This is a genomic window from bacterium, from assembly GCA_022763185.1.
In the GTDB taxonomy this organism is placed as follows: Bacteria; Bdellovibrionota_G; JALEGL01; order JALEGL01; family JALEGL01; genus JALEGL01.
In genome coordinates, this window is record JALEGL010000014.1 from 173,015 (window position 1) to 230,685 (window position 57,671).

57 protein-coding genes and 1 riboswitch (2 of these 58 running past the window's edge) are annotated in these 57,671 nt (G+C 36.4%); of the genes, 33 read left to right on the forward strand and 24 right to left on the reverse strand.

Annotated elements, in window-relative coordinates; all coding sequences use genetic code 11:
• A protein-coding gene (dnaK, locus tag MRY82_08670; GenBank protein ID MCI5072992.1) for a molecular chaperone DnaK crosses the window boundary here: on the forward strand, positions 1-1,325 show its 3' portion. Its footprint begins 586 nt before the window's first position; 1,325 of the gene's 1,911 nt are visible here — the last part of the coding sequence; its start codon lies beyond the left edge, outside the window; the stop codon is at positions 1,323-1,325.
• 78 nt (positions 1,326-1,403) lie between these two features.
• Here dnaK and MRY82_08675 read toward each other — a convergent pair whose 3' ends face one another.
• Positions 1,404-1,883 (reverse strand): hypothetical protein, encoded by a 480-nt coding sequence (locus MRY82_08675; protein MCI5072993.1) that lies wholly within the window; start codon positions 1,881-1,883, stop codon positions 1,404-1,406.
• 57 nt (positions 1,884-1,940) lie between these two features.
• Here MRY82_08675 and MRY82_08680 point away from each other — a divergent pair, with 57 nt between their 5' ends.
• From MRY82_08680 to truA, 3 genes are all read left to right on the forward strand, one after another.
• Entirely contained in the window at positions 1,941-3,749 is a 1,809-nt protein-coding gene (locus MRY82_08680) for a hypothetical protein (GenBank protein MCI5072994.1), read from the forward strand.
• A 1-nt stretch (position 3,750) separates the two neighbouring features.
• The gene (locus MRY82_08685) at positions 3,751-4,353 is read left to right on the forward strand and encodes a hypothetical protein (GenBank protein ID MCI5072995.1); all 603 of its coding nucleotides are present in this window, start codon (positions 3,751-3,753) and stop codon (positions 4,351-4,353) included.
• Between the two features lie 120 nt (positions 4,354-4,473).
• Positions 4,474-5,238, forward strand: a complete 765-nt coding sequence (gene truA, locus MRY82_08690; protein MCI5072996.1) for a tRNA pseudouridine(38-40) synthase TruA — start codon at positions 4,474-4,476, stop codon at positions 5,236-5,238.
• On the opposite strand, the gene proC is transcribed toward truA, so the two are convergent.
• Both proC and MRY82_08700 read right to left on the reverse strand, forming a co-directional pair.
• Complete coding sequence (proC, locus tag MRY82_08695) at positions 5,230-6,042, reverse strand: pyrroline-5-carboxylate reductase (protein MCI5072997.1); 813 nt, start codon at positions 6,040-6,042, stop codon at positions 5,230-5,232. The two genes, truA and proC, sit on opposite strands and share 9 nt — an antisense overlap.
• 4 nt (positions 6,043-6,046) lie before the next feature.
• Positions 6,047-6,994 carry a hypothetical protein gene (locus tag MRY82_08700; protein ID MCI5072998.1) on the reverse strand — a complete coding sequence of 316 codons (948 nt, stop codon included), beginning with the start codon at positions 6,992-6,994 and terminating at the stop codon, positions 6,047-6,049.
• A gap of 73 nt (positions 6,995-7,067) precedes the next feature.
• Here MRY82_08700 and MRY82_08705 point away from each other — a divergent pair, with 73 nt between their 5' ends.
• The 9 genes from MRY82_08705 (at position 7,068) to gcvPB (ending at position 15,153) form a co-directional block, all read left to right on the forward strand.
• Positions 7,068-7,817, forward strand: coding sequence for a TSUP family transporter (locus MRY82_08705; protein ID MCI5072999.1), 750 nt, complete (start codon positions 7,068-7,070; stop codon positions 7,815-7,817).
• A 12-nt stretch (positions 7,818-7,829) separates the two neighbouring features.
• The gene (locus MRY82_08710) at positions 7,830-8,423 is read left to right on the forward strand and encodes a Maf family protein (protein ID MCI5073000.1); all 594 of its coding nucleotides are present in this window, start codon (positions 7,830-7,832) and stop codon (positions 8,421-8,423) included.
• On the forward strand, positions 8,407-9,126 hold the full coding sequence (locus MRY82_08715) for a YggS family pyridoxal phosphate-dependent enzyme (GenBank protein MCI5073001.1): 720 nt from the start codon (positions 8,407-8,409) through the stop codon (positions 9,124-9,126). The genes MRY82_08710 and MRY82_08715 overlap by 17 nt, the downstream gene beginning before the upstream one ends.
• Before the next feature lie 49 nt (positions 9,127-9,175).
• A complete protein-coding gene (locus tag MRY82_08720) occupies positions 9,176-9,631 on the forward strand; it encodes a DivIVA domain-containing protein (GenBank protein ID MCI5073002.1) in 456 nt (151 codons plus the stop codon).
• Positions 9,632-9,778: 147 nt separating this feature from the next.
• Entirely contained in the window at positions 9,779-10,621 is an 843-nt protein-coding gene (folD, locus tag MRY82_08725; protein MCI5073003.1) for a bifunctional methylenetetrahydrofolate dehydrogenase/methenyltetrahydrofolate cyclohydrolase FolD, read from the forward strand.
• Positions 10,622-10,626: 5 nt separating this feature from the next.
• Positions 10,627-11,748: a glycine cleavage system aminomethyltransferase GcvT gene (gene gcvT / locus MRY82_08730; GenBank protein ID MCI5073004.1), complete on the forward strand. Its 1,122-nt coding sequence runs from the start codon at positions 10,627-10,629 to the stop codon at positions 11,746-11,748.
• 128 nt (positions 11,749-11,876) lie between these two features.
• Positions 11,877-12,272, forward strand: a complete 396-nt coding sequence (gene gcvH, locus MRY82_08735; protein ID MCI5073005.1) for a glycine cleavage system protein GcvH — start codon at positions 11,877-11,879, stop codon at positions 12,270-12,272.
• A gap of 26 nt (positions 12,273-12,298) precedes the next feature.
• A complete protein-coding gene (gene gcvPA, locus MRY82_08740; protein ID MCI5073006.1) occupies positions 12,299-13,648 on the forward strand; it encodes an aminomethyl-transferring glycine dehydrogenase subunit GcvPA in 1,350 nt (449 codons plus the stop codon).
• A complete protein-coding gene (gene gcvPB / locus MRY82_08745) occupies positions 13,645-15,153 on the forward strand; it encodes an aminomethyl-transferring glycine dehydrogenase subunit GcvPB (protein ID MCI5073007.1) in 1,509 nt (502 codons plus the stop codon). The genes gcvPA and gcvPB overlap by 4 nt, the downstream gene beginning before the upstream one ends.
• Before the next feature lie 29 nt (positions 15,154-15,182).
• Here the strand turns inward: gcvPB and MRY82_08750 are convergent, their stop codons facing one another.
• Positions 15,183-16,265 carry a hypothetical protein gene (locus tag MRY82_08750; protein ID MCI5073008.1) on the reverse strand — a complete coding sequence of 361 codons (1,083 nt, stop codon included), beginning with the start codon at positions 16,263-16,265 and terminating at the stop codon, positions 15,183-15,185.
• Between the two features lie 122 nt (positions 16,266-16,387).
• Positions 16,388-16,568, forward strand: a riboswitch (cobalamin riboswitch).
• 61 nt (positions 16,569-16,629) lie between these two features.
• Between MRY82_08750 and MRY82_08755 the strand changes: the two genes are divergently transcribed.
• Positions 16,630-17,145 (forward strand): DUF4430 domain-containing protein, encoded by a 516-nt coding sequence (locus tag MRY82_08755; GenBank protein ID MCI5073009.1) that lies wholly within the window; start codon positions 16,630-16,632, stop codon positions 17,143-17,145.
• Between the two features lie 13 nt (positions 17,146-17,158).
• Positions 17,159-18,199 carry a hypothetical protein gene (locus MRY82_08760; GenBank protein ID MCI5073010.1) on the forward strand — a complete coding sequence of 347 codons (1,041 nt, stop codon included), beginning with the start codon at positions 17,159-17,161 and terminating at the stop codon, positions 18,197-18,199.
• Between the two features lie 19 nt (positions 18,200-18,218).
• Here the strand turns inward: MRY82_08760 and MRY82_08765 are convergent, their stop codons facing one another.
• From MRY82_08765 to MRY82_08775, 3 genes are read right to left on the reverse strand one after another with little or no spacing between them, the layout of a single operon-like run.
• Positions 18,219-19,001 carry a biotin--[acetyl-CoA-carboxylase] ligase gene (locus tag MRY82_08765; GenBank protein MCI5073011.1) on the reverse strand — a complete coding sequence of 261 codons (783 nt, stop codon included), beginning with the start codon at positions 18,999-19,001 and terminating at the stop codon, positions 18,219-18,221.
• Complete coding sequence (locus tag MRY82_08770) at positions 18,994-21,735, reverse strand: valine--tRNA ligase (GenBank protein ID MCI5073012.1); 2,742 nt, start codon at positions 21,733-21,735, stop codon at positions 18,994-18,996. The genes MRY82_08765 and MRY82_08770 overlap by 8 nt, the downstream gene beginning before the upstream one ends.
• The gene (locus MRY82_08775) at positions 21,666-22,811 is read right to left on the reverse strand and encodes a response regulator (protein ID MCI5073013.1); all 1,146 of its coding nucleotides are present in this window, start codon (positions 22,809-22,811) and stop codon (positions 21,666-21,668) included. The genes MRY82_08770 and MRY82_08775 overlap by 70 nt, the downstream gene beginning before the upstream one ends.
• Before the next feature lie 101 nt (positions 22,812-22,912).
• Here MRY82_08775 and rsmD point away from each other — a divergent pair, with 101 nt between their 5' ends.
• From rsmD to MRY82_08790, 3 genes are read left to right on the forward strand one after another with little or no spacing between them, the layout of a single operon-like run.
• Positions 22,913-23,464 (forward strand): 16S rRNA (guanine(966)-N(2))-methyltransferase RsmD, encoded by a 552-nt coding sequence (gene rsmD / locus MRY82_08780; protein ID MCI5073014.1) that lies wholly within the window; start codon positions 22,913-22,915, stop codon positions 23,462-23,464.
• On the forward strand, positions 23,451-23,957 hold the full coding sequence (gene coaD, locus MRY82_08785) for a pantetheine-phosphate adenylyltransferase (protein MCI5073015.1): 507 nt from the start codon (positions 23,451-23,453) through the stop codon (positions 23,955-23,957). The genes rsmD and coaD overlap by 14 nt, the downstream gene beginning before the upstream one ends.
• Positions 23,941-25,113 (forward strand): pyridoxal phosphate-dependent aminotransferase, encoded by a 1,173-nt coding sequence (locus tag MRY82_08790; GenBank protein ID MCI5073016.1) that lies wholly within the window; start codon positions 23,941-23,943, stop codon positions 25,111-25,113. The genes coaD and MRY82_08790 overlap by 17 nt, the downstream gene beginning before the upstream one ends.
• Here MRY82_08790 and MRY82_08795 read toward each other — a convergent pair.
• Together MRY82_08795 and MRY82_08800 are read right to left on the reverse strand one after the other, a co-directional pair.
• Positions 25,106-27,007, reverse strand: a complete 1,902-nt coding sequence (locus MRY82_08795) for a DUF2723 domain-containing protein (protein ID MCI5073017.1) — start codon at positions 27,005-27,007, stop codon at positions 25,106-25,108. The two genes, MRY82_08790 and MRY82_08795, sit on opposite strands and share 8 nt — an antisense overlap.
• Entirely contained in the window at positions 27,004-28,512 is a 1,509-nt protein-coding gene (locus MRY82_08800) for a GAF domain-containing protein (GenBank protein MCI5073018.1), read from the reverse strand. The genes MRY82_08795 and MRY82_08800 overlap by 4 nt, the downstream gene beginning before the upstream one ends.
• A 93-nt stretch (positions 28,513-28,605) precedes the next feature.
• On the opposite strand from MRY82_08800, the gene MRY82_08805 reads away from it, so the two are divergent.
• A complete protein-coding gene (locus MRY82_08805) occupies positions 28,606-30,996 on the forward strand; it encodes a DUF87 domain-containing protein (protein MCI5073019.1) in 2,391 nt (796 codons plus the stop codon).
• A 24-nt stretch (positions 30,997-31,020) separates the two neighbouring features.
• Here the strand turns inward: MRY82_08805 and MRY82_08810 are convergent, their stop codons facing one another.
• From MRY82_08810 to MRY82_08825, 4 genes are all read right to left on the reverse strand, one after another.
• On the reverse strand, positions 31,021-31,650 hold the full coding sequence (locus MRY82_08810; protein ID MCI5073020.1) for a sterol desaturase family protein: 630 nt from the start codon (positions 31,648-31,650) through the stop codon (positions 31,021-31,023).
• Positions 31,651-31,724: 74 nt separating this feature from the next.
• Positions 31,725-32,090 carry a Spx/MgsR family RNA polymerase-binding regulatory protein gene (locus MRY82_08815; protein MCI5073021.1) on the reverse strand — a complete coding sequence of 122 codons (366 nt, stop codon included), beginning with the start codon at positions 32,088-32,090 and terminating at the stop codon, positions 31,725-31,727.
• Positions 32,091-32,117: 27 nt separating this feature from the next.
• Positions 32,118-32,723, reverse strand: a complete 606-nt coding sequence (locus tag MRY82_08820; GenBank protein MCI5073022.1) for a DUF4197 domain-containing protein — start codon at positions 32,721-32,723, stop codon at positions 32,118-32,120.
• A gap of 179 nt (positions 32,724-32,902) precedes the next feature.
• Positions 32,903-34,483 carry an AbgT family transporter gene (locus MRY82_08825; GenBank protein MCI5073023.1) on the reverse strand — a complete coding sequence of 527 codons (1,581 nt, stop codon included), beginning with the start codon at positions 34,481-34,483 and terminating at the stop codon, positions 32,903-32,905.
• Positions 34,484-34,621: 138 nt separating this feature from the next.
• Here MRY82_08825 and MRY82_08830 point away from each other — a divergent pair, with 138 nt between their 5' ends.
• The 7 genes from MRY82_08830 to purF all read left to right on the forward strand — a co-directional run bounded on the left by MRY82_08830 (position 34,622) and on the right by purF (position 42,876).
• Entirely contained in the window at positions 34,622-36,109 is a 1,488-nt protein-coding gene (locus tag MRY82_08830) for a radical SAM protein (protein MCI5073024.1), read from the forward strand.
• A gap of 71 nt (positions 36,110-36,180) precedes the next feature.
• Positions 36,181-37,179 (forward strand): glycosyltransferase, encoded by a 999-nt coding sequence (locus MRY82_08835; GenBank protein MCI5073025.1) that lies wholly within the window; start codon positions 36,181-36,183, stop codon positions 37,177-37,179.
• Positions 37,172-38,395, forward strand: coding sequence for a glycosyltransferase family 2 protein (locus MRY82_08840; protein ID MCI5073026.1), 1,224 nt, complete (start codon positions 37,172-37,174; stop codon positions 38,393-38,395). The genes MRY82_08835 and MRY82_08840 overlap by 8 nt, the downstream gene beginning before the upstream one ends.
• Positions 38,392-39,096, forward strand: a complete 705-nt coding sequence (locus MRY82_08845) for a phosphoribosylaminoimidazolesuccinocarboxamide synthase (GenBank protein ID MCI5073027.1) — start codon at positions 38,392-38,394, stop codon at positions 39,094-39,096. The genes MRY82_08840 and MRY82_08845 overlap by 4 nt, the downstream gene beginning before the upstream one ends.
• A complete protein-coding gene (gene purS, locus MRY82_08850) occupies positions 39,093-39,326 on the forward strand; it encodes a phosphoribosylformylglycinamidine synthase subunit PurS (protein ID MCI5073028.1) in 234 nt (77 codons plus the stop codon). The genes MRY82_08845 and purS overlap by 4 nt, the downstream gene beginning before the upstream one ends.
• A complete protein-coding gene (purL, locus tag MRY82_08855) occupies positions 39,316-41,514 on the forward strand; it encodes a phosphoribosylformylglycinamidine synthase subunit PurL (protein ID MCI5073029.1) in 2,199 nt (732 codons plus the stop codon). Before purS ends, purL begins: the two co-directional genes overlap by 11 nt.
• Before the next feature lie 12 nt (positions 41,515-41,526).
• Positions 41,527-42,876 (forward strand): amidophosphoribosyltransferase, encoded by a 1,350-nt coding sequence (gene purF / locus MRY82_08860; GenBank protein MCI5073030.1) that lies wholly within the window; start codon positions 41,527-41,529, stop codon positions 42,874-42,876.
• A 77-nt stretch (positions 42,877-42,953) separates the two neighbouring features.
• Here the strand turns inward: purF and MRY82_08865 are convergent, their stop codons facing one another.
• From MRY82_08865 to MRY82_08890, 6 genes are all read right to left on the reverse strand, one after another.
• The gene (locus MRY82_08865; GenBank protein ID MCI5073031.1) at positions 42,954-43,910 is read right to left on the reverse strand and encodes a zinc-ribbon domain-containing protein; all 957 of its coding nucleotides are present in this window, start codon (positions 43,908-43,910) and stop codon (positions 42,954-42,956) included.
• 192 nt (positions 43,911-44,102) lie between these two features.
• Positions 44,103-44,963: a Flp pilus assembly protein CpaB gene (cpaB, locus tag MRY82_08870; protein ID MCI5073032.1), complete on the reverse strand. Its 861-nt coding sequence runs from the start codon at positions 44,961-44,963 to the stop codon at positions 44,103-44,105.
• A complete protein-coding gene (locus MRY82_08875) occupies positions 44,950-45,588 on the reverse strand; it encodes a hypothetical protein (protein MCI5073033.1) in 639 nt (212 codons plus the stop codon). Before MRY82_08875 ends, cpaB begins: the two co-directional genes overlap by 14 nt.
• Positions 45,585-46,691, reverse strand: coding sequence for a hypothetical protein (locus MRY82_08880; GenBank protein ID MCI5073034.1), 1,107 nt, complete (start codon positions 46,689-46,691; stop codon positions 45,585-45,587). Before MRY82_08880 ends, MRY82_08875 begins: the two co-directional genes overlap by 4 nt.
• Positions 46,688-47,038: a hypothetical protein gene (locus tag MRY82_08885; GenBank protein ID MCI5073035.1), complete on the reverse strand. Its 351-nt coding sequence runs from the start codon at positions 47,036-47,038 to the stop codon at positions 46,688-46,690. The genes MRY82_08880 and MRY82_08885 overlap by 4 nt, the downstream gene beginning before the upstream one ends.
• A gap of 33 nt (positions 47,039-47,071) precedes the next feature.
• Positions 47,072-47,251, reverse strand: coding sequence for a hypothetical protein (locus tag MRY82_08890; protein MCI5073036.1), 180 nt, complete (start codon positions 47,249-47,251; stop codon positions 47,072-47,074).
• 188 nt (positions 47,252-47,439) lie between these two features.
• Between MRY82_08890 and surE the strand changes: the two genes are divergently transcribed.
• Genes surE through MRY82_08905 form a run of 3 tightly spaced genes read left to right on the forward strand, consistent with a single transcriptional unit; the run spans position 47,440 to position 49,518 of the window.
• Complete coding sequence (gene surE / locus MRY82_08895) at positions 47,440-48,198, forward strand: 5'/3'-nucleotidase SurE (GenBank protein ID MCI5073037.1); 759 nt, start codon at positions 47,440-47,442, stop codon at positions 48,196-48,198.
• Entirely contained in the window at positions 48,182-48,829 is a 648-nt protein-coding gene (locus tag MRY82_08900; protein ID MCI5073038.1) for a protein-L-isoaspartate(D-aspartate) O-methyltransferase, read from the forward strand. Before surE ends, MRY82_08900 begins: the two co-directional genes overlap by 17 nt.
• Positions 48,802-49,518, forward strand: coding sequence for a peptidoglycan DD-metalloendopeptidase family protein (locus MRY82_08905; GenBank protein ID MCI5073039.1), 717 nt, complete (start codon positions 48,802-48,804; stop codon positions 49,516-49,518). The genes MRY82_08900 and MRY82_08905 overlap by 28 nt, the downstream gene beginning before the upstream one ends.
• Here MRY82_08905 and MRY82_08910 read toward each other — a convergent pair.
• The 3 genes from MRY82_08910 to MRY82_08920 form a co-directional block, all read right to left on the reverse strand.
• Positions 49,504-50,610: a DNA recombination protein RmuC gene (locus MRY82_08910; protein MCI5073040.1), complete on the reverse strand. Its 1,107-nt coding sequence runs from the start codon at positions 50,608-50,610 to the stop codon at positions 49,504-49,506. The two genes, MRY82_08905 and MRY82_08910, sit on opposite strands and share 15 nt — an antisense overlap.
• Before the next feature lie 62 nt (positions 50,611-50,672).
• Positions 50,673-51,053 carry a hypothetical protein gene (locus tag MRY82_08915; GenBank protein ID MCI5073041.1) on the reverse strand — a complete coding sequence of 127 codons (381 nt, stop codon included), beginning with the start codon at positions 51,051-51,053 and terminating at the stop codon, positions 50,673-50,675.
• Positions 51,013-51,258: a hypothetical protein gene (locus MRY82_08920; protein MCI5073042.1), complete on the reverse strand. Its 246-nt coding sequence runs from the start codon at positions 51,256-51,258 to the stop codon at positions 51,013-51,015. The genes MRY82_08915 and MRY82_08920 overlap by 41 nt, the downstream gene beginning before the upstream one ends.
• A 158-nt stretch (positions 51,259-51,416) precedes the next feature.
• Between MRY82_08920 and MRY82_08925 the strand changes: the two genes are divergently transcribed.
• Both MRY82_08925 and MRY82_08930 read left to right on the forward strand, forming a co-directional pair.
• Positions 51,417-51,710 (forward strand): (2Fe-2S) ferredoxin domain-containing protein, encoded by a 294-nt coding sequence (locus MRY82_08925; GenBank protein MCI5073043.1) that lies wholly within the window; start codon positions 51,417-51,419, stop codon positions 51,708-51,710.
• Between the two features lie 179 nt (positions 51,711-51,889).
• Positions 51,890-53,140 (forward strand): hypothetical protein, encoded by a 1,251-nt coding sequence (locus tag MRY82_08930; protein MCI5073044.1) that lies wholly within the window; start codon positions 51,890-51,892, stop codon positions 53,138-53,140.
• A gap of 5 nt (positions 53,141-53,145) precedes the next feature.
• On the opposite strand, the gene lysA is transcribed toward MRY82_08930, so the two are convergent.
• Positions 53,146-54,351, reverse strand: a complete 1,206-nt coding sequence (gene lysA, locus MRY82_08935; protein MCI5073045.1) for a diaminopimelate decarboxylase — start codon at positions 54,349-54,351, stop codon at positions 53,146-53,148.
• 57 nt (positions 54,352-54,408) lie between these two features.
• A complete protein-coding gene (locus tag MRY82_08940; protein MCI5073046.1) occupies positions 54,409-55,215 on the reverse strand; it encodes a TonB C-terminal domain-containing protein in 807 nt (268 codons plus the stop codon).
• 27 nt (positions 55,216-55,242) lie between these two features.
• On the opposite strand from MRY82_08940, the gene MRY82_08945 reads away from it, so the two are divergent.
• Positions 55,243-56,019: a queuosine precursor transporter gene (locus MRY82_08945; protein ID MCI5073047.1), complete on the forward strand. Its 777-nt coding sequence runs from the start codon at positions 55,243-55,245 to the stop codon at positions 56,017-56,019.
• Positions 56,020-56,039: 20 nt separating this feature from the next.
• On the forward strand, positions 56,040-57,671 hold the 5' portion of the coding sequence (gene polX / locus MRY82_08950; GenBank protein MCI5073048.1) for a DNA polymerase/3'-5' exonuclease PolX. The gene runs 75 nt beyond the window's last position; the window shows 1,632 of its 1,707 coding nt (coding positions 1-1,632); its start codon is at positions 56,040-56,042; its stop codon lies beyond the right edge, outside the window.

The window sequence follows — 57,671 nt, forward strand, 5'->3', positions numbered from 1 at the left end:
CATTTGATGTTTCTATTCTTGAAGTGGGAGATAAGGTTGTAGAAGTGAAGTCTACCAATGGTGATACGCACTTAGGTGGTGATAACGTTGATGAAGCCATCATTAAATGGTTGGCAGAAGAGTTTAAAAAAGACCAAGGCGTGGACGTATCTAAAGACAAAATGGTGATGCAGCGTTTGAAAGAAGCTGCTGAAAAAGCCAAGATTGAGCTTTCTACCGTTATGGAGACAGAAATTAATTTACCTTTCTTAACTGCAGATGCATCAGGTCCAAAACACCTCAATGTCAAGTTAAGTCGCTCACAGTTTGAAAAGCTTGTGGGAGATATCATTGATGGTACCAAACAGCCTTGTATTCAGGCTTTAAAAGATGCGGGTCTTAAAGCCGGTGATATTGATGAAGTGATTTTGGTGGGTGGTTCAACCCGTATCCCTATGGTGCAAAACATTGTTAAAGATATCTTTGGTAAAGAAGGCGCAAAAACAGTCAATCCTGATGAAGTGGTTGCCAGTGGTGCTGCCGTTCAAGGGGGTGTATTAGCTGGGGATGTCAAAGACGTTCTTTTATTGGATGTAACACCGCTTTCTTTGGGTATTGAAACTTTAGGTGGCGTCGCAACCAAGTTGATTGAGAAGAATAGTACTATTCCAATTAAAAAATCTGAAACGTTTTCAACAGCTGCGGACAATCAAACATCGGTTGATATTCATGTCTTGCAAGGTGAGCGTGAAATGGCTTCTGGCAACCGTACTTTAGGTAGATTTCAGTTGGGTGATATTCCTCCAGCACCAAGAGGTACGCCTCAAATTGAAGTAACCTTTGATATTGATGCCAATGGTATTGTGAATGTATCAGCTAAAGACAAAGCAACAGGCAAGGAGCAAAAAATTACCATTTCTAACTCTTCTGGCTTATCGGAAGAAGAAGTAGAAAAAATGGTGAAAGATGCCCAAGCCCATGCTGAAGATGATAAAAAACGTCTAGAGCAAGTTCAAGCCAAAAACCAGTTGGATACTCTGGTTTTCTCAACAGAAAAAACCTTGAAAGAGCACGGTGAGCAATTGCCGGCTGATGAGAAGAAAAAAGTGGAAGATGCCTTGGCTTCAGCTAAAAAAGCGCTTGAAAACCAAGATGCTGATGCAGAGAGCTTGAAAAAAGAAACAGAATCTTTAACGCAAGCATCGCATAAATTGGCTGAAATCATGTATAAAGCAACGCAAGAGGCTTCTGCTAATGCATCAGCAGAAGGTGATAGTGCCGAGTCTGAGTCTTCTAAAAAAGATGACGATGACGTGATTGATGCTGAGTACAAAGACGTCAGTTAATTAAAAACTGACACTACATTCATAAAAAAGGCCTGTTTCTTACTTACAGGCCTTTTTTTTGATCTAAATATTTTAAGATTACCGGCTATCAAATCTACTGGTTGCGCCGCCTCCGCCTTCAATATTAATTTCAAAGCTTCCCTGTACTGCAATGACTTGATCACCATCGGTAGCGATTCCTGTAATGGTTATGCTTCCAGCACTTGCAGAAAAGGCTTGGGTGACTTGTTCTAAATCACGGGTCACGGTAATTTGTCCATTAACTTGTGTTACTCCACCAACAGAATATGTGCCTACGCTAGCGTCTCCAAGTGTGATAACCATGTTATCTCCTTCAGGGTTAGTGAATTGTAATTCTGCATCGCCATTACTGCTTGAGTATATACCATTAAACCGAGTGAAGTTAACAACTGCATATGATGAGCCAGAGCCACTGGTATCATTGGGATCAATAATTGTAGCCTCTAAGGTAGCCAATACCGGTGGTAAGTTACATGAACTTAATAAAAACAATGATATAACTGTTAAAAAACTAAATGTGCGCCCCAATAACTTCATTTCACTATTATAGCAAAAAATAGCATAAAAGCAGAGCCTATGTTTAAATGTTTTTTAATGTCTAAGATGAGATTGGTATGTTTGTGGATATTCCTGCTTTTAAAGCCTGCGCAGGCTTATCCAGATAAACTGCATTATGAACTGAATTTTAGTCACCAAAGCTCTATATTGATTGCTAGTGATAAGGCAAATCCTAGATATGGTTTTGTTTTTTCTACAACGTCAAATGTACTGAGTGTAGTGGATTTGTTTTCAAGAACTTTGGTGAAAACCATAATCACTCCAGGGTTTACTGTTTCGGCTTGTTTATTAACGGAAGAAGAAAAAATTTACTTCATCACTGATCAAAGTGATCAATGGTCCGTGTTGGACTTGTCACAAAATATTGAGTCTCCAAATCTAAGTAATGTTGATAGTGATACCAATGGAGTAGACTTTGAAAGTATTGATTGTTTGCATAGTTTAGGAAACAGTCACCTTGTCTTGGGAGATTATAATACTGGTACACTCTATACCTATAATCTTGATGATAATAGCTTAGACCAACAATTAAATATTGGTTTTACACCAGTGGATACTGAGGTGATAGAAGAGAGAAATCAAGTGCTGGTATTGGGTGAGTCAGGTGAACTGGAAGCTTATCAGGTGCCAAGTTTACAGCGATTGGGCAATAGAGTAGAGTTAAGTAATTATTCTAGCAGCAATAACTTTTTGCAGTTAACCCAAAGCAGCTTTGAAAACAGCAGTTACATTTTTATCAGCAACCCAATATCGTCTGCATCAGAGATATTTGCAGTGCAAGCAGATCATCAAAACTATTTGTTGAGTATGATAGACTTTACAAGTGGTGGTGGTATTGATCCAATACTTACAGATACACTTATTGGTAATATCTATTGCGCAGTAACACAGCGTCCAGAAAGTTTTTCATCTGCAAAGATATATGTTTATGCAGAAGATTTAAGCAATAGTAGATTAAAAATCATAGATCCTAATGTTAGCGCTGCGCCCAGTAGCTGGCAAGAAATTAATCATATTGATGGCGTGACCAATATGACGGCTAAAGGAAATTTTATTGATGAATATAACAATCTTTATATTTTAAATGATAGTACAAATACATTAAAGGTTTTTTCAGATCTTCCAAGCATTGATTTAATCGGAGCAAACTTAGAGATCACCAATGAGAGTGATTATAGCTTTAGTGTTCAAAGTGATGCTTCAGGCCTTTTAAAAATAAAATTAATGGATGCGACCAAGCAAGCCGTATCCCCTCAAGCCATAAAAACCTATAGCTCTTCAAGTATCACCGCCAATCAAAATAAGAGTGTCAGTATCAATACGGATGATTTTATAGAAGGTGATAACTTGTTGGGTGTTTATGTGGAATCAGGTTCAACCGAAAGCTACCGAGGTATTGAGATTTTTAAAGACACTATTCCACCGTATCCCAATGATTATAAGTTAAAATTTGGAAATCAAAAACTATTTGTGAGCTGGGATGGTGTTAATCAAGCGGATATTGATTATTATGAAATTTCATTTGGTTTGGATGATCAAGCTAGCGATGGAGCAGGTATAACCAGCCCAGTGTTAGTTAACCATACCGGGACAGGAGATTATACCTATAACATAACAGGCTTGGTTAACGGTCAAAGGATCTACGTAAAAATTAAAACAGTTGATCAACAAGGTAATGAAAGTGACTACAGCCCCATATTAAGTGAAGTGCCTGAAGAAACCATTGGTTTAATAGCCTTAACTGGAGAAACAGGTTGTCAAGCCGATAGTAAAGTTTCAGGAATGATTTTAATGATGCTGATGCTACTAATTTTATATAGTCGAAAAAAGTGGCAAAGGAAATAACATGAAAGAAAAGCTTTTGTCGTTTTTAATTATTACAATGGTTTCTCTTTCTTATGCAAAAATGAAACACAGCAACAAAGTGTCATTGCGTTGGGTTCAGTTTACTGGGGACGTAGAACAAACTTTCTTTGATAAAGGCAATCATCTAATAAGTTATGATTACCTTATAGGCTACGAAACTTTAAAATTAGGTTTAAGTCTTGGCTACATGAGAAAAAAAAGTTTTTTGATAGGTGTAGATTCCGGAAGGGAAAGTGGCGAGACCATGATTTTAACGCTTGTACCTATAGAGCTTTACCTTGAGTATAGTCCTTTTGAAAAACAAAAATGGTATGTTCAACCGTTTTTAGGAGCTGGATATCAAGGTTATCTTATGTGGCTAAAAGAAAGTGCTCGTCAATTAAGTAATGTAAAGCATGGTTATGCAGTAAAAGGTGGGATAAGGTTTTCACTTAGAAATTATGCAAGTTTGGGGAGCAGAGAGTTGTTTGATATTAATAACATTTTCATTGATGTATTTGCCTCTTATAGACCTATGATGGGTTCAGGTATCGATTTAAGTGCGTGGGATTACGGTGTTGCTTTAGGTTTAGATTTTTTATGATTTTTTTAAAGAGTGTTTTTCTTCTACCTTAAATAAAAGCATGTTTTTGATTCAGTTTAACGAGTCTGTTTTGATTTAGTATAAAACATCTTTGTTAAATTATGTTATGGAGTATAGATAGTGAGTAAAAATCTAAAGAAGAAAATATTACTTAATATTACCTATCAAGGGACATCCTATAAGGGCTGGCAGAAACAACCAGATACAGATATGACTGTGCAAACCCAAATTGAGTCAGCAATAGAGAAACGAAGTGGTCAAAGAATAAAAACCTTGGCCAGTGGAAGAACCGATGCGGGTGTTCATGCTCGTAGACAGTCTGTTTGCTTTGATTATTATGGTGATAGAGTCATTGATTTAGAAGACTGGGTTAGTGGTTTAAATGTTTTTTTACCTGAAGATATTAGGGTGCGTTCAGCGCAATATGTCCATGAAAAATTCCACCCAATCGCCTGCGTTAAGAAAAAAGCGTATCGATATTTTTTTAAGGTGGGTAAAAAAAACAATATTTTTTTAAGAGAATGCGTAGCTTTATTTCATGATGACGTGGATATAGACTTAATGAAAAAAGCAAGCCTTCTTTTTAAAGGAAAGCACGACTTTAGATCATTTCAAACATCAAATGACCCCCAAAAAACAACCCAGAGAGAAATTTTTTCTATTGAGTTAAGACAATTAAGAACAAGCAGTATTTATTATTTAGAAATTACGGGTGAGGGGTTTTTAAAGCATATGGTACGTAATATAATGGGAGCCTTGGTTGCTGTAGCTAGAAAAAAAGCCACGCAAAAAGATATTCAACGTGCTTTGAAATCTAAAGAAAAAATAAAAATAGGCAGTACCGCTCCGCCAGAAGGCTTGTTTCTTTGGGATATTTTATACTGATAGCTCTTCAGCTCTTTTTGCTGCAGCTTCAACCGCTTCAATAAGGCTATGTCTAACACCACCTTTTTCTAAAGTATAAATACCTGTAATGGCTGTACCGCCGGGGGAAGTAATGAGGTCTTTAAGCTGTCCAGGGTGTTTTCCTGTAGCGTTAATCAACGCAGATGAACCAAAAAAAGTTTGTTTAACCATGGCTTTGGCATGCTGTCTTGATAAACCGACTTTTACGCCAGCATCAATCAAGGCTTCCATCATGGTGTAAATAAATGCAGGGCCGCTTCCTGATAGACCCGTGGCAGCATCAAACTGGGTTTCTGGTAGCTCTATATTTAAACCTAACGCATTGAAAAGCTTGATAAAATACTCTCTGCCTTGTGAGTTTGCAGCAGCATTACATGCAAAAACATTGACACCAGCACCTACTTTAACCGCTATATTTGGCATGATACGAATACAGGCAATATTTTTAATGTGTTTATCGAGGACATGTTCAATTTGTTTTAAAGTGTAGCCAGCAGCACAAGAAATCAGGGTTTGATGAACATCTAACACCGGAGCTATTTCTTGCAATACTTTATCTAAAATTTGAGGTTTTACCGCTAAAATTATCAGTTCAGATTCTTTGGCCAGATGAAGGTTATTTTGTACACATTCTATAGCATAATCTTTATTTATCAATGCTCTAGAGTCTGAATTGGGGTGAGATGTGATAAAGTTTTTTTCATTCAATTCAGAAAATTGTATCAAGCCTTCATACAAAGCTTTACCCATATTACCAAAACCAATTATGCCAATTTTTTTCATTATTTTATTTTAACAGTTTTTTTTGATTAAGTTTAAATAATAATTTCCATCCATAAATAAACCAATATTTTTTTTCATGTTCTGTAAGTGTAAATTCGTCGCCATAGTTTCTTCTGATTTTTAAGAGTACATAATCTAGCCAATTTTTTGCGGTAAGCATGCCTTTTGGCCAACGCAGTTGTGCTCTTAGCTTGCTTTTAAAAATGAAGCGTTTATATTTTTTTGGGAGTAAAGTTTTATCAAGTAAAGTAATAAGGTTTTGTTCTTGGTCAAAATAGATGATTTTTTGATGGTGAAAATGGTTGAGAATTTCTTGATAAACCCTAAGATAAAATTTTTCCTCCGCTAAAAATAATTTTTCAACTTTATCTTTGGCTTCAACTCTAACATCACCTTCGTAACTTAAGGCTAAACATTTAATTGCAAAATTTTTTAGATGGATGGTGTCACCCAAATTCATGGAAGATAGAACAATCATTGCCACGCTTTGACATGCTTGGTTTTGTACTTCTAATAGAGCATCTATGTTATTCTTATCTTTACTCCAGTAGACATAAATATTTTTTGAAAACCTTCCTAAAAAATACATATCTTTTGCTTTGGGGTGAATGATAAGTTGTGTTTGCGATTTTAATTGCTTTAGACTGACCACGCTGTATTTACTGAAACCTTGTTTTATTTTGAAATGGTAAATGTTGGGTGGGAGAAAGAAGTTCAAAATACTTTTTAGCATTGATGAATAATAGGTTTTAAATGAGTCTACAATAATAAAGTAATCTGGGACAGAATCTTTTTTTTGAGTGGTTTGGCTCAAGCAAGATCCATAGACAACAACAGCTAGAGCATTTTTTCCATAGTCATTTAAAACCTGCTCATGAATATCATGAAAAGATTGATTGCTTTGACTTAAAGACTTTTGTTGATCAAAAAAAACCTTTTTTAGTTTAGACACTCTATCTCCTTATCTTAGGCAGCTATGCAAGTAAAATTTACAGATGGTTTTTTCTAGCATATAGGCCGTGTTTATGGATTTAGCTTTTTTAATCATGGGCTGTTTTTTTGCGGGTTTTATTGATGCAGTGGCCGGTGGCGGTGGCTTGATCACGGTGCCTTTGATGCTTAATTTAGGTTTGGCAACAAAGGTTGCTTTAGGAACCAATAAAATTATTGGGATCATGGCTTCGTTTGCCAGTTCCATACGTTATGCAAGCTCTAAAAAGATGGTATGGTCCATTGCTTGGCCAGCGACAATAGCAGCATTGTTTGGTGGAGCAACCGGTGCACTTGTTGCCAGTCAACTGAGCAATGCCTTTTTAAAACCAGTGGTTATTTTTTTATTATTATCTGTTGCCATTTACAGCATACTGCAAAAAAACTTAGGTAAAACACAAATTGAAGCAAGGTTGAAGCACAAGCTATGGCCTTATGTGGTTGGCTTTGTTATTGGAAGTTATGACGGCTTTTTTGGTCCTGGTGCGGGAACTTTTGTCATGATTGTGTTTGTTAGTTTGTTTGGCTTATCTTTGCTCAATGCTTCTGCGAGTGCCAGAATTGTTAATTTTGCAAGTAACTTGGGTGCATTGTTGTGGTTTTCTTTTTCTGGCTATGTTGATTTTAAAATAGCTTTATGGGGAGCTTTAGCCTCTGGTTGTGGCGCTTTACTTGGAGCAAGTTTTTCAATTAAACGTGGACATGGTTTTATTCGACCGGTTTACTTAGCTGTTGTTTGGTTTATGTTAATAAAGCTTTTATTGCAGTTTTTAGGTTGGATTTAAGGAAAGGATAGAATGCAACAGTTGAAACCTATTATTTTAGCCTCAGCATCTCCACGTAGAAAAGATCTTTTGCAGCAAATGGGCTTAGACTTTTCTGTAAAAGTTTTTCCAGTCAACGAACAGAGTTTAGAAACAGACCCTGAAAAAAAAGTAATGGCTATAGTTAAACAAAAAATGGATGCCGCCATTAAACATTTAGCCAAAGAAAGTGTTGAAAAAAGCTGTATACTCTGTGCTGATACGATTGTTGTTGTCAATAATAATGTGTTGGGCAAGGCCAGAAATAAGGACGAAGCAAAAGACATGCTTCAAAAGCTTTCTGGGAAAGAACATAAAGTAATGACTGCTTTTTATATGCATTGTCATAATGATAAAGTTTATCAGGAAGTTGTTATTACTGAGGTTGAGTTTATGTCTTTAACGGAAACCATGATTGATCAATACTTATGTCATGATGAGTATAAAGATAAAGCTGGATCTTATGCTATACAAGGGATGGCAGGAAGTTATATTAAAGAAATCAAAGGTTCTTATTCAAATGTCATTGGTTTACCACAAGTTCATGTTTTAAAGGCTTTTGAAGTATTAAATGTCCTCAAATTTTAAAGCAGTGATGAGTACAGCAGACCTTAAATATAAACTAAATCAAATAAAAAGTGACATTTTTACATTGAATGAAAAAGCACGTTTGGTGTGTGTATGTAAAAAATTCCCTGCCAATGTTTATGAAACACTTATGGAATGCGGTCAGAAGGACCTTGCTGAAAACTATGTTCAAGAAGCCATTGAAAAAAGACGCTTGCTGGCTCAAGAGAAACAAAGCCAAGTAAATTGGCATTACATAGGAAAAATTCAAAGCAATAAAATTAAAGACATTTGTCAGTATTTTTCAGTTATTCATAGTTTGGATCAGATTAAGCATGCAAAAAAAATGAATCAAGTTTTAACAGAGCTCAACAAAGAACTAAATGTATTGGTGCATGTTAACTTGGCGCTTGAAGAGCAAAAAAGTGGAATCAAAAAAGAAAGTTTGTCTCAGTTTTTAATTGATTTACAACCGTTTAATAAGCTGCATTGTATTGGTTTGATGACTTTTCCACCCTATCAAGAGAATCCTCAACACAATAGAGTGTACTTTAAAGCATTAAGAGAATTGTTAGAAAACAATAGAAGATTTGTAAGAGATGAAGAAAAATTTATTCATTTGAGTATGGGGGTATCCAGTGATTATAAGGTTGCTCTTTCTGAAGGGGCAACCATGATCCGGTTGGGACGAAGTGTTTTGGGAGACAGAGAAAAGCTTGGATAAATGCGATATATTTAGATAATCTGCAAAATTACCGTATAATACATATCTAATGAAATTAGCACCTTTAGACCTTTTGCATAAAAAATTTAATAAAAAAACCTTTGGTTTTGATCCTAAGGAAGTTGCAGATTTTCTTAAAGATATACAAACTTCATGGGAAGAGGATAGAGCAGCTTTAATAAAAAAAGAAGAAGAGCTTGCTCAACTAGAGCGGCTGGTTTCTGATTATAGAGAAAAAGAAGTTGCATTAAAGCAAGCCGTGGTCTCTGCACAAAAAGTATCTGAAGAAATGAAGCGATCGGGTGAAAGAGAAGCCCAAATGATCAAAGAAGAAGCCAATGTTCAGGCTGAAAGATTGCTTAATCAAGCACATAACCAACTCAATCATGTCATGCAAAGAATCAACGCCTTAAAACAGCAAAAAGCAGATTTTTTGGGTCACCTTAGAGGTCTGATTCAAACTCATGATAATTTACTAAAGATGCATGAAAACAACGACAAATAACAAGTAACTTTATCTAAGATAAGAATGGAATGATCAAAAAATAACATAAGTTTTCGCAACTTGGTTTAAATTTTAATGGATAATGTTTTAGCTTGATTCCCTAATTGATCAAGGTATAAATGGCATGTGAGTCTACTCGATGGGAAAATGTTAAGTAAAAAGCTTAAAGAAGAGCTTACGCAAGATGTATCCCATTTTATTGAAAATCACGGCAGAGCACCTGGCTTGGCAACCATTTTGGTTGGGCATGATTCAGCTTCTGCAGTTTACATTAAAAATAAACGCTTATCTTGTGAAAAAACAGGTATTACTTCTTATCATCAACAGTTTGCTGACGATATTGATCAACAAAAGCTAATTGATCATATTAATCAGTTGAACAATGATCCTAAAGTGGATGGTATTCTTCTGCAGTTACCCTTGCCCATCCATTTAAATACACAAAAGCTTTTAAATACAATTGATCCTTGTAAAGATGTAGATGGTTTTCATCCGTACAATTTAGGTAAATTACTTAAATCAGAAACAGCATTCATTCCTTGTACGCCGCTAGGCATTTTAAGGCTATTACAACATTATGCTATTGAGCTTTCAGGCAAGCACTGTGTAATTTTAGGTAGAAGTAATATTGTGGGAAAACCTCTGGCAATGTTATTGTTAAATAACAATGCAACAGTAACGGTTTGCCATTCTAAAACTGACAACATTGAGAGCTATGTTCAGCAAGCGGATATTGTCATTGCAGCCGTGGGTAAAGCCAAACTGGTTAAAGAAGATTGGATAAAACCTGGTGCAGTTGTGATTGATGTGGGAATCAATAGACAAAATGATGGATCTCTATGTGGAGATGTTGACTATGAACAAACTGCTGATAAAGCCTCTTGGATCACACCGGTTCCAGGAGGGGTAGGGCCTCTAACCATTGCCATGCTTTTACAAAATACAGTTTTAGCTGCCAAACAGCAGGAAAAAATAAAAGATAGAGGATAAATAAAATGAGTCAGTTATTAAGAACACCCGTGTACAATTTGCATATCCAAGCCAAGGCTAAAATGGTTAATTTTGGTGGTTGGGAGATGCCCATACAGTATTCAACAGGTATTATTAAAGAGTATGAAGCCGTCAGAAATGATATGGGGCTTTTTGATGTTAGCCATATGGGCGAAATCGAAATATCTGGCAAAGATGCATTGGCTTTTTGTCAAAAAGTATGCAGTAATAATGTCGCTAAGCTCAAACCCGGTAAAATTCAGTATGCAGCCATTATTGATCATCAAGCAAAAATGATTGATGATTGCACGCTTTATTGTTTGTCAGCAGACAAGTTTTTATTTGTGGTCAATGCAAGCCATATCCAAGAAGTTTATGACTGGTTTGAAGAGAATAAAGCCAGTGAAGAAGTAGAGATTAACAATAAAAGTGATGACTATGCTTTGTTTGCTTTACAGGGCCCCAAATCAGACGCTTTTTTAAGTGAGCTTGTAAAACGTAATTTAAGTGAAACAGTTCGCTATTATGAGTTTAATGTTGCTCAAATTAATGATGTTGCTTGTTTAATTTCCAGAACAGGCTACACAGGTGAAGACGGTTTTGAAATTTATTTTGACAGTAAAGACGCCGCTAAACTATGGGCATATTTTATTGAGCAAGGAGAGCCTTTAGGTTTAAAGCCAATTGGTCTAGGTGCAAGAGATTTATTGCGCTTGGAGATGGGCTACCTGTTAAGTGGCCAAGATTTTAATAAAAACACTCACGTGCTGGAGGCTGGTCTGAGTTGGGTCACCAAGCTAGACAAAGGCTCATTCATAGGAAAAGATGCCGTTGCAAACTTGAAAGAACAAGGCGTTAAACAACGTGTACGGGCCTTTAAGTTGCTAGGCAAGGGAGTCCCTCGTGAAGGGTATACGATCTGGCTGGATGAAGACAAAACTCAAAAATTAGGTCAAGTAACCAGTGGATCATTCTCGCCACAGTTAAAACAAGGTATTGGTTTAGCTATGCTTAGTACAGAACCAAAATTAGGTTCAAAGCTGTTTGTTGAGCTTCGTAAGGATAAATTGGTTATGGGAGAAGTATGCAAACCTCCTTTTGTAAAATCTTCTGTAAAGAAAAACTAAAAGCTAAAGAGAATTTGCGTGTTTTGTAAAAATAGGTATTAGGGAGAAAAGTTTAAAAAAAGTATGTTAACGAAATGACTGTTGACATGATTTGAGTTGATCAAAATTAAAAATATAGGAGTAAAACTATGGATTTTCCTGAAGATCTTTATTATACCAAAGAACATGAGTGGGTAAAGCTGCTTGAAAGTGAAAGTGCAGTATTAATTGGGATTACTGAATATGCTCAAGAAAAATTAGGAGATATTGTTCATGTTGATTTACCTGATGAAGAAGATGAAGTGCACATGAATGAGCCTTTTGGCAGTATTGAGTCAGTTAAAGCCGTATCAGATGTTTACGCGCCAGTTTCAGGCCATGTTGTAGAAAACAACAGTGCTTTATTAGACTCTCCTGAAGCAGTTAATGATGATCCCTATGAAGATGGCTGGCTTGTAAAAGTTGAAGTTGAAAGTATGGATTTTGCTCAAGAGTTGATGGATGCTGAAGAATACGCTGAGTTTATTGAAAACGAAGAAGATTAAATACTAATAAAATAGAGGATATTAAAATGATGCGATACTTTTCCCTAACTGAGCATGACAAAAAACAAATGTTAGATACATTAGGGAAAAGTAGTCTTGAACAGCTGTTTTTAAGTTTACCTGAAGAAGTATTTCATCAAGGCCAATTAAATTTACCCAGTGCAAAAGAAGAGTATGAGTTGCAGTCTTATTTTGAAGCAATGTCGCATAAAAATTACTCTGCACAAAAAAGCTTTAAAAGTTACCTAGGTGCAGGAGCTTATGAACACTTTATCCCTTATGTGGTGGATGCCTTAAGCTCTAGAGGTGAGTTTACAACGGCTTATACCCCATACCAAGCTGAAATAAGTCAAGGAACCTTGCAAGCTATTTTTGAGTTTCAATCCATGGTGGCCAATTTATTAGGTGTTGGTGTGGCCAATGCGTCGATGTATGACGGCGCATCAGCTCTAGCAGAAGCTGTATTGATGGCTTTGAGAATTCAAAAGAAGCGCAGTAAAGTTTTAATTTCTCAAGGTGTTCATCCAGAGTACATTAAAACTATTCAAAGTTATATTGACCCAAATCAATGTGAGATTCATTATTTACCCTTGAATCAAGAAGGTTACCCCCAACTCCCTGAATTGGATGACTCTATTGCTTGTGTGGTCACAGGGTATCCTAATTTTTATGGGGTAATAGAACCGATTGATCAAATAGCAGAACAATGTAAACAGCATAATATTTTAACCATTGCATGTTTTACGGAAGCCTTGGCTTTTGGCTTGCTTAAAGCCCCAGGTGAGTTGGGTGCTGACATTGTTGTTGGTGAAGGTCAAAGTTTAGGTAACCCATTAAGTTTTGGTGGCCCTTATGTAGGGTTAATGGGCGCTGATGATAAATATGTAAGACAGCTTCCCGGACGTTTGGCTGGACAAACAGTAGATGCACAAGGAACACCAGGTTATGTTTTAACACTGTCTACCCGTGAACAACATATCAGAAGGCAAAAAGCAACTTCTAATATCTGCACAAACCATTCACTCTGCGCACTTAGAGCTGCAATCTATATGGGAACATTGGGGCAAAAAGGTATAGAAAGTATAGCGCTTAATAATCATGAAAAAGCAGAATATTTAAAAAATGAACTCACCCAGTTAAAAGGTTTAGAACTGTTATACCAGGGGCCAAGCTTTAATGAGTTTGCTATAAAGCTTAACTCTATTTCACTAAAGCAGTGGCAGGAAGCTTTTGAAAATAATAACATTGCTAGCGGGGTAGATTTAGCAAGGTTTGACCATAGAAATAAGAACTGTCTTTTGATTAACTGTACTGAAACAAAAACGGATGATGACTTAAAACATTATATTAAAGTGGCAAAAGAGGTGCTAAAATGAGCGAAAATACACACAATGAGCCATATAAAGTCCAAGAAGAACAGCGGTCTTACAAGTATATTCCAACTCTGCTTGAAAAGTCCATTGTTCACGATACCTCTTTGGAAAACAAAAAGGTACAATCTAAAAATGTAACATCAATTCCTGAGCAATACATAAGATCAAGTATTGAAGATTTCCCAAATGTATCTGAATTTGAAATCGTGCGCCATTATACGAATTTATCAAAGTTAAACTTTTCTATTGATGAAGGCTTTTATCCTTTGGGCTCTTGCACGATGAAATACAATCCCAAAATCAATGATTGGGCGGCCAACTTGCCAGGCTTTAGAGATATTCATCCTTATGCAGCAGAAAAAACTGTTCAAGGCGCCTTGGAGTTGATGTATCTTTTGCAAGAAAGTTTAACTCACATATCAGGTTTAAAAGCCTGTAGTTTACATCCAGCAGCCGGTGCACAAGGTGAATTGGTGGGTGTCAAGATGATTGCAAAATATCATCAGCAGAATAATCAAACACATAAAGATACAGTTTTGGTTCCAGACTCAGCACATGGTACCAATCCTGCCAGTGCAGCATTATGTGGCTTAAAAGTAAGAGAAATAAAAACTGGGACCAAAGGTTACATTGAGTATGCCCAGGTTGAAGAAGCCATGGGTGATGATGTTGCGGCTATAATGACAACGGTTCCTAACACCTTAGGGATTTTTGAAAAAGATATCGTAAAAATTTCAAAACTCATGCATGATAATGGAGCTTTGGTTTATGGCGATGGTGCTAACCTAAATGCTCTTGTTGGCAAAGCAAGTTTTGGTGCTATGGGGGTTGATGTCATGCACATCAATCTGCATAAAACATTTTCAACACCACATGGAGGAGGAGGGCCTGGAGCAGGTCCAGTGGTGGTGTCTGATCGTTTAAAGGATTATTTGCCTTCGCCTTTTGTCAATAAGAATGATCAAGGAGAGTATCATTTAGATTATTCAACTCCATATTCAGTTGGTCAATACAGAGCATTTTACGGTAATTTTGGTATGTTGGTTAGAGCACTGTGTTATATCTATGCTTTTGGTCATGAACATTTGGCTAAAATTAGTGAGTACTCGGTACTGAATGCTAACTATATTCGTAAAGCTTTAGAACCCTATTTTCATTTGCCTTATGAAACAGACACTTTGCATGAAGTTGTATTTTCAGACCAAAAGCAAAGAAAAAAATATGATGTCAATACGATGGATATTGCCAAACGCTTAATGGACTACGGTTATCATCCCCCAACAGTATACTTCCCACTTATTGTTGAAGGTGCATTAATGATGGAGCCCACAGAAAGCGAATCAAAGCGAACACTGGATCGTTATATTGAAACTATGATTAAAATTGCGCAAGAGTGTGAAAATGAAGCCCAAACAGTAAAATCAGCCCCCCATAAAACGGGAATTAAACGTTTGAATGAAACTCAAGCCGCACGTAAACCAGTTTTAACCTGGTCTAAAAAAGACTAAGAGTTGTTTAAAAATGCTTTATTGTTTTTTTAACTTCTTCTCGCTGTAAAGAGTTGTTTTGCAACCTTGCTCACTTGTGGTGGTACATTTTTGTTTTTAGAAATTTTTTGTAGATCGTTAACATTTAAACTTTTAAGAAAACTTAAAGCCGTTTTAAAAGGTGTTTTTGGATTGGTGCATAAAGCCAGCTTTAATGCATAAAGCTTTACCCACTGAGGCTTGGTACTGATGATACGTATGACTTCATCGTGAACGCTTTTTAATGAAGCAATGGCAATCACTTCGTTTTCAGTTATTTTTGGACTTTTGACAACAGCAGAAGAAACAATCTTATTGCTATCTTTAATTAAGATACTTCTTGCTTCTTTATTGCCTTTAAGCGCCAATTTAATTTTCTGCGCTATATTCATTTTTTGTATGAGCTGATAAACATTGCTGTTTTCCTCTTCTTCATCCTGATCACTGATTTTTATATGTGATTGACCTGACTCCTGAATTAACTCATTGGGAATATGAAAAGACATGTTATCTTCCATGGCTAAAATAAGAGCAATTTCTTGATCCGATAACTCTGAAGTTTCTCCTTCAATAAAAATGCCGTTAATTCGTAAAAATGAAACAGCTTTATCAATTTCATGACTAGAAACGTGTGGGTTTTTTTTTAACTCTGTGACAATTTTTGGATTTTCTAAGTACTTTTGTTGATTATTAATAATTAAGGACAAGGTTTTATTTTGAGCTTTGGCTGCAAGTTCTAAAAATACGGAACTTGGACAATATTGATTAAGTAATATTTTATCAATCAGTGTACTTTGATCCTGATAATGTTGAGAAAAAAAATCTAATGTTTTTGGATGAATATCTTGTTCGAGAATACTTTCTAAAACAGGTATAGGTATATTCAGAAGCTCTTCTTTTGCCAGTTCAACAATGCTCGCATCACTGTCGTTGAGAAAATAAGTTAATATCGTACAGAGCTCATTTAGAGGCATGGGTACAGAACCATCAATCAAGGCAATTTTTTTTTCTTTTGCTGCATCTGCACGCAAATAAGCTTTAATGTTTGGGTCGATTTTTAGTTTATAGGGTGTGCCAGACATAGATATATACATTGTACAGGACTTTGTTATTTTTATCAGTTTATCTGCTTATTTATGCATGGATTTTTCTTGTTAGCTTCTTGCCTTACATACACAAGGTTTTTTTATAGTTGTCGATGATTTCAGATTGTGGTAACTCAAAAATCATACGAGGAGCTGTTGCTTAATAGAGAATTTGGTGAAAGTCCAAAGCGATCCCGTCACTGTAAGCATGTTAAACTCTTATCAATAATGTCACTGAAGTCTAGTTGATTTTGGGAAGGCGATATAGAGCTTGTGCAAGCCAGGAGACCTACCTTGTATCATTTCAAAATAGGGTATTACACCTCATTTTGATGATTAAATTATAAAAACCCTTCGCGGAAAGGAAAAACCAATGTTTCTAAAAAAATTAAACCTAATGGCTATTTTATTTTGCCTCAGTCTTATTGGCGCGTGTTCGCAAACAGGTGTTGAAGTTATTGAAGGCTCTAACCCTGTATTATTGGACGGAATACAGGTAGGATTGCTGATTGATCCAAGTACTGGATCAGTCATGATTGATGGTGTAAGTATTGCTGATGATTCTAATATATCGACTGCACTGGATATCCTTTTAAATAGTGGTGTAGATGTTGTGACAGCCGACTTTGGTCAATTTGGTTTGGGTATTTGCTCTATTGCGGGGGTGGGCCAACCAGAAAACGATTGTTTTGGAGATTCAGAGGGCAGGTACTGGGCATTTTTCTATAAAGGTCTTGATGATGATGTATGGAGTGCATCACAGATTGGTGCTGGAGAATACCAGGTGAATGATGGAGATTTAATTGCTTTTGTCTGGACTGCTTCTGATATGGATTTTAATCCAGTTGTAGTTCCTGATAATGCCTGGATGATTGAAAACTTTTTTTAGTGTTTAATCGTTTATGAAAAAAATAGCCCTGAGCTTATGTTTATCAACGATTTTGGTAACTTGGCTTTTGCGATCCAATGCCAATATCAATAACTTTAGCCCATCTTTCGCTTATGCATCTGATGGGCCTGACAATGAATTGACTCAAAAAAAGTTTGTCTATGTCCCGGGTCATCAAGATCAAGAGCAGCGAATAACAAAAAGTGGATTTAAAGCACGACAACAAAAGTATAAACCTTTAAAAAAAACAAAAACACCTAAAAACAGAAAAATATCGGGTAAACAAAAAACAAAACATCTTGTTAATCAACCCCGATCATTCAGTAAGGTTATAAAATTGGATGAACTTTATGATGCTAAAGACCCTCTCAAAAAAACTTTACTGGATCAAGCGCATAATCCGCAAAAATACCTATCAAAAACTTCAGCTTTATCAGCAACTTCAAGTAAAGAGGAAAGCAAAATTTCAAATAGGCTGTCTGCTTTTGATTTTAAAGTGATAGAGTTTAATCCTGGGTTGAATGCTGAAAATGAGTCTATAATGGAGCCGCTTTCATGGCCCTATATTTATGCAGCCGTATCTGGACCACCTGATTTTTCTTTGTATGAGAACAGTAAACAAAAAGAGAAAATACTCAGTCTAGGTCATCGGGGAAGTATTGTTTTGAAAGTTGTTGGCGGCTATATTTTTGATGGTCAAGGGGATGACTTTAAAATTTTTGAAAACCCTTTTGTCACATCTGATCAAAATGTTTATGCCGAGACAGCTTTAGTTGCTGTTGCGCAAGAAAATAAGCCAGAAAAGTATATATATTTTAACTGCCAAAGTCATATTCCGCCTTTTGAAAATTGTGCTGGTGTTCGTCCTGTGTTTTATCATAGTGGAGCTGATCTTAATGAGGTGGGGGGCGATGCTTTTGATCTTGCAGATGTTGGTATAGATAGAATTCAGTATATTAAAATAGAAGACACAGGAGATAATGTCGCTTATTTTTTAGGCGATGAGGGCTTTGATTTAGACAGTATGGCCATTATTCATGGTGAAAAATTTTAGTTAGATTAGAAATTAATTGTTACAAGTCAATGTGTCCAGAGTATATGGGGATGATTTTATTAGAATCGACTTTAAGTAAGAGTGCGCCGTCATCATTGATACCTTTTGCTTGACCTTGGTAATGATCTTTGCCAGATAAAACAGAAATAGTTTTATTGAATAAATAGTCGTGATGCTTAAATGTGTTATGCAGTTGTACAAAACTGTCTTCTAAATGATTGAGGCTGCTATCAAGTTCATGAATTATTTCTCCTAAAAGCTGCCAAGGGTGAATAGCTTCTTTACAATAATCTTGTGCAAAAGCAGGCGACAAATTATCCGGGACAGTTTTGTTTATATTGGGTTTTATGTTAATACCAATACCAATAATATAGTGTTGTCTTTGCTTCACCTGAAATGTTTCACATAAGATACCCGATAATTTTTTATCATCAATATACAAGTCATTGGGCCACTTTATTTTGGTCTTTATAGCGTATACGTTCTCCAAAGTGTTTCTTAAGATCATACCAGCTAAAAGACTTAGTTTTGCTACTTGCTGAGTAGGGATCTTTAAGCTCTGGGTGTGAGAAAAAAAAAGGTGATGCCCGGCAAGGGTTTGCCACTGTGAGTGATTCCTGCCTCTTCCTTGTGTTTGTTTGTGTGTAAAAACCGTTGTTTTGTTCGACGTTCCTTTTTGGAGCAAATATTTGGTAGCATCTTGAGTAGAGCTGACCTGATCCAAATAAAAGCATGGATAGGGGGATAGGTCTGAGCTATAAAAAAACTTTGATAAACAAAGTTGAAAGCTAGAATCATGCATCTCTTAACCGGTTTAGTTCTTGCTCCAATTGTTGAATTTGTTGAGAGGCCTCATTTAATCGAGCTTTGTTTTTTTCTAAAACTTCTTTTGGCGCTTTATCAACAAAGGCCTGATTATTGAGACGCTGCTCCACTGATACTTTTTCTCTTTTTGCTTTTTCTAGGTTTTTTTGCAGGCGCTCTAGCTCTTTATTGATATCTATGAGCCCTTGCCATGGAATGCTCAAAATTGAGTTGGTGTTGGTTATTTTGATACTAGAATGTGCTTGTTGACTGATTTCAGTGGGCAGAGGAGAGCTCATAATTTCTTCAACATTGCATAAGTGATGAATATACCTAGAGGACTCTTGAAGGTTATCTTGATGAATTAAGGTCTCAAATTCAGGGATGTAAATTTTTGCTATATTTTGACTGGGAGGAATTTGGTTTTCCGCTCTAAACTGGCGGATTGCTTCAATAATGTTTTGAGTGGTTTTAAAATCTTGTACTTTATGTGAAACATAGTTGTCTTTGATATCAGTGTCTTTTGGATAGCTTTGCCAGCCAATGGCATGATGAACGTCACCTTTAGTCAAAGGCAGTTCTTGCCAAATTTTATCAGTAATAAATGGTGCAATGGGGTGCAATAGTCTTAGTGCTGTTTCTAAGGCACGCATTAAAATAGCCTGGGTTGAGTCTTGAAGGTCTGGCTCTTTTAAGTCAGCTTTGGCGACCTCCAAAAACCAGTCACAGTAGTTTTTCCAGATAAAGTTGTAGGTCGCTTGTGCGGCTTCATTAAAACGATATTGATCCAAAGCTTCCCTAACATCAATTGTTAAAGTTTTAAGCTCATTGATAACCCAATGTTGGGCAATACTTTGTGGAGCTGTGTTGCTTAATTCTTTAATTGAATAAACTTTTTCTTGATCAAGTTGAGATAAAGTGAAACGGGCTGCATTCCATAGTTTAGTCATGAAGTTGCGGTAACCTTCTATCCTTTTTTCAGATAAAAGAATGTCTCTTCCTTGTGCTGCAAAAGCGGCAAGAGAAAATCTAAAGGCATCCGTTCCGTATTTTTCCATTAACTCTAAAGGATCAACAACATTGCCTTTGGATTTAGACATTTTCTTTCCATGTTCGTCTTTGACCAAGGCATGAATATGAATTGTATGAAAAGGGGCTTCCCCCATAAATTTACAACTCATCATCATCATCCTTGCAACCCAAAAGAAAATAATATCAAAACCCGTGACCAATACAGAGGTTGGAAAAAACTTTTTTAAATCATCTGTTTTTTCAGGCCAGCCTAGAGTTGAAAAAGGCCATAGTCCTGAAGAAAACCAAGTATCTAAAACATCGGGGTCTTGCTTTATACTTTTTGACTGACAATGTTGGCATTGGCTAGGGTCGTCAATGCTTACTGTTTTTTCTGAGCAGTCGTTACAATACCAAACAGGGATTTGATGCCCCCACCATAATTGTCTAGAAATACACCAGTCTTGTATGTTTTCCATCCAATGTTCATAGGTTTTGGTCCACTGACTGGGAACAAATTGAACTGTTTCATTCTTAACGGCTTCCATAGCTGGTTTTGCTAGAGGTTTGGTTTTGACAAACCATTGTTCAGAAATTCTGGGTTCAACAACGGCTCCAGAGCGATCACATATACCCACACTGTGTTTATGAGGCTCAGTTTTAATCCATAAGTCTTTATCTTTTAAAGCTTGAATAATGTTTTTACGAGCAGTAAAGCGTTCTTGAGTATGAAAGTCAGACTCAGGACAGTCAATATGACCACTTTTATCTAAAATGGTGATGTTATCTAAATTGTGACGTTTACCCATTTCATAATCATTAGGGTCATGGGCAGGCGTTATCTTAACAGCACCTGATCCAAACTTTGGGTCAACATAATCATCAGCAATAATAGGAATCTGTCGATCAATAAAAGGGTGCTTCACCGTTTTTCCAATTATTTTAGTGTAGCGAGAATCATCTGGATGAACAGCAATAGCCGTATCTCCTAATATTGTTTCTGGTCGAGTTGTTGCCACAACAATATGCTCAGAGGGATAATCAGAAAGCGGGTATTTGAAATAGACGAGCTGTCCTTCTACCTCTTCATGGTTAACTTCAAGGTCAGAGATTGCAGACTGCAAAGCTGGACTCCAGTTGACAAGGTAGCTAGAACGATAAATAAGACCTTCATTGTATAAGTCTACAAAGACTTTACGTACTGCATGGCTTAAACCTTCATCAAGTGTAAACCGCTCTCTGCTCCAATCGCAGGAAGCTCCTAAACGTTTGAGTTGATTGATGATTTTATTGCCAGAGTTTTCTTTCCATTGCCAGACCTTTTCAACAAAAGCTTCACGCCCTAAAGCTTGTCTAGTCGTCCCCTCAGCAACTAAATTTCTTTCCACTACAGCTTGAGTGGCTATGCCGGCATGATCAGTCCCGGGTAACCATAAGGCCTCATAGCCATCCATACGCTTGTAACGAATAAGTATGTCTTGCAAAGTATTGTCTAAAGCATGTCCCATATGCAGTACACCCGTTACATTGGGTGGGGGGATGACAATAGTATAAGCCTCTTTGTCACTCTTGGCATTGGCTTTAAATAGGTTTTGATCTATAGAATCTTGATAAAGTTTTTGCTCAAATGACTCCGGTTGATAGCGTGTATCTAATCTTTGGTTAGCCTGCTGATTTCCTCGCGGATCATTTTTTCCGCTATGTCTGGTACTACTTCCCATGCTATGCGTTCAATAACGTTTTCAAAGACTTTTGTCACGATAGATTCAATTTGTTGATCAGAAAGTTCTAGCTTTGCACCCTGACTTTGGTCAGATGTAGCATTGGAAGAAAAAGCTGAATCGTTATCTATGTTTTCAAGATCTGGGTGATTGCTGGGATAAACCTCAGTGGTTTGAGCTTGTTGCTCTACAATGTTGGTTTTTATCGGTGCTGCTGTTACTGTAGGTTCGACTTTTTGAGCTTCTGAAGATGGAATGCTTGATGGTTGAACATTATGCTCTAAAGTTTCTTCAGCCTGATATGAATCTGCACTGGTCTCAATAACTTCATGATCAAAGTTGATATCAGTGGATTCAGAGCTAGCATTGTTTTCTGAATCATGTTCTGGGTTGCTCGTGCTTGAGCTAGCTATGGAGTCTAAGTTTGAATTGATGTTGATGCCGGAAAGCTCTGAGTTATCAAAAGCAAAGTCACTTATTTCAGGTTGTTGACTTGAGTTTACTGAAGTTCCTGAAGTGTTATCTTCCATGATGGTTTTAATGTTAACTTCTGCATCGGTTAGGGCGCTATCATCAACTGAAGAAAAACCAATGTCATAGCTCGAGTTGGAACTTTTTTGATTTGAATTGTCAGTAGAAGTGTCGTTTTTCTCTGGGCTGTATTTTGGTGTAAAAAAACTTTCCTCGTCTCGTGTGGGAGGAGAGGATAAATGATTCAGGTAACCGTGAACTTTTTCAGAAACTTCTGAGGTTTCAAATGGTTTTAAAATAAAATCTTGGGCTCCAATCCTTTCCAAATCACTTTGGTTCAAAGGGTTTTGAGCGCTAGCCAGCATTATAATAGGCGTTTGGGCATATTGTGATAGACTTTTAAGTTCTTTACACAGTTCTAAGCCATTTTTATCTGGCATACTGACATCAAGAATAAAAAGATCAACATGCTGATGTTGGCTTTGCTCCCATGCTTCACTGGCTGAAGAAGTGTAAACAACATTGACATCACTGTGAGATAAACTGATATCAATTGACTTTTGAATAATTGTGCTATCATCTGCTACAAGAACAGTTTTCATCATTGGGTCTCCAGACTTTAAAGTACTACCTATAAAGTATGATTTTTAAAGGAAAAAATGTCAAGCGATAGCACAAATTAACAACAAATGATACATACGGGCATATGCGAATTATCGGAGGAGAATTTAGGGGCAGAAGGTTGAAAGGTCCAGGCGCAAAGAATACTTTTACTCGGCCCATGTTAGATAGAGTAAGAGAGTCTTTATTCAACATTTTAGGCCATAGGGTGGTGAATTTAAATGTAATTGATTTGTGTTCGGGCACAGGGTCTCTTGGCTTGGAGGCTTTGAGTAGGGGAGCCAATTCATGTGTGTTTGTTGAAAAGAGCAGTCAAAACATTAAAACTATTTCACATAATATTAAAACACTTGAAGTTGAAGAAAAAACCAAAATCATAAAAGGCGAACTGCCTAAAGTACTCAAGCTAGTAAGTTTACAATTTGACTTGGTTCTTTTTGATCCACCCTTTGCATTGGATCTTGCGCAAGAAACTGTTCCTAAGCTGATTGAGTTAAACTTGTTAAACTCTGGCGCTATTGTTGTGATTGAGCGAAGTAAATTAAGTAAAGACTTGGTTTTTTCACAACTAAGTCTTGAAAGTAAAAGAATAATAGGCGATAGTGTGCTTTGGATATTTAATTATGACAAAAACTAAACCAAATAGTGTTGTTTATCCTGGGTTTTTTGACCCCATTACCTTGGGGCATTTAAATATCATAGAAAGAGCCTCGCAAATTTATGAGCAAGTGATTGTTGCTATAGCAGCAGACTCTCCAAAAAAATCTTTGATTACTATTGAAGACCGTATGCGTCTTGTCCAAGATGCTTGTTCAAAATTTGATAATGTTGCGGTGGAGATGTTTAATGGTCTATTGATGCGCTATGTAAAATCAAAGCCAAGTCACGTTATTTTAAGAGGTATAAGGACAGTGTCTGACTTTGAGTATGAATTTCAAATGTCCCTGGCCAATAAAAAGTTAGAGAGCAGTATAGAAACAGTGTTTATGATGACAGATGCAAAATATTCTTTTTTAAGCTCTACATTAATTAAGGAAATTGCCCGTCTTAATGGAAACATCAGTGAAATGGTTCCTGAGCAGGTAGAAAAAAAAATGAAAGAAATATTTGGTTATGAACTCACTTGTTAAAAATTTAAAAGCATCCGCAACATTGGCACTTAACCAAAAAGCAAAAGATCTTATGGCTGAAGGTAAAGCTGTTATTAATTTGACTACGGGCGAGCCAGATTTTAAAACCTCAGATAGAATTCAAAAAGCTGCAATTGATGCAATAAAGTCTGGTAAACATTTTTATACTGCTTCAAGTGGCATTATAGAACTTAGAGAAGCTATTGCACAAACGAGCTCTGATTTTTATAAGCAAAGCTATGAAAAAGAAAACGTTGTCGTTACCAATGGTGGTAAACAGGCACTATTCAATACTTTATTTTCAATACTGGAACCTGATGATGAAGTGCTGATATTGAAGCCCTATTGGGTGTCTTATCCGGAAATGGTTAAGTTGTGTAGAGGGATTCCTGTATTTGTAGATAGTCAGTTTGAAAATGGCTTTATGTCTAAGATTGATGATTTGCGTCAATCCATCACTGCAAAAACTAAAGCATTGATTATCAATAGTCCCTGTAACCCGACCAGTCAGATAATGTCTCAAGAATGGATAGATGAGTGTTTGGGTGTTTTAAGCCAAAATGCACCGCAAGCCTTTGTCTTAACAGATGATATCTATGGAAAATTAATTTTAGAACAGCAAAACTATTACTCAGCAGCGATGAGTCATCAGTTTAATTCTGAGAAAATGGTGGTTATTAACGGGCTTTCTAAAACATATTCCATGACAGGTTGGAGAGTGGGCTGGGCATTGGCCAATCCCAAAATTATATCGGCAATGACAAAAATTCAATCACAAACAACAGCCAATATAAGTGCTATTTCGCAGTGGGCTGCTCTAGAGGCAGTGACAGGAAGTCAAAGTGATGTAAACGTTATGCGAGAAACATTTATTCAGAGAAGAGATGAATGTTTAAAAATCATAGATACAATTCCAAAGTGCAAAGTTATAAAACCTCAAGGAGGTTTTTACTTCTTTTTTGATGTTAGAGAAGCCATGAAAGCGATGAATGTGGAGTCAGACATTGAAATGAGTCAATTGCTGTTGGATAAACATTTACTTGCTTTGGTTCCAGGCAGTGCGTTTGGTAAGAACGGATTTTTAAGAATGAGCTTTGCAGCCAATATGAGTCACTTAACGGAAGGCTTAAAAAGACTAAAAAAAGCATTTAGCTAGTGCTCTTTTTGAGTAACCATTGGTAAGCTTGTTGGTACTGTTCAGGGTTAGAGATAAATTTTTCTTGAAAACTTTGTAGAAAGACAAGTGCTTCTTGTGAAGAGCTGTTGTTTAAAATACCTTGCGTTAAAAGCAAGTAGGTATTCAGACTAGGGTTCATATTTAAAATTTGATCAATGGTATTTTTGGGAAGCAGGTTGCATTGAACATAATAGTAAACCAATGTCTCAAGGCCAAAGTTTGGTTTAGGGAGAAATAGTGGTTTTTCTGTGTTTAAAATAAAAGGGGATTGAAAATTTTTTTCTGGATATGGACATGCTTGTTGGCTTAAAGGAAATTGATAAAAATCTTCTAAAATATTAATCGCACTTGATAGGTCTTTTTGTCGGAAAAATTGTTTACTCCATTGAACTAAAGTGTAGGTGCAAATCGTTTGCTCAATGGCACTGTAATCATGGTTTAATTTTTTTTGACAGTACTGGAGTAATTTTTGTTTTTCGTCATTGAAGTAGCTTGAACTTAAAAATAAGTCGTTATTATCTAGGGTGTCTTTTTCTTCAAAAATTTTACTTGTGTATTTACTTTTGAAGCGCTTGATGTATTTTTTTTGAAACCAATTGTTCTTTGCAAGCTCTGCAGGTAGAGTCCAATGATCAGGTTTTATATTTTCAACGTATTGAGCATACCAATAATTAAAAACCCAATGATCACTGGTGAGTATTGAAACTGAATTATAGGGCGTTTTTTTCAAAAACTGAGTAAGGATTTTCCCTGCTTGACTGCCATTGGTTTGAAGTGCACGGGTAAAATAGACACTATGATATGCAATTAAAGTCAATGCAAGGATAGACGTGTAGTGTTTCTTCCATGTAGGAAATAAATTTTGACTTTGTATAAGTAAATGCCACGAGAATATAATAATTGAAAAACAAAAAATAAGTATATAGCCATGGGTATCTGGATTTTCAAAAGTATAAGGTACGATAAACCAAGGAAGCATATTAACCAAAACAAAAAATAATAAAAGAAGTGTTTTTTTTGAATTTAATTGGCTAAAGTTGATAAAAACCAAAGAAGGTAAAACAAAAAGAATGTACGGCAAAATAATTTTTAATAATTCGCCAAAGTTGGCAAAGTTGTATTGAATGCTTTTTATAGAAAAAGATCGGGCATAAGTTTTAGCTAAAATAAAATATAAAAAATCTGAAAAACTTTCTATTGGCATCATGCTTACTTGTAAATTTGTTTGTGCTCTTATGGCTAAGTAAGCATTGCAAGAGAACCCAATAAAGAAAAATAGATTTAACCAGGCAGCTTTTTTAAGTTGTAAAAATGAGTTTTTCTCATAGGTCTTAATTAGAATATGCAAGCAGTATAGTGCAAGTAAAAGAGTTTGAAAAAAAGCCATGAGCGTATGAACACAAAAAGCCAAGCCACAGGTAAAAGCAGCGAGGTATAGGTAAGGAAAAAAATCTTTTTTCATGAATTGATAAATACAAAAAATATTCAGAAGTGCTAAAGCCAGAATCAAGGTGTAGAGCTCTATTCGGGTTATTTGAACGGCCAAAGAAGGAATGGTTAACAAACTTAGATAAATTAGACTTTTCTGAAGTTTTGAAAGGTTTGTGCTATCCGTAATGATTCTAAAAGCCAAGTAAACACTGCTTATACCTAACAGGCATGACAACAAAGCACTTCTAAAAGCAATGCTACCAAACATAAAAATATTACAAAATGCATGATTCAATAATATATAAAAGGGTTGTCCAGGAGGGTGTGTTAAACCAAGGGTAAATGAGCCAGCAATAAGCTCAGCTGAATCATACCATCCTGGATACAAACCAATAAACAAGAGACAATACAAAAAAGAAATGCCCAACAATACTCGAGTCATGATTGTGTTGCCTTATAGATGTTTTTTTGAATAAAAAGATTCACTAAATCCATCTCTATTTTTTGCTTAGCGGCTTCTTGCTTTAAAATATTTAGGGCGTCATTAACAGGAAGAGCCTTTTTATACGGTCTATCAAGCGAAACTAGTGCATCAAATATATCCGTTACAGTCATAATACGCGATTCAATAGGTATTTGGTTGCCTTTTAATCCTCTGGGATAACCCGATCCATCAATTTTTTCATGATGACCAAAAGCAATTTCTGGAACTTTTTCAAACGTTCGAGTCCACGGGATTCTTTGTAAAAACATAAATGAGTTGGTGACATGTTCTTGGATTTGTTCACGCTCTAATTTTGTCAAAGTTCCACTCTCTATTTTTAAACGTTGGAATTGGTCTTGGTTAATTACGTCACGTGTCGTATTGGCTTTTTGTTTAATTTGTTCTAAAAGTTTTTCAATCTTTTCCAGTTGTGCTTTTTCAATTTCTTTAGGTTGGTTTGCTTGGTTTAATAGTTGTTTTAACTCAATGATCTCATTTTTCATATGTAAAACATCAAGATCAAATTGAGCAAACAAAGTAATATCGGCTTTGCCATACTTTTGTAAGTGTTCAATTTTGAGTTGGGCGTAGTAAAGATTTAACTCATTGAGAATAAGGTCAAGTTCATTAAAAATTGCTGGGAGCTCATGCGGATAAAGTTTGTTTGCTTTAGATAAGATGTGTTCACGTACACCAATTTTTCCAAAGTCATGCAAAAGTGCAGCAAACTCAATTTGTCTAAATTGAGAGTGATCAAACTTGATATTTCTAAACTGACCATGATCTATGTCGTTAACTTCTTGACTTAAGTTTAGGGTTAGTTTTGCAACTCTTTCTGAGTGGCCAGATGTTGTAGGGTCTCTTGATTCAATGGCCGTCACAGAAGCTCGAATAAACCCTTCAAATAGATTTTTTATATCTTCGTTGCTTTTGGCGCTAACAATCGAAACAGCTGCTTGGTTGGCCAAACTTTTTAAAATAAACTCATCTCTTTGATTGAACGCGATAATATCTTTTTGAGGAGAGAGTTTATTGAAAAACTGCAAAACACCAATAAGCTTGTCTTCATGGTCTACAAGCGGGGCTGAAAGCAGAGATATACTTTGAGGACTTCCTTGATTATCATAACGTGGATGAAAATTAAAAGGTAAATCAGACTCAAGCGCGGTCACATTTTCAATATTTAATAAGCACTTATGGCTCGCAACATAACCAGCCAAGCTATGATTGTCTATGGGGAAAGTTAATTGAGCTTGTTTTTGTTGTAGAGAAAAGTAAACTAACTTTTTTGAAGAGATGGGACTAGAAGAATCAACATAAAAAAATGAAGCTTTTTGGCAGCGCAAAATATCTTTTCCTTTTTCTAAGATAATATGCAAAAGATCAGAAAGGTTTTTCTGAGTTCCTAGGGCAACACCAATGGTGAGTAGGTCATGGAAATCTTTTTCACTTAGTTGAGTCATTAAATTTTCTTCATTGTTGGCATTGATGATATAGGAGCACCTATAATTGTCAAACAATATGCGGCAAAATACTGTATAGAAAGATGAATATTTATGGATAAAGTTGTTGAAAACCTAGGTTCTTTTTATTTGGGTAAAAAATACGATACCCAGCAGCAAAAAATACTAAAAGACATTACATACTACGATGCAAAAGACTTGTGCACACATGCTGTGTGTTTAGGCATGACCGGGAGTGGAAAAACCGGTTTGTGTATAAGCATGCTGGAAGAAGCTATTATGGATCAGATTCCTGTGATTGCCATTGATCCAAAAGGTGATATTGCCAATTTAATGATGTTGAGTCCAAGTTTTAAAGACAAAGACTTCATCCAATGGGTAGACCCAAGTAAGGCTGCCGTTAAAGGTGTTTCTATTGAAAGTTTTGCCAAAAAAGAAGCTAAAAAATGGCAAGAAGGAACAACTGCTTGGCACCAGAAAACCAGCCGTTTACAAGCCTTAAAGTCTGCCTCTGACATCAACATTTATACTCCCGGCAGTGAAATGGGGCTTCAGATTTCAATGCTTAAGTCTTTGAATAAACCACAAACTCAATCAATCACTGAAATTAATCAGCATGCGGAACATTTGGTAGAAGGAATTTTGACATTGATGGGAGAGAAGGTGGAGCCTCAAAGCCCAAAATTTGTTTACTTAACAAGTACGCTTGTTCACTTATGGAATGAGCAAAATCAAGTGACATTACCAACGCTAATCAGAGAGATTCAGAATCCAAGTCAGAGTAAAATAGGCGTCATGGACATTGATCAGTTTATGAATGAAAAGCAACGCTTAAGTTTAGCTATGAAGTTAAATGCTTTGGTGGCCTCTCCTTCTTTTTCACTATGGAGTCAGGGTGAAAGCTTGGATATTCAAAAGTTATTATGGAATGAAAAAGCCAAACCAAAAGTTAATATTTTTTCAATTGCGCACCTAAGTGATGAAGAGCGCATGTTTTTTGTTAGCAATTTGTTAGAGGAAATTATTTTTTGGATGCGTAAGCAATCGGGTACATCAAGTTTAAGAGCGCTACTTTATATGGATGAAATTTTTGGCTTTTTGCCACCTGTTGAGAATCCACCATCTAAAAAAGCTTTTTTAACTCTGTTAAAGCAGGCTAGAGCCTATGGCTTAGGCTTGGTTTTAGCGTCACAAAATCCAGCTGATTTAGATTATAAAGCTTTGTCTAATATAGGCACATGGTTTTTGGGGCGTTTGCAGACCAAGCAAGATCAAAATAAGGTTCTTGAGGGCTTGCAAACACTATCTCAAACTTCTAATGCTATGACCCAAGAAGACTATCAGTCTATTCTAGGCAAGTTACCCAGTCGGGTATTTATTATGAAAAATATTCATGAACAAGAAAGTTGTATTTTTCATAGCCGTTGGGCTATGTCTTATTTAAAAGGGCCTGTCACTTTAGAAGAAGTTAGTGCCTTAATGCATACAAAAAAGAAAAAGCAACAGACCAAGTCTATTAAAAATACTTTAGATGTCGCAGTGTCAAAAAACAATGTGGTTTCTGAACAACCATATCTAAAAGGTTTAAAACAGTATTATGCTGTCAGTGATCAAGTTTTGGTAGATGAAACAATTCAATATATCCCAGCAGTTTTAGCCAAAGCTGAGGCCATGTACCAAAATAATACGTATCAAGTTGCAGCAGAAAAAACATTCAATTTGCTTTGGTCGGATGGAAATTCTGATATTCAGATATTAAACGAAGATGCTTTAAATATAGAATCTGAGCCGGAAGTTGAACATTATTCTTTTTTAGAAATCCCAAAAAATATAAGCAATGAAAAAAAACGTAAAACACTTTTGAACAAATTTAAGCAGACGGTTTATAAATCTGCGCCAATGCTTGTTTATAAAGATACGCAAACAAAGCTGATTTCTAAACAAGATGAAACAGAAGTTGCTTTTTTAGCAAGGCTTGAACATGTTTACAAAGAGAAACGGGATCAAGCCTTAGATGATATCAAAGAGAAGTATTTAAAAAAAATACAATCATTAGAAGCTAAAAAAGTAAAAGCAATACAAAAAATAGATAAAGAGCATGCTCAGTATGATCAGAGTAAACTGTCAACAGCAATTTCTCTAGGGACAACTGTCATTGGTGCTTTACTTGGAAGAAAAGTTACGCGGGGAAGTGTGGGTAAGCTAGGAACAACATTAAGAAGAGCTTCTAGAATGCAAAAGGAAAAAGGTGATGTTGTCTTGGCCAAAGAAGATGTAAAAAAATATGATGAAGACTTAAAGCAACTTAATGCAGATATGAAAAAAGATCTAGAACAGCTTAAGCAAGAATATCAAAATATAGAATATGATTTAAAACAAATTATAGTGCGTGCCAACAAAAGTAATATTGCGGTTGATGAGGTTGAATTGTTATGGCTCCCCAGTTTAAAAGGAAAATTGCTGGTAGATCTTACACAAGCTTAAGAATTATACATTTAAATTAAGCGCTTAAGATTTCTTAGGGACATGAGTTCTATAAATATAGTCCCATAGTGGAGAAGATACACCGTACAACTTATCTTTGTATTTGTAGTGATGAAGATTATGGTTTTTCCATAAAACTTTTAAAAAGTTTCTTGGGGTTGGAAAGATATGAACTGAGTAATGCACAGCCAAGTATGTGGCATAGCCAAAAAGAAAACCTGCTGCCAAAGGGTGGGCTTGTTTGGGTGCCATAAACTCAAATATTGAGACAATCAAGTAGGCAATTATAATGCTTAGCCATGGCGGTAATGCCAGGCGCATTTTATCTTTAGGATAGTCGTGATGAATGCCATGAACGATATAAGCAATTTTTTTTGTCCATTCAAAGTTGCCAACAGCATGATAAACAAAACGATGAACATTATATTCAACAAAAGTAAATATAAATAAACCTAAACCAAACATTCCAAGTTTGTTTAAACCAGACAAGACTCTAGAAGCATCTGAAAAGAACAATAGAAAAATACTGGAGCCGTAAAATATAGCCAGGGGTATGGCTATGTGGGTTCGGGTTAAAAAGTTCAAAAAAGGATTTTTGAATATATCGGGTGAAACATTGTTGTTGCTTTTAAAATTTACATCTTTCTGAATCATGATCAAATTTATGTAACATAAAACCTTTGATCAATTCAATGTCTTGCGGGTTAAGAAGTAATAAGTAATAAGTTTTATAGGCTTAGCAGCTCTATCCAGTCTTGTTCTTTAAAGCCAACCAAGCCTTTGCCATCTTCTTTTAAGAGGAAAGGGCGTTTAATCAAGAGCCCATTTTGCGTCAGTTCATTGATAATGTCATTTTTGCTAAAACCAGCAATTTTTTCTTTGTAGTTGTTTTGTCGATAGACTTGGCCAGAAGTGTTGAAAAGTTTTTTCTCTGCTTCTGGATAATTGAGCATCATGGCTTTCAGCTCTTTTTTAGTGGGCGCCTTTTCTCTTAAATCAATAAGCGTATAATCTATTTTGTGCTGATCAAGAAACTTAAGCGCTTTTTTACAGCTTGTACAGTTAGGGTGCCAATATAGTTTTAAGTTTTGCATATACATTACTCCACATTCAGGCTAGGGTTAATTTTTGTTAGCATCGGCATAAGCGAAGACTTGTTTTAAAGCCTCGGTTGTTCTTAGTGTTGGGTTTTCTCTGATTTTTTTTTCTTCTTGAGCAAGTGATAAAAATAAACCATCAATGGCTTTTTCGGTCACATATGCAGTTAGATTGGTTTGCACAGGTTCAACAGTGGGGATTTTGTTATAGCTACTCATAACTGTTTTCCAATATTGGTTAGCGTTTACAGCATCCAGTTTGTTTTTAATAATTGGTGAAAAACTATGTTTAAGCTGTGACAGTGTTTTTTCTTTAAAATAGCGGGTTGCTGCATTTTCAGAGCCAAGGACAATAGTGCGCACATCTTTAAAAGTCATTTGTCTGATCGCATTTAAAAAGATTGGTTTTGCTTGGTTTGCTGCGGCTTCGGCAGCTTGATTAAGAGACAGTATCGTTTTATCAACCAAGGTGTTCATGCCTAATGATCGTAAAGTATTTTCAACTTTACGGGCTTCGTTTGGAAAAGTTATTTTAAACAGTTCATCCTTGTAATAACCATTCTTCTTAGACAGTTTTTCAGAGCTGTTAGCGGTTGCAATAGATAAGGCTTGTTGTAAAGCTGTTGACATCTGCTCTTCACTCAGTGGAGCGCCTGTGACAGATGCCCCTGCTTGTTTTAGGAATTCAGAGGTCTCTGCACAGTTTAGTAGGGTTATAGAGCATAACAGTAAAAGTGTGTTTCTAAACATGTGCTAAACATTAGTCTAGAAAGTTTAAAAACACAACTTCAACCCTTAATAAGAGAAATTTATGGTGTGAAGTAGGTGGGTGCTCCTGGACCTACGGGTAAACCAAAGACAAAAACCCAAACATAAAATAATATACTCCAGGCTAACATAAACAATATAGAGTAAGGGAGCATGGTGCTGATAATGGTTCCCACACCGGTTCTTTTATCGAAGCGATACGCAAACGCTAAGATGAGACCAAAATATGACATCATTGGGGTGATAATGTTGGTGCTGGAATCACCAATTCTGTAAGCAGCTTGTATGACTTCTGGACTAAAGCCTAAAAGCATTAGCATGGGAACAAAGATGGGCGCTGTAGCTGCCCATTGAGCAGAAGCACTTCCTAAACTTAAGTTAACCAGAGCACACACAATGATGAATGGGAAAAAGATAAGTCCACCTTGTAACCCCAGTTCCTGCATCCATTGAGCGCCCTTGACTGCAAAAATTAAGCCCAAGTTGGTCCATTTAAAACAATTGATGAATTGAGCAGCAGCAAAAACAATAACAATATAAAGCCCCATAGTACTCATAGATTTTGCCATAGAGTTAATGACATCTTTATCTGATTTAAAGGCGCCAGTGATTTTTCCATACACAACCCCAGGGATTAAAAAGAAAACAAAGATACTGCTCACAATACCTCTCAAAAAAGGCGATCTTAAAATAGCTCCTGTTTCAGGGTCACGTAAAATAGCATTTTCTGGAATAACACAAAGTAGTAAAATAACAGAAAGCAGCAAGGTTGATATAAATGCCCATTTCATACCTTTGATTTCTAAAGGTGTTGTCTTTTTTAAAAGTTCCTCTTCGTTTTGATCATTTTCATCGGCATATTTTTCATCATAGTTTCCGAGTTTGGGTTCAACAATTTTTTCAGTGACCCAAGTACCAATGGCTGCAATAATAAAAGTGCTGGCCATCATGAAATACCAATTAACAGCGGCGTGGACAGTATATTCAGGAGCGATAAGCCTGGCCGCTTCTTGAGTGATGCCGGCCAAGAGAGGGTCTAGTGTTCCTATCAATAAGTTGGCACTATAACCGCCAGAAACCCCTGCAAAAGTCGCCGCCATACCTGCCAGGGGGTGTCTACCAATAGACTTAAAAATATAACCACCCAGAGGAATTAAAACCACATAACCAAGTTCTGAAGCCGTGTTAGAAAGAATACCTGCAAAAACTAAATTAAATGTAACCAAGCTTCTGGGTGCTTTTAAAATAAAACTTCTTACAGCGGTTCTGATTAACCCTGAGCCTTCTGCTACACCCACACCCAACAGGGCAACCAATACAGTTCCCAAGGGGGCAAAGTTGGTAAAGTTTTTAACCAAGTTTTGGTAGAGCCAGCGGATACCTTCAGCACTGAGTAAACTTACGGCTTTAATGACGCCATCGGCACTTCGACCTTTTGCGCCAACAGGCCTTGGGTCAATAACTTCTAAACCCATCCACTCGGCTAAACCACTTAATAAAATGATAGCCAAAGTAAAGTATGCAAACAGGGTAACGGGGTGAGGTAAGAGATTACCTGCCCATTCAACAAAATTAAGAAAACGTGAAAAAAAATTGGGTTTGGATTGAGTTTTTGCCGACATATCATCTCCTTGTTTAATGCCTAATTAAGTGAGCTTCATAACATATTCAGGTTTAATTTTTCTCTCTATATACAGCATAAAGAAAAAAATTAAATGATTATCTTGTATTAGAGCCATAAGTTATGAGATGCTATTGGCATGTCTGATGTTTTAGTGATCAACCAACCCTTTGTTAAAGATTTTTGTAGAACGCAGCGCTGGGCAGCAAAAACCAGAGGTAGAGTGCTTAGAGCACCCGATTGGCTAGCTTATGCTACGGCTGTTTTAGAAAAAGAAAACGTAGATGTTAAGCTGTATGATTTTCCTGCCAGAGAATGGGGAAGAAAAGAATTTAGAGAGTTGATTGCAGAGCAACAGCCTCAATATGTGGTTTTAGATTCAACCACACCATCTATTGAATCAGATATTGGCTGTGCCAAAGAAGTGAAGGAAATGGCACCGCATGCAAAAGTTATTATGGTGGGACCTCATGCTTCTTCTTGCTCAGACGAGACACTTAAAAACGCCAATGGCGCTGTGGACGCTATTGCTGTGGGTGAGTACGATTATACGGTTAGAGATTTAGTGACCCGAGACCCACATTGGAAAGAGGTGCAGGGAGCCGTTCTGTGGAATGGTGGAGATATCGTCAAAAATGAAGATAGACCTCTGATAGAACCCATTGATGAGTTACCTTATCCAGCCTGGCATCAGTTGGATTTATTAAAGTATTTTGATGGTACAAAACTTCACCCTTATGTTGATATTTTTTCTGGCAGAGGCTGCCCCCATAAATGTACATTTTGTTTGTGGCCGCAAGTAATGCATGGCCACAAGTTACGTTTGCGTGATCCAAAATGTGTTGTTGATGAAATGGAATGGGTCATCTCTATCTGTCCTGAGGTTGTACAAGGAGGAGAATTTTTCTTTGAAGATGATACCTTTACTTTGCATAAACCCACGGCTTTAGGCATTTGTGAAGAGATCTTATCTCGGGGTTTAAAAGTTACGTTCTCTGTTAATGCAAGAGTAGATACGGCCGATTTACACATGATGGAAATGTTAAAAAAAGCAGGGTGTAGAGAGTTATTGGTTGGTTTTGAGTCGGGCAATCAACAAGTATTGGATAACATTAAAAAACGTGCAACTGTAGAGCAAGCAAAAGTATTTATGGATCGGACCAAGCAAGCTGGCTTAGATGTGCATGGAACCTTTGTTATGGGTTTACCGGGTGAGACCAAGGACAGCATGAAAGAAACCGTTGAATTTGCCAATGGTTTAGGCCTGCATACATTACAGTTTTCTGCTGCAATGCCGTTTCCAGGCACTAAGTATTTTGAATATGCTGAAGAAAAAGGCTATCTCAATACCAAGGATTGGTCTAAATGGCTTGATCCAGAAGGTGAACAAACCGGAGTGGTGAGCTATCCAGGTTTAAGCAAAGATGAAGTTGAAGCAGGCGTTAATGAGGGCCTAAAACGGTTTTATTTTCGACCCAGCTACATTTTGAAGTTTGCGCTTAAAAACATGCACTTTAAAGATTTTTTACGCAAGGTTAGAGGGTTTAAGCATTTTGCTGGTTATTTGATTGAAAATAATCGCTGGGTAAAAAAGCTGTTTAAAAAGTCATCAAATAAAACAGTGTAGGGTGTATATCGGTCAGGCCTCGGCAGAAAATATTTAAATATGAGGCAAACTTTATATAGACCCAATGATGGATGATGCCAAAGAATGATAAAATCTTAAGCGTTGTTGTTGTTGCATACAATGAAGAAGAGCATATCGCTCAATGCATCGACTCTATACTTCAACAAATCACGTCTTATGCTTACCATGTCATTGTTGTAGATGATGGATCAACGGACCAAACTGCTGATATCTTGAATAGTTATCAAGACTTAATTCAAATTATTCACACCAAAAACCAAGGTCCTAGCCATGCCCGCAATCTTGCAATACAATCTACACAAAGTCCGTGGCTTGCTTTTTTTGATGCGGATGCTGTTCTAGACGAGCATTGTATTGAAACTTTGTTGGTTCAAGCTCTAACACTTACAAAAGACAATACACGTTCTTTTTCTGTAGGAGGAAAACAAAGTGTTAGCCCTAAGGCACAAAACTGTGAAAAAAATACAGCTCAGTTTTTACAAAGCTTAAGCTTTGCATCAGACTATTTGCATGAGGCAGAAGACCTTCAAAGAGTAAATCATGTCCCAAGTTGTAACGTTATTTATTCGACCAAGAGTCTCCAAGCGGTCAGAGGTTTTGATGAAAGACTGTGGCCCTGTGAAGATCTTGACTTGGATATTCGATTAACAAAAGTGTTGGATCATCAGGTTTTTTATTGTCCAAAAGCCAATATTTTTCATAGGCGTCCCAAGACCTACTGGAGTTTATTAAGAATGTTTTATCGGTATGGTTTTGGCCATGGTTTATTGGTCAAAAAGCATGGGTTATGTCAAAAGATACATGCGTTACCTATATTAAGCTTAATCTTGATTATGTTATTGGGGATTTGCATGTTTCAGTCTTTTTGCAGCAGTTTGCTTATCGTTTTAGGAATTTGTTTATTTAATTTTATATTTTGGCTTTTAATAAGAAAACAGTTAAAAGAAGCCGTGTTGTTTTCATGTTTGTTAATGATGTGTATACCCGTTTGGAACTTTGGTTTTGCAAGCGCAATGTTTGCCAACAAAACTCGTTTTGCCCATGATTAATTTATCACTCATAATCCCAGCTTATAATGAAGGCTCACATATTTTTGAAGTTTTAGATCAGGCAGCACACAGAATTTCAAGCTATCAGCAGAAGAATCCACAATTTAAAGGTGAGCTTATTGTGGTTAACGATGGTTCTTTTGACCAGACTCAGGAAGAGATTGATAAATTTAGCAAAGTTCATTTGGATAAATATAAGCAGCTTAGCTTTCACTGCGTCAGTTACAAAAAAAATCAAGGTTATGGAGCGGCACTCAAGCACGGTTTTGCTGCAGCAAAAGGTGAATATTTATCTTTTATGGATGGAGATAGAACTATTGATGCGCAAACGGTTTTGGGATTGTATGAACAGCTGAAGTCTAATCCCGATAAACACATGGCTACAGGGCAGCGTTTTTCAAGCAAATCCAGTAAAATGCCCAAAGTGAGAAAATTGGGTAATGTTATATTTGCTCAGTTATTGAGCTTTTTGTCCGGTAAAAGAATCACAGATACGGCTAGCGGGGTTAGGGTTTTTGACCGTGAAGCTTTAAATAAAATGTTACCTCTGCCAAATGGACTCCATTTCACTCCAGCGATGTCGAGTAAAGCCGTACATGAAGATATAGAAGTTTTAGAGGTGCCGATCGATTATTATGATCGAGAGGGAAAATCAAAGTTAAGTGTCGTCAAAGATGGATGGCGTTTTTTTCATGTTATTGTCAGTATTGTGATGATGTACAACCCTTTTAAAATATTGTTTTTAGTGGGTATGGGCTTAATCATTATTGGACTAGTTTTTATGATGCCTTTAATCCGGTCTTTTTATCAACATGAAGCCATTTTGTTCAGTGATTATATTTACCGGTCTTTGGGGGCTTTTTCATTAATAGTCATGGGAACACAAGCGATTCTCTTGGGTGTTCTAGCGCGATTTATTGTTTCTACATTTTTCAAACGCTATGAAAAAGATTGGCTGATACAAAAACTTAATCAGTATCTGCGTGTTTATGAAAATATGATTGCCTATGGTTCAGTCATTTTATTAATAGGGGCTAGCATTTTAACGGCATTTTTTATTCGCTATCTAGCAATAGGGGGGTTACATACGCACTGGGTTGTTATCTTGTTATCTTCTGGTTTTATGATAGTGGGGGGACAAATGATCACCAGTGGGATCTTAATGAATGTTTTAAAAGATATTAAACAGGCACTGAAAGAGGGAGATGCATTTTGAATCAAGCACCATTGTATCAGGGTAAAGCAAAACAAATATGGTCACACAGTGAAGGGCTCTACACGATGCGTTTTACCGATTGCGCAACTGCATTCAATGCCAAGAAAAAAGCAGATATCGCAGGTAAAGGTATTTTAAACCGGGATATTTGCTATACAATCTATCAATATCTTGAGGAGCAAGGAATTGCTACGCATTTGGTAGAAGTTTCAGGCGAAAGTGATTTGATTGTTAAACAATTAAAGATGATCCCTGTAGAAGTCATTGTGAGAAATATTTCTGCGGGAAGTTTATGTAAACGTCTGGGGATTAAGCCTGATCAAGAAATAAAGCCGCCCATTATGGAATTAAATTTAAAAAGTGATCCCTTAGATGATCCCTTAATCAATGAAGATCATATTACTTGGATGAAATTAGCCAGTCCAGAGCAAATTCAAGAAATGAAAGCCATCAGCAGTAAAATCAATGAAGCCTTGCAAGCAATGTTTTTAAAGTGTGATATTCTGCTAGCAGATTTTAAGGTAGAGTTTGGTGTTGATGCTAACGGTAAGATCGTGTTGGGTGATGAAATAACCCCTGATGGATGTCGTTTGTGGGACAAAAATAGTAAAAAAATTCTTGATAAAGATGTTTTTAGACGTGATTTAGGCAGTTTAACAGAAGCATATGAAGAGGTTTATAGGAGGCTAAGCAGCATATGAGTTATAAAACCAAAGTTAAAATAATGTTAAAACCCGAAGTGCTTGATCCACAAGGACAGGCCATTAAAAAAAGCTTGTTAAGATCAGGATATGAGCAAATTAATGATGTTAGAGTTGGGAAAAGTATAGAGCTTGTTTTTGATGAAAAGCCCAGCGATGAAGAGTTAAAAAAACTAAGTGAAACAATCTTAAGCAACCCAGTCATAGAGGTTTGCAGCTATGAGTCTTAAGCAAGAAGCTTTTAATCAAGGTCTTAATGAGGAAGAATACAATAAAATTCTTTCTATTTTAGAAAGAGAGCCAAACTCTGTTGAATTGAGTATATTTGCTGTAATGTGGAGTGAACACTGCAGTTACAAAAGCTCTAGAGTTCACCTAAAAAAATTACCCACTAAAAGTGATCGAGTTGTACAAGGCCCAGGTGAAAATGCAGGTGTCATTGATATTGATGATGGGGACTATTTAGCTTTTAAAATTGAAAGTCATAATCATCCTTCATACATAGAACCGTTTCAAGGAGCAGCCACAGGTGTTGGGGGGATTTTAAGAGATATTTTTGCCATGGGAGCAAGGCCTGTTGCGGTTTTAGATTCATTGCATTTTGGTGAGTTATCACACCCCAAAACACCGATGTTAATGAAAGGCGTTGTTGGGGGTATCTCCCATTATGGTAATTGCATGGGGATTCCAAATTTAGGTGGCGAGACTCGTTTTGCTAAATGTTACAATGGTAATATTTTAGTGAATGCCATGGCCATGGGATTGGTCTCTGAAGAAACCATACAAAAAGGTATTGCTCAAGGAGCCGGAAGAGTTGTAATTTATTTAGGTGCTCCAACAGGCTCAGATGGTGTGCATGGAGCAACCATGGCATCTGAAGAGTTTAACGAAGACTCCGAAGCAAAATTACCTACAGTACAAGTGGGAGATCCTTTCTACCAAAAAATACTCATGGAAGCCTGTATGGAAATGGTAGAACAAAAGCTTTTGTTTGGGATTCAGGATATGGGAGCTGCAGGTATCACTTGTTCTACGTTTGAAATGAGTGCTAAAGGCAACAGTGGAATGGATATCGATTTGGATAAAATTCCACGCAGACAAGCCAATATGACACCATTTGAGTTGTTTTTATCGGAGTCTCAGGAAAGAATGTTACTCGTGGTAGATCCAGAAAAAGTAGAGCAAGTCTTGGCTATAGCCAAAAAGTGGAACATTGATTGTGCTGAAGTCGGTGTGGTCAAAGATGAACCTCATGTAACAGCCTATTTTAAAGGAGAAAAGGTCGTAGATTTGCCAGTGATGCCGATTACTGAAGAGGCTCCATTGTATCATCGTCCTTATACTCAACCAGAATTAGGGCAAGGCACTTTGACCCAAGAGCAGGTGTTTAAGCTTTTGGGAGAAAATATTGAAGCAGCCCTGAGTAAAGTCTTATCGTGCAATACAGCAGGTTTAAAAAACAATATTTTCGACCAATACGATTCCACCGTGCGATCTGATACTGTTATGGGGCCAGGTTATGAAGCAGGCGTATTAAGAATAAAAGGAAAAGATAAAAAAATCGCAGTTACGGTTGATAGTAAGGCAGCCTTATGTCAAAGCAACCCAAAGCTGGGTATCATGCATACAGTGGCTGAATCAGTATTGAATTTGGCATGTGTTGGCGCAAAGGCTATTGGCATAACCAATTGTCTTAATTTTGGTAACCCAGAGGAAGAAAAGATCATGGGACAGTTTGTGCAAACCATAGAAGGTTTGAGTGAAGCAGCCCAATTTTTTGAAACACCCGTTACGGGTGGAAACGTTAGTTTTTACAATCAAACCCAAGAAGTTAATATTTACCCTACACCAAGCATTGGCATGATAGGCCTTATTGAACATCAGGAAGTTTCGGTTACCAATTGTTTTAGCCATGAAGGAGATGTTATTTATTTACTTGACCATGATGATGAATTGCATACTTATTACAACAGTATGCTGACAGAAGACGTCTTGCAACAGCCTAACTTAGAATGTCCCCCCATTAACTTAGAAGCAGTTAAAAATCTTCAACAAGCCTTAATTGATTTAAATAGCCAAAATCTTCTGCATACTGCCAAAGATTTGTCTGATGGTGGATTGTGGTTAGCTCTTGTTGAGGCTTGTGTACACAAGTTTAATCCAATAGGGGCCCATATTGAAATTAACAGTGAGAGTGAAGCCCATCTATTGCAAGCTCTGCTCTTAGAAAAGCCTGGAAGAGCTCTTGTTGCATTTAAGCCTGAACATCAAGTAAAAGTTGATGCCTGTTTGGTTAAAAATAAAATTCAATTTTCTCAACTTGGAATAACAGGTGGCAATGTTATTGAATTAAATCAAGGACAATACAGGCAAACTATTGCTGAGGTGAAACAACAAATGTCAAGGCATTGGCTGTAGGGGTACAAAAATATGTGTGGAATTTTTGGCGTTCATAATCATGATGAAGCATCCAATATGGTTTATTTGGGGCTTTATGCTCTTCAACATCGAGGGCAAGAGGGTGCAGGTATTATATCTACAGATGGACAAGAACTCTATAGAATTAGAAAGCAAAAGCTTGTAGCGGATGCTTTTAATGAACACTCATTTGAATTTTTAAAAGGTGATAGTGCAATTGGACATGTAAGGTACTCAACCACAGGCGGTAATATTCAAAGAAACCTTCAACCTTTTGTAGCCAGTCTTGAAGAGGGAGAAGTTTCTGTTGCTCACAATGGTAACTTAACTAACTTTGATCAGATCAAAGCCTCTCTTGCCAAAGAAGGGGCAATTTTTCACTCTACCATGGATACTGAAGCCATATTGCATTTGATAGCTCGTCAAGATAAGTCTTTAGCTTTAGAAGATAAAATTGCTGAATCTTTAAAATTACTCAAAGGTGCTTTTTCACTTTTATTTTTGAGTAAACATCAGTTGATTGCAGCTAGAGATCCTTGGGGCTTAAGACCTTTGTGTATGGGAAAAACCAAAGACGGTAAGTGGTTGTTTTCTTCTGAGACCTGTGCTTTTGATTTATTGGAGGCCGAGTATATACGTGATGTTAAACCTGGAGAGCTTGTTGTTGTTGACAACAATAGTAAGGATAAGGAGCCACGTTCAATTCAGTACAGTAAAGCGACACCAGCAAAATGTATTTTTGAACATGTTTACTTTTCAAGACCGGACTCTAAAGTATTTAGCAAGGATGTCTACAGCTCACGTAAAAACTTGGGAAGGATTTTAGCGCAAGAAACCAAAGATTTAAAGGCTGATTTGGTCATGGCGGTACCGGATTCAGGCGTTTTGGCGGCTATGGGCTATGCTGAAGAAAGTAAATTGCCTTTTGAAATGGGGATGATCAGAAATCATTATGTTGGGAGAACGTTTATTGAACCCAAGCAGTCTATTCGTGGTTTTGGTGTAAAAGTAAAACTCAATCCAGTCAAAGATATATTGGCAGGTAAACGCATTGTTGTGATTGATGATTCCATTGTGAGAGGAACCACAAGTAAAAAAATTATTAAAATGCTAAAAGCCGCTGGTGCTAGCCATGTTTCTCTGCTTATCAGCTCTCCGCCATTTGTCAGTCCTTGTTATTACGGTATTGATACGCCAAAAAAAGAAGATTTAATTGCTTCTCAGATGAATGTTAAAGAACTTAAAGATTATATTGACGCGGATACACTTCACTTTTTAAGCATAGAAGGTATGTATAAAGCCATGGAGGCAACAAAAGATGAGTTCTGTGACGCATGCTTCACAGAAAATTATCCAGTCTAAGATATCTTTATTATGATAGAGATATTTTAAGACCAATTAAAGAGTAATAAATTTATCTACTATTTAAATTTGTTCAATTATTGTTGCTCAGGGGTTTTATTGGCGTTTTTTTCCTGTTCTATAACTTTATTGATATCAACCTCATCATCATTAAGAACTTCTTCATCATTGAGATCTTCAACTTCAGGAAAACCATATTTAGCGTTTTGACTTGAAGGAATCTCGGTGATTTGCTCAGACTTTTCAGGTTGTTCTACAGCTAGAGGTTTTTGAAAACCTTTTAAAAAGGGTAATGTAAGGCTTCTGTTGTAGTGAGCAAAAAGTAACGCGCACACGGCCAAAAAGATTGAAGCCAGCCATACAATGGATTTATCAACAGACGTTTCAGGTGGGTCTTCAGGATAGTCAGCTAATGAGTCCTGCGTTATGACAGTTTCTGGGTCATAAAAATTACCCGTCACTTCTTCAAGACCAAAATTTAATGCAGACTGTTCAGCGGTGTTAGGAGAGTCAGGCAATTTATGAATTTCTTGCTCAATCATGGAATCTTTGTGCCATAATTCTTCTACCAAATTGTTCGATTCAGCATCTGCGGTGGCTAAGGGTTCTAAAGCATCTTCTGAGTTAGGGATATGGTGCTGAATTAATGAATTCGTGGGGTCATCTGAATCAGGCTCATTTGACGAGTCTTCAATTTTTTTATGTTCAGCTGAATCATTTGAAACCGGATAAACAGCTTGTTCATCTTTTATAGCAGGGTAGCTTAAAGCTTCAATGGCTTCACTGAGTATTTTTTCTGTTGTTTTCTCTCCAGGAATAGGGGGAGGAGAAGAACCTTGATATTCACCATCACGACTAGCAATTTTTTCAATAATGGGAGGTTTGATGTCATCTCGAGAAGGTTTGAGATAAAAAAACGCATAGCATTTTGGACATGTTATTTTGGCTCCAGCCTGGCCAAGGTCTTCATGAGAAATACCATACATACTTCCACAGCGACCACATTCAAATGTTAAGGGTTTAGAAATAGACACGCATTAACCTCAAAAATATTAACCTGCTTACTTTATAGACATTGATAAAATACTGCCTGTTTTAAGCTGCATGGGTAAAACAAAACTTAAGATACAAAATATAAATTTGCACCTCTCCAATAGTATAAACTTAAATAGATAAAGATCAAAGATATAATTTTTACATTTTAAAATACGGAGAGTGTTTAAATGTTAAGGCATTCTTGAAAAATTAGGCTTTTGCTGGGATTTTGTGAACCGTTGGTTGCCTTTAATGAGGTCAATGGCTTTATTACGTTCGTATTGTAATGAGTTACGAAAAGCTTGTTCAAAAACATCATCTTGATTGATCATCGGTAGCATAGTATTTGTTTTTTGATCAATTGAGTTTCTGAGTAAAAATGATAATTGCCCATTTTCTTGCGCATTTTTTATCATTAAGGCTTCTTTGGGTAGCACCATTAGACTTATTGTTGTGTAGTTCTGGTTAGAGCTACTGTTATTCGTATAATTTCCAAGGCCTAAAACAGTAACATTTTGCAAGAGTGTGTAGGTTGAGGGAGTTTGGTTTTTTGGTAGTATAGCTGTATGAATAAGATCAATATGGTCACCTTTTTGAATGCGAAACCCCATTGAATCAATTGAACTAATAGCTAAGGCAATGAGACGATGGCCGGGTTCAATTTGATCAGAAGGTAGTTGATGGAGGGAATCAAGGTTTAAAAATGACCATAATATCAGCTCATTTTTTGCTAAGCTTTTATTGAGCCTTGTACCAATAATTTGATTTAAATCTGTAGCAGTAAGGGTACCTGAAGGTAAGTATTTTAATGATAGTTCAGTAATATCAATATCATCCTCATCAATGATATCTCCTTTAAAGAGAGATTTATTTACAATTAATACTTCTGCAGTTTGCATGGATAACTGAAGCTTGGTCTTATAGTGATTGATCTTTTTTATAACCAAAGATGTTGTTAAGCTTGCCAAAATAATAGGAATATACCAACTCTTTAAAAAAATAGAGAATGTTGGAGTTAAGATGTTTTTCATAGGTTTTTTAAAAAAATTCATGTGAACACCCTATACTTGGCAAGTGTTTAATTATTGGTATGGAAAAAGGTAATTTGACGCCCATCATGGTTTGTTGCAGGAGATCAATACCCAGTAAGGGTAGTGCTGTTTCTGTAAAACCCACATGGCACATGCCTTGTGTCCATAAACTGTGTTTTAAAAGTAAACGTTGGCTGCTTTTTCTCCGCTCATGGTCAGGGAATAGTATAGAATCTTGAAGGTCAATATGTGCTTTACTTTTTGAATTAATATATTCATGGAGCTTAACTAAAAAATCATAATTTTTTTTATTAGAAGATAGACTCAAATGGTAAGGACGATTTTTTTGTTGAAATAATTTAAAAGGCAAAGGTGTATTATCAAACCAATTCTTATTTAGAAGCGTGGTTTTACGGTTTTTAAGTTGTAAATGCCAAGGCCCTTGATGATCAAGGTGGTGTTTATAGCTGGTGAATGATTTTTTATTCCATTGAGATAGACCTGCTTGCCATAAGTGCTGATTGAGTTTTTGCTGTTCATTTAAGTAGGCGTAGCATAGTGCGAAGCCCCAAAGCAAAATAAACAAAATAGGTAAAATTAATATTAAATCAATATTGCCTTTAATATTGTCTTTAGTATTTCTCATGGTTTTTCTTTTGAATGTATGGCGCATAAATGAATATCAAACTCAGACTTAAATATATTGTCTCCTTCCATGCAGGCTATTGCGCTGGATTTTAGTAATGTGTCCCGGTTTAATGATTGAGAAAGACTTTTTAAGGATTGATCAGTAAGATATTTATGCAATTGTTTAGCCTCAACTTTAATGTTTAAGCCTTTTTTAAAGTAATCATGATCTAAAATATAAAATGGAGGAACATTGATTTTAGTATTGAGTTTGTCACCCAAGTAATGAATAAACTTTTTAAAAGTTTCACATGATTTTATTTTTGCATAATTAAAATTTAAATATTGTTGGCTTGAGCTTGAATAAATTTTTTCAGGAATAATGTCTATGCTACGTATGGATGGATAATGCTTAACTGTATGAGCACCGTTTTTTAAATTTTTATAAACAACATTTAAACTTATGGATTGCTTTGATCTGTATGCTAGCAATTTTGAATTTAAAATATGCAAGCGATGTTCTTTTTTTGTATGACAACGTTTAAAATTGTTGTTCTGATACAGGGGGTTGTTTTTTTCTAATGTTCTTTTATTGTCTCTTATTATAGGGAGTTTATACATATATTTTTTTGGGCTTAATGTATAAAGAGTCTTTTTTTTAAGGGTACTGCTAGCATTGCGTAAAGTTAAATCTTGATAGGGTGCTTGCTCTGCCCAAGCTTTAATATGATCCTGTTGTTTAGCGTAATAAGCCATCAGTTGATTGGCTTGATTAAAAAAAGTGGGTGCTTTTTTTTCAAGTTTGGCCCAATAACGGGTGCAAGGACTTTTAAGTAATGTTGCTAGAGCACATGCTCTAAGCAACATCAAAGCGGAAGCAACCATGTATGCTCTTGTAGCGGTAATTTCTATCCCCTTGTTGTACATGGCAATAGCATTGAGAGCATCCATTGGATAACTTGCGTAATGCAAAGCCAAGGCATCTGTTTGTGTTTGTAGACGGATTTTTTTGTTGCCCAAATGGTTATTGTTTATATTGACCCATAAATACAATACAATGGGACTCAATATAATAAGGAATACTAGCAATACCGAGCCTTTGTTGTAATGATAAACTCTCACTGTTTCTTCCCTAGGTAAAACAAGTAATTATCTATTGTTGTTTTTTTTAAGTCTGAGTAAGATTGCTTATCATTGAACAAAGATTCTTGATGTTTAGTTTTGATCTTGAGTTCAGTTATAGAATGATTTTCGGTCAGTAGGGTAGACTCAAAAGTGTATGGTTTTTGACAGGTTTTATGACTGTACTGCTGAAGCGTGTTTAAATAATCTTGATTTAAATAGTGCGAACGTAAGGCAAAAAGCCCGGCTTGTTTAATAAACAGTTGATCCTTGCCATACTCTGCCAAATGAATAAACGAAAAAATAAAAGTAATAAGTACCGTAAAACTAAAAAGAAAGGATGTCATGCACAGTTAAAGTGCATATAAAATGCCAAAAAGTTAATGCTGAGTATTGGTTTCTAGAGACATGTAGTTGATTTTTGGTTTTTGAGAAACAGATGTTTGTAGCTCTCGTATGAGTTCAATTTTTTGACAATAATCAATTTGCTTGCGGTCCTGTAAGCATGTTTTAATCAATGGGCAGGTCATATTGGAGCATTTTTTATTGTTTGACATCATGTTGTATTGAATTAGCTAAAGTTGTGCCAAATAAAATTAAGTAAAATCAAGTAGATAGATCTGGCCTCGTTTGTCTTAGTGTGTCATTTTTGTTCTTTGAGTGTCTTTTATGTCGCATTGGCTTGGGATAAGGTCCGTCTTACTCAGATTTTTGGACATTGGTGCTAAATGCTTGTAAACAATAAGGAATGAAAATATTGATTTCGAATGATGATGGAATTTACGCTCCTGGGATTGCTAAACTAGAAGAAGCCATGCAAGAAATAGGAGATGTGGTTGTGGTAGCTCCTAACAGTGAGCAAAGTGGAGCGGCGCACTCATTAACCTTACATCGACCCTTGCGTATAACGCAACATAGTCAAAATCGTTATTCAGTGGATGGAACACCCACTGACTGTGTTTATCTGGCTATGTTAGAGATTTTTAAAGATGATCATCCTGATATAATTGTATCCGGTATCAATCATGGAGCTAATTTGGGCAATGATATTACTTATTCCGGCACTGTATCTGCAGCATTGGAAGGTGTTTTATTGGGAATTCCATCCATTGCATTTTCCTTGGTCTATCAAAGAGATGAAGTTTTAAACTTCACTCAAGCTCAAAGGGCTGCAAAAAAAATTGTAAAAATGTTAGATCAATATCCTTTGCCCAAGCATACCTTGTACAATGTTAACATTCCCAATGTGCAACATAACAATGATTTAGACATAGAGTTTACATATCAGGGCAACAAACAATATGAAAGTGCCACCATAGAAAAAATAGATCCAAGAGGAAAAAAGTATTATTGGATAGGTGGAGATATTTTAGAGTTTGATAAAGACCCTGGCTCTGACTCTAATGCAATAAGGGAAGGCAAGATATCCATTTCTCCTATTCGTATTGATATGACCAACCACGACTATTTAAAAACCTTACAAGAAAGTTATGCAAAATCTGACTAAACCGCATTTTAAAGCTGGTAAAATGCTAGAGCAATGGGTGTTGCCCAAAGGAATTAGCAATAAAGATGTTATCCAAGCAATGGCATCCATTCCCAGGCATCATTTTGTGCCAGAGGCATTTTCTTTGCATGCATACGGTGAAAAGGCACTGCCTATAGGGCATGATCAAACTATATCACAGCCTTATATTGTGGCGTTAATGACTCAAGCCATGTTGGATACACTTGGCCATACCCCCAAAAAGGTTTTAGAAATTGGCACGGGATCGGGGTACCAAGCTGCAGTTTTAGATCGCTTGGGCATATCTGTGTTTTCAATTGAAAGAATACAGGCTTTGGCCAGTGTCGCTAAAAAAAGATTAGAAGCTCTAGGCTTTCATAAAGTTTTGGTTAAAACCGGTAATGGAAGTTTGGGATGGAGTGAGTTTGCACCTTATGAGGCCATCATGATAACTGCAGCCATCAAAAAAATTCCACAAAGATTATTTGAGCAGCTGGCAGATAGAGCTGTTCTGGTAGCGCCAGTGAATGAAGGAAAAGAAGAACACTCTCTTTATGTATATTTAAAAGAGAACAATAAAATTAAAAAACGTTTTCTAGGTTCATGCAAATTCGTTCCATTTATTATATAGTTTTTTCTTTACTATGTTTAAGTTGCCACAACAAAGGTGGCGTCATTCATACGGTTGAAAGAGGCGAAACAGCCTATAGGATTGCACACACGTATCAAGTTCAGTTAAAAGAAATAAAAAAAGCCAATCCCCGTTTGCAGATGAGTCGAATTTATCCGGGACAAAAAATTTTAATACCTGGAGCTAAACAAAATAAAGAGGTTCAAAAATTTATTGAACAAAGTATGGAAAAGCAGCGTTATGCTCAATCCAAAAAAGTAAACAAAGAAAAAAAATCACGCAGGCTCAGTAAAAGTTATAGTCAAAAAAATTCAAAAAAAAGGTTCAAATTTAAATGGCCTTATCAAGGTCAAGTGACAGCAAAGTATGGAAAAAAAAATGGTAAGATGCACAACGGTATAGATATACAAACCCCTCCCGGAAAAACCTTAAAGGCTGCAGAAAAAGGACAGATTGTTTATGCGAGCTCTTCATTAGAAGGGTATGAAAAAATGATTATCATTCAGCATGGACAAGCTGTATTTACGGTCTATGCTTACTTGGGTGAATTTTTGGTCACCAAAGGCGATAAAGTCAATAAAGGACAAGCCATAGCAAAGACTAAAAAAATTAAACCTTCATTTTATCACTTTGAAATTCGCATGCAAAAAACAGCACTTGACCCAGAAAAACATTTAGCTGTTAATTAAAGGTTTCTCTTCTGCATTAGAGCTTAAGGGCATACTTTCCATAAACTCTATTTTATTTTGCGATTGTTTGAGCTTTTTATAGGTTTTGTCATAGGCGGACCCTGCATGATTTAAATGTTTGCCTAGTTTATCCAATTCAATTTCTAATTGATCGATATCAAGTTTAAACTTATTGATATAAGAGAGTATTTCTTGGGCTCTTTCTTCAATTTGTAATCCTCGTAAACCTAATAATATAGCTTGCAAGTAAGCATATAAGCTATTGGGTGAGACAGGGATTACTTTTTTTTGTAAAGCAATGTTAAGTAAAGTTTGTCCACTGCTATCTGTGTACTCTTTTAAAAAAGCTTCATAGTAAATTTGCTCGGCAGGTAGAAACATAAGTGCAAAGTCTAAAGTATTTTCATCTGGACGGATGTACTTTTGGCTAATTTTATCGATATGGTTTTTAATATCACGAACAAATTGTTTAAGGTGAACGTCCTTTTCTTTTTCAGTGACATCTTCAACATGCATCTTTTGAAAGTTTTCCAAAGGAAACTTAGCGTCCATGGGCACAATTTTTTTATTGGCCAGGTAAATCACTGAGTCTACAATATCACCCGAGGCAAAACGATATTGCATTTTAAAGTGGGCTGTGGGGAGCAAGTGACTTAAAATTTCTTCCAAACCTTTTTCACCCAAGTGACCACGAAATTTAGGTGATCTAAATAACTGCTGAAGCTTTGAGACCTCTTCGCCTACTGAAGCAATACTTTTTCCTGTTTCTTCAATGCGGCCCATTTTTTCTTTAAGATCTCCAAATACAGAAGCATTTTTTTCTAAATGCGAACTCACACTATCATAGCTTTTTTGTAAAACAGACGAGGTGTGATGCATATGCGAGTCCACTTTGTTTTCTAGGCGGTGGTAAATGTCTTGAACTTTTTGAGTTGTGGTATCCCTGTTTTCATTAATTTGTCTGGATAAATAATCAAGCTGACTTCCTAGATGCTGTAAGCTGTTTTTTTGGCTATAAATTAAAAATATCAAGACAACACTGCCAATTCCCAAAACAAGTAAGGCTGTCATTAATATTTGCGTCAAACTCATAAGCTGATCCTAGGCTTGATTGCTATAATAATCAAGTTAAGAGTTTGACACAGCTTCAATCTTTATTCAATGGCACCATTGGTAAAGTCAGACATGTCATGGCGTTTGTACTGGCTTTTGCTTACTTTTGGGTCTCTTATTCTGGAAGGGTTACCTTTGCCTTGAATGCCCATGGTTATTTTGGCAAACCCGGTTCTTAAAGACCCGCCCAAAGTCCTTACAATGGCAATCGACCCAACAGCAACCAGAGCAACAATAATGAGGTACTCTGTCATTCCCTGACCAGAAATAGTTTTCTTTTTATTTTGAATAAGCTTTGAATCAACAAGCTTAAGTTTTGGTTTTATGGTGGGCTTTTTAAATTTTAAAAAATACTCAGTTAAATACATGGGCTGCATGCTTTCATTGGGTTTTGGGGTGTAAATTTGATACTTGCGGTTCATTGTAAACTCCTTTGGTTTGATTGAATGGTTCACCTTCATCATCGATAGGCTGACTTAAATAAGCTTCAACTTGCGATTGTCGTGCCATAAGACTTTGATTCATTTTTTTTGGGAGATCAAAAAAGAGTATAAGCGAGCTTACTATAATCCATGCAATAACAATATACTCGATCAAGGCCTGTCCTTTTGATTTAAAATGTTTCATGAGCCATGGCTTTTGCAAAAACAATGCAAAAAAATTTGTCTTTGCAGTATGAGCTACGATGGCTTTTTCTTATTATTAGCTTGGATAGCGTTTGGTTTTCGTACTTAAGGGTATGAAAAATAGTTGGTAAAAAATGGTCATGCTGTTAGATAGATTGTGTGAAAGATAAAAAATATTTTGATCAACATGTTTTTGTGTGTACCAATCAAAGACCCGATGACTCTGCCAAAGGCTGTTGTTATAGCAAAGGGGCAGAAAACATTCTTTTACGTCTAAAACAAGAAGTTAAAAAACTAAAAACAGATAAAAAAATAAGGATCAACAAAGCCGGTTGCTTGGGACGATGTTCAGAGGGCATTGCTGTGGTTGTGTATCCAGATATGCAGTGGTTTTTAAATGTGCAAGACAGTGATGTTGAAAATATTGTTCTGTGTTTAAAGAATAATCTATAAAAATACAGGCATATTTTTGTTGTGATTGAATAAAAATTTAAAGATTTAAGTAGGTTTAACAGCATTTGACCTGACTGATTATGCGCTTGCGTTAGGAGAACTTCCTATGCTACAAACACGTGATTAAAGGCTTTTTTATGTTTTCTAGAGTTAAATATAAGCAATTTTTTATGCTTTGCATGTTTGCATGTCTCATCTTAGGGTTATCTTGTAAAACCCAGGTTTCTACAACGGAAAAAGCCTATAGAGTAACGTCTTCTTCTGAGAGCAAAAATAAAGTGTCAGGTAGTTATTCTCATTCAAGCCATAAACAACATGTTTTTTATGAACCTCCACCTAAAGTTATCGAGCAGGGAAACCCTAAGCATCAAACGAGAAATAAAAAAGAAAAAAATACATCGAGAAGTATGAATTCAGCAGATGAACAGAAAAATATTATTGAGGAGGCTGTTCCCATTCTTGATCAAGAAGAAATTGTTGTTGATGGTGAAAATGAGTTGTTACCAGAGATTGATAGTCAGCTGGCTGATGAGCAAGATGCTTTGCTACAAGCAAAAATAGACTATGAAAATGCAATAAATCGTAGCAATCAACAATGGTTTGTTTTTCAGACGGATTTAGGCAATTTTGACCAGTTAGAACCCAGTTCTAAAACAGCGTCATATAGGGAAAATTATCAAGTAAAAGAGGATGCGCAGTGTACAGGCACCAGAGCCAATAAAACATTTAACGACTGTGATGTTTTTTCTATTCAGTATACAGAAATTAGTGATCAAAAGGCATACATCAATCGTTGGGATAAAAGAAACTTTCCCATCAAAATTGCTTTACATGAACAAGCTCCAGATTGGGTTATGACTGAAACAAAAAAAGTAACTGATCGATACAATGAGTTGTTTTTAGAATTAAATATTATTGAAGAAGGTGAGCAAGTTTTTGAATTTTTACCCAATAAAACATCAGAGTTTACTTATGGTGATGGTATAATTTCAGTGGCGTTTATGACATCTAGTGATGTTACAGAAGATGATGCTTTGGGAATAACATGGATAAAGTCAAATCCATCGACAGGTGAAATTGGTGATGCAGATATTTTAATGCAGCTCGATCCTATCATGAACCATTATTATGATAATCTAAATGTACCCATTACTATAGTTTATCAATTTGCTTTTGGGCATGAATTAGCGCATGCTCTGGGTTTTGGCCATAATAATATTATATTCAAAGACTCTCAAGAAGATTATCGTACTTTGATGATTGGAAGAACTGTATCAGACCTTCTTCCTATTGATCAGTGGTTTTCAGATGAATATCCCTTTGATTATGATCGAATGTTGATTAGGTATACCTATGATGATGCCTTTGTATTTGAAGAACATGCTTTTCATCCTGGTGGGGAAGCCAAGTACAAATTGATTAGAAAATAAAAATATCATTCTTTCCAGCCCATGTTACTCCAGATTTGATCAAAGTTGAGAGTTTGTCTGCATACGGATATTTCATTGTCTTTTGTTAACATAGCCTCAGCTGCATAGGGCCTAAAGTTATATAAAGAACTCATGCTGCTGCCATAACCTCCGCTGGACAAAATAGCGAGGTAGTCACCTTCTTGAGACTTGGGAAAACTTAAGTCAGGGTTAAAAACATCTCCAGACTCACAGAGGTAACCTTCTATTTTTGTAGACACACAGTTTTCATGTGGGCGGCTTAAATTGATAATTTCGTGATAAGACTGATAAAAAGCGGGTCTGATGAGATGGTTAAAACCCGTATCAAGAATTAAGCATTGCTGATAGGCAAGTTCCTTTACAACATTGACCTTACAAATCAAAGCGGTGGATTCTGCCACTAAAAACTTTCCAGGTTCAAAGCGGATGTCTAAATGGCTCAGTTTATACTCAGATAACTTCTGTTGTAAAACCTTGGCAAAACTGTCAAGGTCAATTTGTTTTTGTTGCCGTTGGTGTCTTACACCAAAGCCACCTCCAAGATCAACAAACTTTAAGTCATTTAAGCTTTGAGCAAGAGAAAACATGGGTGTTAAGGCTTTTTCAAAAATATCACTTTGATACAAGCCTGAACCCAAATGCATGTGTAGACCAATGACCTTAAGCTGGCTTTCTTTACATAATTTCAATGCTTGTTTTAAATCTTTTTGAGCTATTCCAAACTTTGCATCTTCTCCTGCGGTAATAACTTTTTTGTTTTCTCCTTCACCCATGCCTGGGTTAATTCTTAGTGAAATGTCACTGTTGGGATACAGTTTAGCATAAGTAGATAGTTCACTGAGCGAGCCTAAGTTGAGTAAGACGCCTTCATCTTTTACCGTTTGCAACTCATGTTTATCACTGGCACAGCCAGTAAAGACAATGTGTGAATGATCAAAGCCCAACTTTTTAGCCAGCTTGATTTCAAAAGGAGAGACCGTATCAATACCGTCGATGCCTTCTTTTTTTAACAATGAAATAATAAAGGGATTGTAATTGGCTTTGATGGCATAATAAAATTGTGTTGACGGTGAAAATGCAGCTTTGAGTTGTTGGACTCTCTGACTAAGGTTTTTTTCTTCTGTTAGAAACGTGGGAGAAGAGAACTGTTGATAACAGTGTTTTGCATGCTCTAAGCTAGGAATAAACATAAGTGCTTACCATATAGTGAATGTGGCAGAAAGTTCAAGCTTATATCCAAACAGGCTTTAATATTTTGAAACGATAAAGCTCCAACTTGGAATATACAGCTGCTGATTTTGATCAAGCAACTGAGCAGGTGGGTTTAAAAAAGGCGCTGCTTTTTGTACAGAACGAACAGCTTCTTGATCTAAAGAGCTATTTCCTGAGGAGTCTACAATTTTAACCGCGATCAAGTGGCCATTTTGATCCATGCGTATACTTAGTTTTGTATTGTAAAACTTACCATTGAGGTTGTACCTAAAAACAATAGGCCTTGGTGACCATACATTTTCTAACTGTCTTTTCATCCGTATAAAAAATGAAGCATATTTAAATTTTTGAGCGTTGAGCAGGGTTTCATTGCCAAGCTCCAGTTCTGGAAGATAATTTTGCGGAGCGTTCATGGCACTTTGCTGATTACGAATATCATTCAGGATATACTCTGGAGAAAGAGAAAAGTTATAGTTCTTTTTTTCAGACTGTTCTTGGCTTTTTTCCTGAGAGCTTTTTGCGTTGCGTTGCGTACTGCGCTGGCGCGTTTCTTTCTCTGTATATGTGTTTCTATCACTCAGATATTGGCTGTCTTTATTAGGCTTTAGAGTTTCTGGTTGCAGTAAGTCAACAATTTGTTGGGGTAAGTTTTCTTTTTCTACCAGCTCCACTTTTTCAGATAAAGGTATGCTTTTTGGGCTTTGGATAAGATTAGTGGCTGTGTAAGCAAATAATAATATGAACAATAAATGTAAAACAATAGACGCCACAATAGCCTGTAGGGCTTTATTGTTTTTAAGCGTGGGGGGTCCCCCAATTTGTTTTAAAATTCCTTGTTCCAAAGCTAAACTTAATGATACACCATCGGCATGAATTATTCACATATCTTGTTGGATCGCTCAAAAAGACTTTTGTTGATCTTGGGTGGTTTTTTTATCTGCAATACGCTTGTAGCTGAGTTTGTGGGTGTCAAAATCTTTTCCTTTGAAGATAGTGTCGGAATTCCTAGATTTAACTGGCGTTTGTTGTCTGAAACGGGGACTTTATCGTTTTCAGCGGGCACTATTTTGTGGCCGGTTGTTTTTATCATGACGGATATCATCAACGAATATTATGGTAAAAAAGCCGTGCGATTTTTGTCCTATTTAACTGTAGGGTTAATCTTATATGCTTTTATCATGGTGTCTTGGGCAATCAACCTTGCCCCAGCTGAATGGTGGCAAAATATTTTTGCTGAAAAGGGTATTGATATGCAAGAGTCTTTTGCAGTGGTTTTTGGGCAGAGCAATAGAATTATTATTGCCTCAATGATTGCTTTCATTGTTGGGCAGTTGTTGGATGCAACCATATTTAAGAAAATTAGAGCCATGCTGGGAGAAAAAATGATTTGGCTCAGAGCTACAGCCTCTACAGCAGTTTCACAACTGGTGGATAGTTTTTTAATTTTATATATTGCTTTTGTTTTAGGGCCACAGCAATGGCCTCACAGCTTGTTTATGGCGGTAGGAACTGTGAACTATATTTATAAAATGTGCGCGGCTGTTGCATTGATCCCACTATTGTATGTGGTTCGATATGCAATAGAAAAGTACCTTGGCCAAGAATTGGCTGATAAATTAAAGTTGGATGCTGAGTATAGTCAATAAAACCAGAGGTTTTGTCTGCAATGTCTGAAAAGAAACAAAAAAGAACAGTTGACTACATTGTTGATCAGCTTAAACAGACTGTCTTTTTTTTAAAACTCGATGGCGCCAATGTTTTTAAAGTAAGAGCCTATGAAAAAGCCATTACTATTATTGATGAGCTAGGAGATGAGTTTTTTCCTTATCTTGAGCAGGAGAATTACACGGATATTGATGGAATTGGTAAAGGCTTGAGCCAGGATATTGTGGAGTTAAGCTCTGGCAATAGGAGTCAGGTGTTACTGGATTTATTAAAAAAGTATCCTGAAAGTTTATACCAATTAAAAAAAGTTAAAGGTTTGGGCAGTAAAAAAATATTAAAATTGTATTCAGAGTTGAATGTGACCAGTATAGCTGATTTAGAATATGCTTGTTATGAAGGGCAATTAAGCAAGCTTGAAGGCTTTGGTGAAAAAACTCAAATAAAACTATCTGAGCAGTTAAGCTTTTTAAAAAGTATCAATAACCAATACAGCTATGCTTTTTTACTTGAAAAAGCACAAGAGCTCCAACAAGAGCTTAAGAGTTTAGACGAAGTTGAAGACATCAAAATAACGGGTGATCTTAGGCGCTGTGTAGAAGTTGCATCATGCATTGAATTGCTGATTGTTACAGAAAATAAACAATTGGCTAGGCTTATCAAGCAAAACCCAAGGCTGTTGGATGTTTATGAGAATGAAGGCGTGCTTGAGCTGACCTATCAAGATATTCCAGTCAAACTCTATACAAGTTCAAAAAAAATGGCGGCCAATCAATTGTTTATAAGCACGGGCTCAAAGGCTTATCTTGAAAAGGTTCACTCAAACCACTTAAAAATACTAGAACAAGAACATGGCAGTGAAGAAGCGCTATTTAAAGCCATGAATCAGTCTTACTGTCCACCAGAGTTGAGAGAGAGTAAAGAAGAATACAAAGCTGAACAGGCTCCTCAGAGGTCAAAAGATTTAATTAAGGACAGTGATATTCAAGGTGTATTTCATATGCACAGTACTTATAGCGATGGTAAAAACAGCTTAGAAGACATGGTTCAACAGTCTATAGAGTTAGGCTATCATTACATTGGCATTTCTGAGCATAGCCAAACAGCTTTTTATGCGCAGGGTTTAAGTTTGGATACGATTGAGCAGCAAGCTCAAGAAATTAAAGAGTTGAGGGAAAAGTACCCACAGATTATAATTTTACATGGAATTGAGTCTGATATTTTGCCCGATGGTCAACTGGATTATCCAGACACTGTATTGTCTCAGCTGGATTTTGTTATTGCTTCAGTTCATGCTTCAATGAATCAAAGTGAAGACGTCATGACACAACGATGTTTAAAAGCTTTAGCCAATCCTTATTGTACCATGCTAGGTCATCCCACGGGAAGAGTCTTGCTTGGAAGGGACAGCTTTAAAATTAATTTAGAGGCCATTTTTAAAAAAGCTGGTGAGTTGGGTAAATTTATTGAGATCAATGCCAATCCTAAACGTTTGGATTTAGATTGGCGTTATTTGCCTTTAGCCATGAAGTATAACGTTAAGTTTATGATCAACCCGGATGCGCATAGCATTGAAGGCTTAAATCACACCTCTTATGGGATTAATGTAGCTAGAAAAGGTGGCTTGAGTAAGGCA

Excerpts from the sequence above, each read along its gene's own strand:
- MRY82_08675 (MCI5072993.1), bottom strand. The coding sequence starts at position 1,883 with ATGAAGTTATTGGGGCGCACATTTAGTTTTTTAACAGTTATATCATTG.
- MRY82_08680 (MCI5072994.1), top strand. The coding sequence starts at position 1,941 with ATGTCTAAGATGAGATTGGTATGTTTGTGGATATTCCTGCTTTTAAAG.
- MRY82_08685 (MCI5072995.1), top strand. The coding sequence starts at position 3,751 with ATGAAAGAAAAGCTTTTGTCGTTTTTAATTATTACAATGGTTTCTCTT.
- proC (MCI5072997.1), bottom strand. The coding sequence starts at position 6,042 with ATGAAAAAAATTGGCATAATTGGTTTTGGTAATATGGGTAAAGCTTTG.
- MRY82_08705 (MCI5072999.1), top strand. The coding sequence starts at position 7,068 with ATGGATTTAGCTTTTTTAATCATGGGCTGTTTTTTTGCGGGTTTTATT.
- MRY82_08710 (MCI5073000.1), top strand. The coding sequence starts at position 7,830 with ATGCAACAGTTGAAACCTATTATTTTAGCCTCAGCATCTCCACGTAGA.
- MRY82_08715 (MCI5073001.1), top strand. The coding sequence starts at position 8,407 with ATGTCCTCAAATTTTAAAGCAGTGATGAGTACAGCAGACCTTAAATAT.
- MRY82_08720 (MCI5073002.1), top strand. The coding sequence starts at position 9,176 with ATGAAATTAGCACCTTTAGACCTTTTGCATAAAAAATTTAATAAAAAA.
- folD (MCI5073003.1), top strand. The coding sequence starts at position 9,779 with ATGTTAAGTAAAAAGCTTAAAGAAGAGCTTACGCAAGATGTATCCCAT.
- gcvT (MCI5073004.1), top strand. The coding sequence starts at position 10,627 with ATGAGTCAGTTATTAAGAACACCCGTGTACAATTTGCATATCCAAGCC.
- gcvH (MCI5073005.1), top strand. The coding sequence starts at position 11,877 with ATGGATTTTCCTGAAGATCTTTATTATACCAAAGAACATGAGTGGGTA.
- gcvPA (MCI5073006.1), top strand. The coding sequence starts at position 12,299 with ATGATGCGATACTTTTCCCTAACTGAGCATGACAAAAAACAAATGTTA.
- gcvPB (MCI5073007.1), top strand. The coding sequence starts at position 13,645 with ATGAGCGAAAATACACACAATGAGCCATATAAAGTCCAAGAAGAACAG.
- MRY82_08750 (MCI5073008.1), bottom strand. The coding sequence starts at position 16,265 with ATGTATATATCTATGTCTGGCACACCCTATAAACTAAAAATCGACCCA.
- MRY82_08755 (MCI5073009.1), top strand. The coding sequence starts at position 16,630 with ATGTTTCTAAAAAAATTAAACCTAATGGCTATTTTATTTTGCCTCAGT.
- MRY82_08760 (MCI5073010.1), top strand. The coding sequence starts at position 17,159 with ATGAAAAAAATAGCCCTGAGCTTATGTTTATCAACGATTTTGGTAACT.
- MRY82_08765 (MCI5073011.1), bottom strand. The coding sequence starts at position 19,001 with ATGCATGATTCTAGCTTTCAACTTTGTTTATCAAAGTTTTTTTATAGC.
- MRY82_08770 (MCI5073012.1), bottom strand. The coding sequence starts at position 21,735 with ATGGGAAGTAGTACCAGACATAGCGGAAAAAATGATCCGCGAGGAAAT.
- MRY82_08775 (MCI5073013.1), bottom strand. The coding sequence starts at position 22,811 with ATGATGAAAACTGTTCTTGTAGCAGATGATAGCACAATTATTCAAAAG.
- rsmD (MCI5073014.1), top strand. The coding sequence starts at position 22,913 with ATGCGAATTATCGGAGGAGAATTTAGGGGCAGAAGGTTGAAAGGTCCA.
- coaD (MCI5073015.1), top strand. The coding sequence starts at position 23,451 with ATGACAAAAACTAAACCAAATAGTGTTGTTTATCCTGGGTTTTTTGAC.
- MRY82_08790 (MCI5073016.1), top strand. The coding sequence starts at position 23,941 with ATGAACTCACTTGTTAAAAATTTAAAAGCATCCGCAACATTGGCACTT.
- MRY82_08795 (MCI5073017.1), bottom strand. The coding sequence starts at position 27,007 with ATGACTCGAGTATTGTTGGGCATTTCTTTTTTGTATTGTCTCTTGTTT.
- MRY82_08800 (MCI5073018.1), bottom strand. The coding sequence starts at position 28,512 with ATGACTCAACTAAGTGAAAAAGATTTCCATGACCTACTCACCATTGGT.
- MRY82_08805 (MCI5073019.1), top strand. The coding sequence starts at position 28,606 with ATGGATAAAGTTGTTGAAAACCTAGGTTCTTTTTATTTGGGTAAAAAA.
- MRY82_08810 (MCI5073020.1), bottom strand. The coding sequence starts at position 31,650 with ATGATTCAGAAAGATGTAAATTTTAAAAGCAACAACAATGTTTCACCC.
- MRY82_08815 (MCI5073021.1), bottom strand. The coding sequence starts at position 32,090 with ATGCAAAACTTAAAACTATATTGGCACCCTAACTGTACAAGCTGTAAA.
- MRY82_08820 (MCI5073022.1), bottom strand. The coding sequence starts at position 32,723 with ATGTCAACAGCTTTACAACAAGCCTTATCTATTGCAACCGCTAACAGC.
- MRY82_08825 (MCI5073023.1), bottom strand. The coding sequence starts at position 34,483 with ATGTCGGCAAAAACTCAATCCAAACCCAATTTTTTTTCACGTTTTCTT.
- MRY82_08830 (MCI5073024.1), top strand. The coding sequence starts at position 34,622 with ATGTCTGATGTTTTAGTGATCAACCAACCCTTTGTTAAAGATTTTTGT.
- MRY82_08835 (MCI5073025.1), top strand. The coding sequence starts at position 36,181 with ATGATGCCAAAGAATGATAAAATCTTAAGCGTTGTTGTTGTTGCATAC.
- MRY82_08840 (MCI5073026.1), top strand. The coding sequence starts at position 37,172 with ATGATTAATTTATCACTCATAATCCCAGCTTATAATGAAGGCTCACAT.
- purS (MCI5073028.1), top strand. The coding sequence starts at position 39,093 with ATGAGTTATAAAACCAAAGTTAAAATAATGTTAAAACCCGAAGTGCTT.
- purL (MCI5073029.1), top strand. The coding sequence starts at position 39,316 with ATGAGTCTTAAGCAAGAAGCTTTTAATCAAGGTCTTAATGAGGAAGAA.
- purF (MCI5073030.1), top strand. The coding sequence starts at position 41,527 with ATGTGTGGAATTTTTGGCGTTCATAATCATGATGAAGCATCCAATATG.
- cpaB (MCI5073032.1), bottom strand. The coding sequence starts at position 44,963 with ATGAATTTTTTTAAAAAACCTATGAAAAACATCTTAACTCCAACATTC.
- MRY82_08875 (MCI5073033.1), bottom strand. The coding sequence starts at position 45,588 with ATGAGAAATACTAAAGACAATATTAAAGGCAATATTGATTTAATATTA.
- MRY82_08885 (MCI5073035.1), bottom strand. The coding sequence starts at position 47,038 with ATGACATCCTTTCTTTTTAGTTTTACGGTACTTATTACTTTTATTTTT.
- MRY82_08890 (MCI5073036.1), bottom strand. The coding sequence starts at position 47,251 with ATGATGTCAAACAATAAAAAATGCTCCAATATGACCTGCCCATTGATT.
- surE (MCI5073037.1), top strand. The coding sequence starts at position 47,440 with ATGAAAATATTGATTTCGAATGATGATGGAATTTACGCTCCTGGGATT.
- MRY82_08900 (MCI5073038.1), top strand. The coding sequence starts at position 48,182 with ATGCAAAATCTGACTAAACCGCATTTTAAAGCTGGTAAAATGCTAGAG.
- MRY82_08905 (MCI5073039.1), top strand. The coding sequence starts at position 48,802 with ATGCAAATTCGTTCCATTTATTATATAGTTTTTTCTTTACTATGTTTA.
- MRY82_08910 (MCI5073040.1), bottom strand. The coding sequence starts at position 50,610 with ATGAGTTTGACGCAAATATTAATGACAGCCTTACTTGTTTTGGGAATT.
- MRY82_08915 (MCI5073041.1), bottom strand. The coding sequence starts at position 51,053 with ATGAACCGCAAGTATCAAATTTACACCCCAAAACCCAATGAAAGCATG.
- MRY82_08920 (MCI5073042.1), bottom strand. The coding sequence starts at position 51,258 with ATGAAACATTTTAAATCAAAAGGACAGGCCTTGATCGAGTATATTGTT.
- MRY82_08930 (MCI5073044.1), top strand. The coding sequence starts at position 51,890 with ATGTTTGCATGTCTCATCTTAGGGTTATCTTGTAAAACCCAGGTTTCT.
- lysA (MCI5073045.1), bottom strand. The coding sequence starts at position 54,351 with ATGTTTATTCCTAGCTTAGAGCATGCAAAACACTGTTATCAACAGTTC.
- MRY82_08945 (MCI5073047.1), top strand. The coding sequence starts at position 55,243 with ATGAATTATTCACATATCTTGTTGGATCGCTCAAAAAGACTTTTGTTG.